Source organism: Aeromonas sp. QDB23, assembly GCF_027707745.1.
GTDB lineage: Bacteria > Pseudomonadota > Gammaproteobacteria > Enterobacterales > Aeromonadaceae > Aeromonas > Aeromonas allosaccharophila.
In genome coordinates, this window is the sequence record NZ_JAPCJA010000035.1 from 1 (window position 1) to 53798 (window position 53798).

Here is a 53798-nt window from a genome sequence, read left to right on the forward strand (position 1 = left end):
GAGAGTATAAGATCACACCCTGTTCGGTCGGTCAAATCCTCGTGCCCTGCTTAAAAAACGTTCGCGATCTTGCCCTGCCTTCGACATGAGTGGTAGAATCATCGGTTTTGATATTCATGAACGGCCAAATCCCCTTTGGCCTTATGGGAGTAAGTGATGAAACACACCGTCGAGGTGATGATCTCCGAGGCTGAAGTAGCCGCCCGGATCGCCAAATTGGGTGAAGAGATCACCGCCCGCTATCAGGGTTCTGACGAAGTCGTGATGATTGCGCTGCTGCGCGGTTCCTGCATCTTCCTGGCCGACCTCTGCCGCCAGTGCCAACTGCCCATCACCCTGGACTTCATGACCGCCTCCAGCTACGGCTCCGGCATGCACAGTACCCGTGACGTCCGCATCCTCAAAGACCTGGACGACGATATCAAGGGCAAGGATGTGGTGATCGTGGAAGACATCATCGACACCGGTTACACCCTCAACAAGGTGCGCGAGATCCTCTCCCTGCGCGAGCCGAAATCCCTGGCCATCTGCACCCTGCTGGACAAACCCTCCCGCCGCGAAGTGCAGGTGCCGGTCGACTGGATTGGCTTCGCCATCCCGGACGAATTCGTGGTCGGCTGTGGCATCGACTACGCCCAGAAGTACCGCAACCTGCCGTTTATCGGCAAAGTGGTACCCCAGGAGTAAGCCAGGTTCAGGAATATCACGGGTGAAGTGGCCTTGCGCCCTTTACTCTGTGCAGGCGGCCTTGGCCGCCTTTTCTGTATCGAGCCGGATTCAACCATCACAGAGGTTGCAATGAACGCACTGGAAATCAGCGGCCTGAAAAAGACCTATCAGGGGGGCGTCGAAGCCCTTAAAGGCATCGATCTGACCGTCAGGCAGGGGGACTTCTTCGCCCTGCTCGGCCCGAACGGCGCGGGCAAATCCACCACCATCGGCGTCATCAGCTCGCTGGTGAACAAGAGCGCCGGCAAGGTGAAGGTATTTGGCTACGACATCGACAGCGATCTGGAACAGGCCAAGGCCCAGCTCGGGCTGGTGCCGCAGGAGTTCAACTTCAGCCAGTTCGAGAAGGTGATCCAGATTGTCACCCATCAGGCCGGTTTCTACGGCGTGCCCAAGGCGGAAGCGAAGATCCGCGCCGAGAAGTACCTGCGCCAGCTCGACCTGTGGGAGAAGCGCGACATGCCTGCCCGCACCCTCTCCGGCGGCATGAAGCGTCGCCTGATGATCGCCCGCGCCCTGATGCACGAGCCCAAACTGCTGATCCTCGATGAACCGACCGCCGGGGTCGATATCGAGATCCGCCGCTCCATGTGGACCTTCCTCAAGGAGCTCAACGAGCAGGGCGTCACCATCATCCTCACCACCCACTATCTGGAAGAGGCGGAGATGCTCTGCCGCAACATCGGCATCATCGACAAGGGTCGCCTGATCGAGAACACCAGTATGAAAAACCTGCTGGGCAAGCTGGGTCGCGAGACCTTCCTGCTCGACCTTGCGCCAGGTTCTGCCGTACCTGATGTGCCAGAGTTCAACGGCCGCATGCCGGATGAGCGCACCCTCGAGGTGGATCTCGACAAGAGCCAGTCACTCAACAGCCTGTTCGAGCAGTTGTCGAACCAGCAGGTGCAGGTCGTGAGCATGCGCAACAAGGCCAACCGGCTGGAAGAGCTGTTCGTCAATCTGGTCGAAGAGGGGAGAAAAGCATGAATCTGGCCACCTATTACATCGCCTTCAAGAGCATTCTGGCCAAGGAAGTGAGCCGCTTTACCCGGATCTGGATCCAGACCCTGGTGCCACCGGCCATCACCATGAGCCTCTACTTCGTCATCTTCGGCAACCTGATCGGTTCGCGCATCGGTGACATGGGCGGCTTCAGTTACATGGAGTTCATCGTGCCCGGCCTCATCATGATGTCGGTGATCACCAACTCCTACTCCAACGTTGCCTCCTCCTTCTTCAGCGCCAAGTTCCAGCGCAATATCGAGGAGATGCTGGTGGCACCGGTACCCAACTACGTCATCATCGCCGGTTATGTGGGCGGTGGCGTGGCACGCGGCCTCTGTGTCGGCCTCATCGTCACCCTGGTGTCGCTGTTCTTCGTACCGCTGCAGATCCACCATCTGTTCAGCGTCTGCTTCACCGTGCTGCTCACCTCGATCCTCTTCTCGCTGGGCGGGCTGATCAATGCGGTGTTTGCCAAGACCTTCGACGACATCAGCATCATCCCCACCTTCGTGCTGACACCGCTCACCTATCTGGGCGGGGTGTTCTACTCCATCAGCCTGCTGCCCCCGTTCTGGCAGGGGGTCTCCCAGGTGAACCCCATCATCTACATGGTGAACGCGTTCCGTTACGGCTTCCTCGGTATCTCCGACGTGCCGCTCGGCACCGCCTACCTCATCATCATCGGCTTTATCGTGGCCCTCTACGGTATCGCTTGGTGGCTCATCTCTCGGGGCACCGGGCTGCGTCACTGACGACATGTAACGGGCACCTCGCGGTGCCCGTTATTTATTCTCATCCCCCTCTCTTCATCACACATCAGATAACCTCCCTGTTATTAAGGCTTTATCCGGCACCTTGTGATCCACCGCAATTTTCGGATTACCCCCAAAGGTATAATTCCCGCGGTTGGAAGAGCCGTGATGGACGGCCTCTTCCTCTCTCTCATTTCCCAGCAGGACAGGATCGCTTATGTCACTGATCACCGAGTTGCCAGCCATTTTCGAGAGTTTTTCAGATGCCCGTCGTCAGGGCTTTCTGGCTGTGATGGCACTCAAGGAGCGACAGATCCCCCTGGTCGGTACCTACTGCACCTTCATGCCGCAGGAGGTGGCGATGGCCGCTGGCGCCGTGGTGGTATCGCTCTGCTCCACCAGCGACGAGACCATCGAGGAGGCCGAGAAAGATCTGCCCCGCAACCTCTGCCCGCTGATCAAAAGCAGCTACGGGTTCGGCAAGACCGACAAGTGCCCCTACTTCTACTTCTCCGATCTGGTGGTGGGTGAGACCACCTGCGACGGCAAGAAGAAGATGTACGAGTACATGGCCGAGTTCAAACCGGTGCACGTGATGCAGTTGCCCAACCGCGCTGATGACGAGGCCTCCCGCACCCTGTGGCGCAGCGAGATCGTCCGCTTCAAGGCGCTGCTGGAGCAGCAGTTCGGCCAGCCCATCAGCGAGCAGGCGCTGCGAGATGCCATCGTGCTGAAAAACCGCGAACGCCGCGCGTTGGCCGACTTCTACCGGCTGGGCCAGCTCAATCCCCCGGCACTGAGCGGCACCGACCTGCTCAAGGTGGTCTATGGCGCCACCTTCCGCTTCGACAAGGAGCAGCTCATCAGCGAGCTGCAGGAGATGACTCGCCGCATCAAGGCCGAGTATGCCGAGGGCAAGCGGCTCGACGCCCGTCCGCGCATTCTCATCACCGGCTGCCCCATCGGCGGTGCGGCCGACAAGGTAGTGCGCCTTATCGAGGAGCACGGCGGCTGGGTGGTGGGATACGAGAACTGCACCGGTGCCAAGGCGACCGAACAGTGCGTCAGCGAACAGGGTGACCCGTTCGATGCGTTGACCGACAAGTATCTGGCCATCGGCTGCTCCTGCATTTCCCCCAACCACCAGCGCATGACGCTGCTGAGCCAGATGGTGGAGGAGTATCAGGCGGACGGGGTGATCGACGTGATCCTGCAGGCTTGCCACACCTACGCGGTGGAGTCGCTGGCCATCAAGCGCCACGTACGAGAACGCCACGGCATCCCCTACATGGCGGTCGAGACCGACTACTCCAGCGCCGACAAGGGACAACTGGCAACCCGGCTGGCCGCCTTTATCGAAATGCTGTAAGGAGGCGCCGTGTCACTCTCCATCGGGATTGACTCGGGCTCCACCGCGACCAAGGGGATCCTGTTCGACAGCCGGGATGGCGGACGCATCGTCCGCCGTTTTCTGGTGCCGACCCCCTTTCGTCCGTTGGCTGCCATCGAGCAAGGCTGGGCCGAACTCTCGGCCGATCTGCCAAAGCGCCCCCATCTGACCCTGACCGGCTATGGCCGGGATCTGGCCTCGTTCGCCGATCGCCGGGTTACCGAGATCTCCTGCCACGGGCTGGGCGCTCGCCTGCTATGCCCATCGGTACACACCGTCATCGACATCGGCGGCCAGGATAGCAAGGTGATCCAGCTCGATGGCGAGGGCAACCTCACCGACTTTCTGATGAACGACAAATGCGCCGCCGGTACCGGCCGCTTTCTCGAGGTGATCACCCGCACCCTGGGGGCGCGAGTCGAGCAGCTCGACGAGCTGCTGGAGGGCGCAGAGCCCCACGACATCAGCAGCATGTGTACCGTGTTTGCCGAGTCGGAGGCGATCAGCCTGCGCTCGGCGGGCATTCCGGCCGAGTCGATCCTCGCGGGCATCGTCCGATCCATGGCCCGGCGCAGTGCCAACTTCATCGGCCGCCTCGGCGCCAGACCGACGGTGCTCTTCACCGGCGGCGTCAGCCACTGCGGCACCTTCCGCCACTATCTGGCAGAAGGGCTGGGCTGCGAGGTCGCCACCCATCCGGATGCCCAGTTTGCCGGTGCGCTGGGGGCCGCCCTGTTCGGTGCCCGCACCAGCACGGGAGGCAAGTCATGAACGAAGAGTTTCTCTATCTGTTCCACTCCACCCTCGGCACGGTCAGGCTGCGCAAGCGGCTGGAGCAGCACGGCCAGTCGTTTCGAGTCTGCGACGTACCACGCCAGCTCAGCGCTGGCTGCGGCCTCGCCATTCGCCTCCACTGCCCGCCTGAGGAATGGCAACAGTGGTGCCAGTGCGGCGAAACCGCCGCCGTCTTTCGCTGCGAAGCGGACGGCGACTATCAGGAGCTGGCCCGCTATCCGGCCGCGTGAGCCTGCTGGGCCCACCCCATTTGACCGCCCGACACCCGATCGTGGCAGCAACCACATTTACCCGGCGCTTTGAATGGCCTGAGCCTCACCGCAGGCGATCCACCGCGCCCGCATTTACAACAAGGAGAAACACAATGCACAACACGCACACTGGCAATACTCACACGGCCAAACGCTGGCTGACCGGCCTGCTGATGTCCGGCTGCCTGCTCGCCTCCCAGGTGGGCGCAGCCCCCTCCGGTAAGGATATGACCATCTGGTTTGATCTCGGCGGCCCGGTCGGCGAATCCTACGTCACCGTGGTGCAGAATGGCGCCAAACAGGCGGCTGAAGATCTGGGGGTGGATCTGCGACTGGTCTACTCCGACTGGCAGCCCCAGAAAATGATCGAGAACTTCAAGCAGGCAGTGGCTGCCAAGCCCACCGGCATCGTGGTGATGGGCCACCCCGGTGACAGCGCCTACCAGCCGCTGATTGCCGACGCCATCACCAAGGGGATCAAGGTGACGTCGGTGGACACCGAGCTTTCCGGCACCATGGCCAATGAATTGAGCAACGGCTTTGGCTACGTGGGCGACAACAACGCCACCCGCGGCATCAATCTGGCCAAAGAGGCCCTGCGCCGCAGCGGCCTGAAGAAGGGTGACCGCGCCATGGTGTGGGGCATCAAGGATATCGCCCAGCGCAGCGACTCTACCCGTGGCCTGATCAAGACCCTGGAAGAGGCGGGCATGAAGGTCGACTTCATCCAGATCTCGCAAGAAGTGGACAAAGACCCGTCCCTGGGTGCCCCGGTCGTCACCTCCTATCTGGCAACCCACCCCGACGTGAACATGGTGCTGGTGGATCACGGAGCCCTGACCGCCCAGATGGGCAACTTCCTGCGTAACGCCGCCGTCAAACCCGGTGAGCTGTTTGTCGCCGGTTTCAGCCTCTCCCCCGCCACCGCAGACGGGATCCAGTCCGGTTATGTGCAACTGGTAGCCGATTGCCAACCCTACCTGATGGGTTACCTCTCGGTGGTCCAGCTGGTGCTGAGCGAGCGTTACGGCTTTGCCGGTCTGGACATCAACACCGGGGCCGGTTTTGTCACCAAAGACAACATCGCGCTCATCGCCCCGCTGGCGGCCAAAGGTTTGCGCTAAATGGCGCCAATGGCCCTCAAGCTGCACGGGCTGAACAAATGGTTCGGCCCGGTGCAAGCCCTGCGGGATATCCATTTCCAGCAGCGGGCGGGTGAAGTGGTGGCCCTGCTTGGCGACAACGGCGCGGGCAAGTCGACCCTGATCCGGGTCATTGCCGGCGCCGAACCGTTCGGCAGCGGCACCCTGACCGTTGCCGGGCAGACGGTGGCAGGCGATCGCTACGATGTGCCCACCGCCCGTCGGCTCGGCATTGAGACCGTCTATCAGAGCGGCGCCCTTGGCGAGCAGCAGAGCGTCTGGCGCAACCTCTTTCTGGGGCGCCATCTGCGCAATCGCTGGGGCTTTATCGACCGGCAAGAAGAGCGATGCCGGGCCGCCGAGCTGCTGCGGGTGCTCCATTTTCGCGGCATCGGTGCCAACGTCGATGCGCCGGTCAGCCTGCTCTCTGGCGGCGAACGACAGGGGCTGGCCATCGGCCGCGCCATGCTGTTTGATGCCCGGCTGGTGATCCTCGATGAGCCGACCACCGCCCTCTCCCTCGGTGAGGTAGAGAAGGTGCTCAGCTTTATCGAGCAGCTACGAGCCCAGGGCCGCGCCTGCCTGCTGATCACCCACAACATGGCCGATGCCTACCGGGTCGCCGACCGCTTCGTGGTAATGGACAGGGGTGCCATCGTCGCCCAGTACCACAAGACCGACATGACCCTCCCGGCCCTGCAACAGGCGCTGCTCGATGCCGTCAGAAGGGGTAGCCAATGAGACACTTCCTGCTCGCCCATCGCGCGCCTTTACTGACCTGGCTGATCCTGCTGCTGCTGTGGGGGCTGTTTGCCAGCATCAGTCCGGTCACCTTTTTCCATGGCCGGATCTACACCTCCCTGCTCTCGACCATTCCGCTGACCATCCTGCTGGCGCTGGGCATGACCCTGTTGATCATCGCCCGCGAGATCGACATGAGCTTTCCGGCGGTCATCGCGCTGGGGGGATTTATCTTCGCCTGGCTGTTCCAGCACACCGGCTCGCCGCTGCTGGCACTGCTGGGGGCGATGGCGGGCGGGCTGCTGTGCGGGCTGCTCAACGCCCTGCTGATCGTGCAGTTCCAGATCCCCTCCATCATCGCCACCATCGGCACCCAGTTCTTTATCGGCGGCCTCACCACTGTGCTGGCCGACGGGCTGGCCCTCAGCCTGCCCGAGATCCGCGACACCCTGCTCCATACCCTGCTGACTGGCAGAGTGTGGGAGTGGCTGCCCGCCCAGGCCCTCTGGAGCCTGCTGGCAGCGCTGCTGCTCTGGCTGCTGCTGGCTCATCACGAGCTGGGTGACAATATCAACTTCATCGGAGACAACCCGGAGGCTGCACGCCTGATGGGGGTGCCGGTCAACCGGATGCGGCTCGGCCTCTTCATGCTGATGGGGCTGCTCGCCGCGCTGGTCGGGGTGCTGATCAGCGTCGAAATGAGCAGCTGGTGGCCCAATCAGGGGCAGGGTTACATGCTGCTGGTGTTTGCCTCTGTGTTCATTGGCGGCACCTCGGTACTGGGGGGCAGAGGCACTCTGCTGGGCAGCCTGTTTGGCGCCTGCATCATCGGCATGCTGGAGGCGGGCATCATCAGCGCCGGTCTCGACGGCTTCTGGACCCGACTGGTCTACGGGGTGATGATCCTCGCCGCCCTGATGATCCACGGCAGCATGCTGCAACTTCAACAGGGACGCTGGCGTTCCCGTTTTTTAAAATAAGGTTCTGACATGAGCAAAATCACCATCATTGGCGCAGGCAGCGTCATGTTTACCCGCCAGATCGTCTCGGCCCTGCTCTCCTACCCCGCCATGGCGGGCACCGAGCTGGTGTTGATGGATCTCAATCCCGAGGTGCTGGCCCAGAGCCACCGTCTCATCACCATGATGGTGGCGCAATCCGGCCTGCCGATGCAGGTGAGCCAGACCACCAGCCAGCGCGATGCGATTCGCCATGCGGACTTCGTCATCAGCGCCATTCAGGTGGGCGGCCTCGCCCCCTGGAAGCTGGACATGGCGATCCCGGCCAAATACGGGGTGATCCAGGAAGTGGGCGACACCATGGGACCGGGCGGCATCTTCCGCGCCCTGCGCCACATTCCGCCCATGCTGGCGATCCTGCGGGATATGGAGGAGCTCTGCCCGAACGCCCTCTTCATCAACTACGCCAACCCGCTGGCCCCCCTCACCTGGGCAGCCAAGGAGGCAAGCGGCATCCAGTCCATCGGCCTCTGCTATGGAGTGCGCTACACCGTCGCCCAACTGGCCGGTTATCTGGGGGTCGGCCCCTGGGTAGATCACCCCTCCACCCCGGAACGCTGGCAGCGCCTGATGTATCACGATGTGCCCGCCGAGGTGGAGTACGAGTTCGCCGGGATCAACCACATGACCTGGATCACCCGCTTTGCCATCCATGGCGAAGATATGCAGCCGAAGATCCGGGCGCTGGTGAATGATCCGAAAACCCGCGAGGCGGACGGCGTGCGCTGCGAAGTGCTGAAGTTCTTTGGCCTCTGGTGTACCGAGAACCACTGGCACTGCAGCGATTACCTGCCCTATTTCCGCAAGAACGAGGCGATGATCAACCACTTCCTGCCCCAACGCTGGAATCTGTTGGCCCTGGAAGAGCAGGTCCACGCTGCCGGCAAGGCGGAGATCGCCGCCCAGCTGGCGGGGGAAAAACCCTTCGTCATCGCCCCCAACATGCTCAACGGGCCCAAGCTGATCCACGCCATGGTGAGCGGCGAGCGCACCCGCATCAACGGTAATCTGGCCAACTGCCAGCCCGAGGGACTGCTGGTGGAGAACCTGCCCGCCGACTGCGTGGTAGAGGTGCCGATCTGGGTCGATGAGAAGGGGCTGCAACCGCAGGCGATGGGGCGGCTGCCGACCCAGTGCGCCAGCCTGTGCAAGAGCAACACTGCGGTGCAGGAGCTGATTGTGCAGGCGGCCCTGACCGGCGATCTCGATGCCGCCCGCTACGCGCTGGCCCTCGATCCGGTCACCGCCACCGTCTGTACCCTGGAGCAAATCCAGCAGATGTTCGACGAGATGTACGCTGCCCAACGTCAGTGGCTACCCCAGTTCGCCTGATTGCAATAAGGGTCGGGACTGCGGCGTTCATACCCAGTACCGACCCTTTCCCCGCAAAATCGAGATTTATCTTGTTCGGTTCGGGGTTAGCCATTGCGGCTCAATCGGGAACTGTTAGAATTCATCCCTCTCTATAAAGAGGTAGAACATGCCTGCGTTGCTGCGCATGCTGGCCAATCTGGCGCTGGGGGGATTTTTCGTCGCCTCGGCCGGGTTCAAGCTGGTATCCCCCGCCCTGTTTGTCGAACAGATCGCGGCCTTCGGGCTGATCTGGCCGTCACTGATCCCGCCGGTGGCCTGGGGGTTGATAGCCCTTGAACTCTGCGCCGGGCTCGCGGTCATCGCCAACCGGCGCTGGGGATTGTGGCTGGTGATCGGGCTGCTCGCCCTGTTTATTCCGGTGTTGGGCTATGGCGTTGCCATCGGGCTCGACATCTCTTGCGGCTGTCTTGGCAGGGCTGATCTCAGCTCGCTGCCAGAAGCCATTGTGCGGGATCTGCTGCTACTGACGCTTGCGGGCGCCCTGCTGCGAACTTCCCGCCCCGTTTTTCCCGTTCCTAAGGAGTAGTGACATGATGACATTGCGATCCCGCACCCTGCTGGCCTCGCTGATCGCCGCCAGTTTTGCCCTCGGTGGCTGTGGCGACAACCAGTTCGAGCAAGAGGTGAAGCTGGAGCAGTCGGCGGTACAACTGGCGCAAGAGACACAGCAAGGGGGCTATCAGCTGCTGACCGTGGCCGAGCTGAAAACCCGGATGGACAAGGGCGAGGAGCTGGTGATCATCGACACCATGCCCTATGAGGACTCCTACAAGAAAGAGCACATCCCGGGCGCCAAGAACTTTGTCTTCGTGAAGGAGGCCAAGGCCGGTGACAACTGGAGCGAGATCGTCGAGGGGAGCGGCACGGCGGAGCAGTTCCAGGCGCTGCTGGGTGAAGACAAGTCCCGCCCAGTGGTGATCTACTGCGGCTTCGTCAAGTGCGGTCGCAGCCACAACGCCGCCGCCTGGGCGGTGACTCAGGGCTATCAGCAGGTCTATCGGGTGCCGGGCGGCATCTTCGCCTGGAAAGGCGCCGGTTACCCCGTCTCTGCCAAGTAATCCCTGCTCACAAGGCAACACAGCCAATATGAAAGAAGCCCGCAACTGCGGGCTTCTTTCATATTGGGTCACGCTCGGGGTTAGCTGGCGGCCTGTGGCTGCACCATCTCCACGTTGGCCAGCTGCTGTTTGCCCAGCAAGCGCTTGGTGATCATCGCCGCCATGATGGAGCCGTTGACGTTGAGGGCGGTACGGCCCATATCCACCAGTGGCTCAATGGCGATCATCACCCCCACCAGCGCGATGGGGAAGTTGAGGGTGGAGAGCACGATCAGCGCGGCGAAAGTGCCACCGCCGCCCACCCCGGCAACCCCGATGGAGCCGAGCGCAATGACCGGCAGCAGGGTCAGCAGGAACAGGGGATCGAAGGGGTTGATGCCGAGCATGGGGGCGATCATCGCCACCATCATGGCCGGATAGATACCGGCGCAGCCATTTTGACCCAGATTGGCACCGAACGACGCGGCAAAGTTGGCGATGCTGGCGGGCACCCCAAGGCGCTGCTGGGTCTCGATGCTAAGCGGAATGGAAGCTGCGCTGCTGCGGGAGATAAAGGCGAAGGTGAGCACGCCCCACACTTCCCGCAAATAGTGCAGCGGGTTCTGGCCGAGCAGCAGCAGGATCACCATGTGTACCGCAAACATCGCCAGAATGGCGACATAGCAGACCAGAATAAAGCCGAGCAGATTGAGGATCTCGCTCAGCGGATAGTGCGCCACCACCCGGGCGATCAGCGCCATCACGCCATAGGGGGTAAGTGCAATCACCACCCGTACCATCTTCATCACCCACAGCTGCAGGGTATCGATGGCGACGGCGGCGCGAGCCCCCGCATCCGGGTGCTCCGCCTTCAGCTGCAGCAGGGCAACCCCGGCCAGCACGGTGAAGATCACCACCCCGATCACCGAGAGGCCGCGACTACCTGCCATGTCGGCGGCAAAGTTGGTGGGCACCAGCGAGAGCAGCAGGGCGGGCAGGGTCTGGGCACTGTCGATGGTACTCATGCTCTGTTGCAGGGCGGCGCTGTCGCTACCGTGGCTCAGCAGCCCCTCGGCAGTGAGACCGCTCAGATGGGTGATGGTCATCCCCACCACACCGGCAATCATCACCAGGGTCAGCATGGAGCCGATCAGCACGGCGCTGATCTTGCCGAGGGACTGGGCCTGCTCCAGCTTGTTGATGGCGGAGAGGATGGAGGTGAACACCAGTGGCATCATCACCACCTTGAGCAGGCTGACATAGCCGCCGCCAACGATATTGACCCACTCCAGGGTCTGCTGGACACCGGCATCATCGGCGCCCCAGCCCAGTTGCAGACCGAGACCAAACAGCCCCCCCAGCAGCAGACCGGCGAGCACCTTGCGCGACAACGGCACCGTGGCGGGCAGCCGGGTCAGGGCAAAACAGAGCAGACAGAAGAGCAACGAAGCAAACAAGGTAAACATAAATAAACACCTGTAGCGGCCATCAGGGCCGATTGTGGAGAGAGAAAACAACGGGTGCGAGCAGAGTCGCGAGGGAAAACGCCAAATGGCAGGCGTGAAAAAACAGCGGACGCCTGAGGGGGCGTCCGCTGGCAATCGGGGGAATTACTTCTTTACGGGGGCGTCGTACTGTTCGGGTTCGTCGCTATAGACGCAGACATTCCACTTGGCGGCCAAACCATCATCGGCCAGGCAGTAACGCTCGAAGAACGCGGAGATCTCGGCGCGCTGGCAGTGAGCTTCAAAGGCTGCCATATCTTGCCAAATCTCGTTGAACACGATGGGGAAGCTCTCCCCCTCGGCAAACGGACTCGGAATGTGGCGGGTAACCAGATATTGCAGGCAACCATCCTCACGCAGGGTATTGGGCTCGAGCGCCTGCAGCACCTGAAACAGGGCTTGCTCCTGACCGGGTTTCGGCAGGAATTGGGCAATGCAGTAAACCTTCTTGGACATGGGGTCCTCCTGGTTGTGGCGGGCTCAGGCTTGCTGCAGCGTGACCACTTGGTTGTCGATAAGGCGGGCCTTGCCAAGATAAGCGGCCATCAGGATCACCAGCTGCGCGCTCTCGTCAGTGGCGGATTCGAGGGTGGCGGCATCGACGATGTCGATAGCATCGGTACGGAAACCGGCATTGTCGAGACGCTGACTGGCCTGCGCCACCAAGGAGGGCAGGTGGTGGTCACCCGCTTCGATCTGCTCGGCGATCCAGTTCATGGTGCGCGCCAGCTCGGGGGCGATGGCCCGCTCGGCGGCAGTCAGGTAGCCGTTGCGCGAGGAGAGCGCCAGCCCGTCCTCGGCCCGCACAGTCGGCACACCGACGATTTCGATGGGCATCGCCATATCGGCCACCATCTTGCGAATAAGCGCCAGCTGCTGGTAATCCTTCTGGCCAAAGCAGGCCACATCCGGCTGCACCAGATTGAACAGCTTGGTAACGACGGTGCTGACCCCACGGAAGTGACCGGGGCGTAGCGCCCCTTCCAGCAGGCCGGAGAGGCCCGGCACTTCGACGAACGTCTGGCTCGCCAGCCCCTGCGGATACATGATCTCCGGGGTCGGGGTGAATACCATGTCGACGCCGGCGACTTCCAGCGCAGCGCAATCCTGCTCCAGAGTACGCGGGTAGTTGGCGAGATCCTCGGCCTTGTCGAACTGCATCGGGTTGACGAAGATGCTGACCACCACCTTCTCGGCGTGGCTGTGCGCCTCTTTCACCAGCGTCAGGTGGCCCTGATGCAGGTTGCCCATGGTGGGCACGAATGCGATGGCTCGCCCTTCACGGCGCCATTGGCTGATCTGCTCACGCAGAACGACGGGATTATTTACGACCAACATCAGCAGTTCACCTTCCGATAAATCAAAAAGAGAGACGGGTTGCATCCACCGCTAGCGCTCGGGCGGGATGGGGCACGAGCATGGCTATCAGCAGTTCACCTTTAGATGAATCAATAAGATACGGATTAGCTATAGGGATTAACTCTACGAGGCTGACAAGCAGAGACGGGGGCCGCAGCCCCCATCGTGCAACCGCCAGGATCAGTTGAAGCAGTGCTCCGGGCCGGGGAAGCTCCCCTCGCTCACCTGCTGGACATAGAGGCGGATGGCGGCACGCACATCGCCGGTCTCGGCCAGGAAATTCTTGGTGAACTTGGGCACATAGCCGGAGGTGACGCCAAAGGCATCGTGCATCACCAGGATCTGGCCATCGGTCGCGGGACCGGCTCCGATACCGATCACCGGGATGCGCAGCGCCTTGGTGATGCGCTCGGCCAGCGCAGTGGGCACACACTCGAGCACCAGCAGCTGGATACCGGCCGCTTGCAGTTCGAGGGCCTGACGGTAGATCTCTTGCGCCTGAAACTCGTCGCGCCCCTGCACCTTGAAGCCACCAAAGACATGGACGGATTGCGGGGTGAGGCCGAGGTGACCACACACTGGCACCCCGTTGCGGGTGAGGTGGCGGATGGAGTCGCACAGCCAGTCACCCCCTTCCATCTTCACCATGCGGGCACCGGCCGCCATCAGGCGGGCCGCATTCTGGTAAGTCTGCTCCGGCGTGGCGTAGCTCATGAACGGCATGTCGGCGACCACCAGTGCCTTGCTGGCACCGCGCGCCACACAGCGGGTGTGATAGACCATCTCATCCATGTTGACCGCCAGGGTATCCTGACCCCCTTGCAGCACCATGCCCAGCGAATCGCCGATGAGCAGCACGTGGGCCCCCTCGTCGTCGAACAGCTTGGCAAAGGTGGCATCATAGGCGGTGATGGCGGTGAACTTTTGACCGTCCTGCTTCATCTTCAGCAGGCTGGCGGTGGTGATCTTGCTCATAGAGGCTCCTGTAGATCTGCACGCGGGGCAATGATGGCCAAATCATTGTGCGGGCAGCGGGCAACCAGTCGGGCGAGCGGGGTGCCGCAGGGCAGCACCAGAGCAGGCGCAATTTCGGCAAGGGGCAGCAGCACGAACTCCCGCTCCTTCATGCCGTAGTGGGGTACGATCAGGCGCTCATGGTTGATCACCTGATCCCCATAAAGCAGCAGATCGAGATCCAGGGTTCTCGGCCCCCACCGCTCATCTTTGCGCACACGTCCCTGTTCCAGCTCGATTTTTTGTAATTGTTCCAGCAGCGCAAGGGGCGCCAGCCGGGTGTTGAGCCGGGCCACGGCATTGACGTAGTCCGGTTGGTCAGCAGGCCCCATGGGGCGGCTGCTGTAAAACGACGAGGCCTCCACCAGCACAGATTCCGGCAACCGGCCTAAAGCGGCGACGGCGCGACGAGCCTGACCCAGCGGGTCAGACAGGTTGGAACCTATGGCGATGAAGACCTCGGTCATCACGTCTGTTGTCACTCGGCCACTTTCGGTTTGCGGCGACGGGGGCGACGACGGTTGCGGCTGTTGCTGCTGCGCTTCTCGCCATCGTTGCTGCGGGCCTCACCGGCCGGGGCACGCTCACCGCTCGCCGGGCGACGGGTCGCTTCACGCTGCAGTTGCGGGCGCACATCCGGATTGGAGGCGACATAGCGCTCCCACCAGCTGGCCAGCTCGCCGAGACCACGCTCGACCCGGTTGCGCAGCAACAGGAAGTCGTACGCCGCGCGGAACTTGGGATGCTCCATGGCGCGCTCGGGGTGTTTGCCCTGACGACGGGTCAGACGCTGTTGCAGTGCCCAGATGTCGCGGACATCGGTGGTGAAACGGCGGGGAACGGCGATGATCCGCACCTGATTGTCCAGCACCTCGTTGATCGCCAGCATGAAGGCGTCATACCAGGGCAAGCCGCTCTCGTTCTCCAGCACCCGACCACGGGCCTCGACAGCGCCCCACAGCAGGGTGGCGTAGAGGAAGGCGGGAGTGACGCGCTTGTCTTCACGGACACGGGTGTCGGTATCGATCAGCGCCAGCTCAATCAGCTGCTCACAGGGCGAGTTGCCGTGCGGGGTAAACAGCGCCGCCACTTGCGGGAACAACTGCTGGAACAGGCCATACTCGCGCAGCAGCTTGTAGGTCGCCAGACCGTCGCCAGCCAGGAACAGCTTGAGGGTCTCCTCAAACAAGCGAGCAGCAGGGATGTCTTGCAGCAGCGGCGCCAGCTCCTTGATGGGGGCGGCGGTACGCGGGCTGATGGTCATGTCCAGCTTGGCGGCAAAGCGCACGGCGCGCAGCATCCGCACCGGATCCTCACGATAACGGGTCTCGGGATCACCGATCAGCTCAAGCTTGCGCTCGGCCAGATCTTCCAGACCCCCTTCGAAATCGTGCAGGGTGAAATCTTTGGCACTGTAGTAGAGGGCGTTGACGGTAAAGTCACGGCGCTCGGCATCCTCTTCGATGGTGCCGTAGACGTTGTCACGCAGCAGCATGCCTTCATCAGACTGGGCCGACACATGTTTGCTGGTATTGACCTGATGGTGGTGACCCCGGAAGGTGGCCACTTCGATCACGTCACGACCAAAGACAATGTGGGCAAGGCGGAAACGACGGCCAATCAGGCGGCAGTTGCTGAACAGCGCCTTGATCTGCTCCGGCGTCGCATCGGTTGCGATGTCGAAATCCTTGGGCGTCTTCCCGAGCAGAATATCCCGGACTCCGCCGCCGACCAGGTAGGCCTCATAGCCCCCTTTGTTCAGGCGATAGAGCACCTTGAGGGCATTCTCGCTGATCTCTTTGCGCGAAACAGGGTGCTGATCACGGCTTAAGGTACGACGTTGACCGGCGACACGGGCTGGAATGGGGGATTCCACCGGCTGCTCGCCATCTTCCTTGCCGAGCACCTTGCGGCAAAAGTTTGCGATCTGGGAAAAAATGGTACACCTCTTCATGACTTCTAAATTGACGGGAGGCCAAAAAATAGCGGCCTATCATAGCTCACGCCTAACCAAATGAAAAACCGTGCTGACAATTGATCCCGAATGAAACAGGGTGCCAGCAAAAATAGCGGTCAATCTGCACATAGCTCAGGCCTGCACAAATGAAAAACCATGTGGCTACTTCAGCTCATTTGAATCAAACCGGGCCAAAAAATAGCGGTCTACCTGTGCATAGCTCACGCCTAACCAAATGAAAAACCGTGCTGACAATTGATCCCGAATGAAACAGGTCGCCAGCAAAAATAGCGGTCTACCTGTGCATAGCTCACACCTGACCAAATGAAAAACCGTGCTGGCAATTGATCCCGAATGAAACAGGTCGCCAGCAAAAATAGCGGTCTATCTGCGCCCTGCTCACGTCCTATTACACGAAAACCGGCTCTCTTTACTCAACGTCCAGCGGGATCTTCTGGCTGGCGGGCACCCGGTCGAGCCGCCAGTTGGCGATGCCCCACCCGATGATCTCGTCGAGCCGGCTCGCCATCAGCTCGGGGGGCGGACACTGGCCGAGGAAGTGCAGCGCCTGCCACAGGGCCGGGCGCACCTCATCGAGCGCCAGCGCCGGCGCATGGTTCTGCTTGGAAAGCTTGTTGCCATCGGCCAGTACCGCCAGCGGCAGATGCACCCAGTCGGGCACCGGTGCCACCAGGGTCTGGTAGAGGGCAATCTGGCGCACCGTGGGCTCCAGTAGATCGGCGCCGCGCACTATCTCGGTGATGCCGCTGTCCATATCATCCACCACCACCGCCAGGTTGTAGGCGTAGAGCCCGTCGCGGCGACGGATAATGAAATCCTCCTCGGCGAGCGCCGCTGGCACCGCAATATGGCCCTGCAAGCGATCATCGAAGTGGTAGACCGGATGGTGCTGGCGCAGCCGGGCGGCACATCCCTCTGCCGTCAGCCCGAGGGTGCGGCAGTGGCCGTTGTAAAATCCACCGCTCGCCATGATTTCGCGCCGGGTACAGCGACACCAGTAGAGATCGCCAACCCGATAGAGCTGGTCGATGATCTCGTCATAACGGCCGTGGCGCGCACTCTGGAACATCACCTCCCCATCCCACTCGAGGCCATATGCCTCAAGGGTCTTGAGGATCAGGGCCGCCGCGCCTGCCATCTCCCGCGGCGGATCGATATCTTCGATGCGCACCAACCAGCGCCCCTGCCGGGATCGGGCCTGCAAAAAGCTGCCGAGGGCGGCGATCAGCGAACCGAAGTGAAGCGGACCGGAAGGTGAGGGAGCAAAGCGGCCGACATAGGGGCGCATAAGGAGTGAGGACGGGGTATTCACGGGCATGACTGTTCGGGTAAGCGATTCATTGAGGCAGCATTCTGGGGCGCTACCGCCAAAAGCTCAATAAAAAAGGGAGCCCGCGAGCTCCCTTTTTCATATACCAGAGGGTCGGGATCAACCGGCCATCTGTTTTTCCTTGATCTCGGCCAGCGTCTTGCAATCGACACAGAGGTCGGCAGTCGGACGGGCTTCCAGACGACGGATACCGATCTCGATACCGCAGTGTTCGCAGTAACCGAAATCATCGTCTTCAAGCAGCTGCAAGGTCTTCTCGATCTTCTTGATCAGCTTGCGTTCACGGTCGCGGGTACGCAGTTCAAGAGCGAACTCTTCTTCTTGCGCGGCACGATCCACGGGATCCGGGAAGTTGGCAGCCTCGTCTTTCATATGGTCGACGGTACGATCAACTTCCTGCATCAGTTGGTTGCGCCAGGCACCCAGGATCTTGCGAAAATGCGCCTTTTGTTGGTCATTCATGTACTCCTCACCCGGCTTTTCCTGGTAAGGCGCGACACCCGCAATGGCCAGGGGGCCCAGAGATTTCCTGTTTTCGCCTGTTGGCATGCCCTGTCTCCTAATTCAGCACGCTACCCGTGCCATCCATAAATTGAGGGCGACATCTATAGCAGAAGGGTAACGGGTAAGCAAACGAGCCGTACCAATAATGTTACCCACTCCAATATTTATGCACTCCCCTCGGGTAACAGGTGACCAGATTCAAATGGGATGAAACCTTGGGCCACCATGCCATGCACCCCAACATGGGGCCGATAGCATAAAATTTCAACCCCCGCCGCAATTGACTGCTCAATTAGCAGACTATAGTGCGGATCTATATGGGTTGCAGGGCGCATCCGGCTTATTCCGGAGTGCAACACCATAAAGAGCAGCACGGCTCTGTGGCCCGCCGCTTTCATCGCCATCAGCTCGCGCAAGTGCTTGGCGCCACGGGCGGTGACCGCATCGGGGAAGTAACCCATGCCCGGTTGATAACGTTCGTCGAGCAGGGTCACCGATTTTACCTCGACGTAACAATTGCCCTTCTCGTCATCTTCCAGCAGCAGATCGATGCGACTGTTCTCTTCGCCATACTTCACCTCGGTGCGCAACCGGCTGTAGCCCGCCAGCGGGGCGATGGCCTCCTGCTCGATAAGCTCCCGGGCGATCTGGTTAGCGCGCGCCGTGTTGACGCAGATAAAGTGGCCCGCCGAGCTCTCGGCGATCTCCCAGCTGTTTGGCAGTTTGCGCTTGGGGTTGTCGGAGGTGGAGTACCAGACTCGGGTGCCCGGCTCGGCACAGCCGGTCATGGCACCGGTATTGGCACAGTGGATGGTGATGACCTCGCCGTTATCGAGTTGCACATCGGTCAAAAAGCGCTTGTAGCGGGCCACCAGCTGGCCCGATTGCAGGGGGGGATCAAAGATCACGGATTTGCCCTCCGTTGCTCTTCATTATCCAATCCCTCTTTGCGTCTTGCCCGCAGCGGCCAGCAGGCGAGCGGCTCGTAGCGTACCCCGTCCGGGGTCGAGATGGATTGATAGAGGCAGAACTCGTCAGCCTGCAGCAGAAAATTTGGGGCAGGCTGGATGGCCGGTGCCTCACCCGCCTTGCGCGACAGGGTGACGTGGGGGCGATAACCCTGCTCGCCATTGCCAAGACGCAGCTTCTCGCCGTGGCGGCGCAGCGCCCGGGCCAGCACATTCAGCTCGTTTGGCCACTCCTTCGGGCCAATCCAGGCGGCCTTGGCCCGGCTGAACCAGCCGGTCTCATCCAGCCTGATGGCAAGCGGCGGACAGTGCTGACGCTCTACGGCGGCGATCAGGCGGCGGGTGGTCACCTCGTCCGCTTCACCGAGGAAGGCGAGGGTCAGGTGAAGGTTGGCTTGCGGCACCAGCTGACCGGGCCAGGGCTGCTGATCGCGCCAGGCGATGAGCTCGGGGGCGAGCTCCTTGACGGGCAGGGCAAAGAAGAGTTTGGCCATGTGGTGATAATGCCTTTTTCACGCTCATTGGATGGGCCCATTCTATGGCAGCCATCCGGCCATGTCTCGCCAGCCTCCCGCCCGAGTGGCCATCTCCGCACATCCACTCACGGTGGCGCGGGTGGCTGTGGCAGAATAGGCGCCGTTTTACCGGTTGCTACAGAAGGTGCTCATCGCTTTGTCCCAGCTCCCCATCGTTTCGGTATTGCCCGAACTCTTTGCCGCCCTCGACCGCCACCCCAGCGTGATCCTGCAGGCGCCCCCCGGCGCGGGCAAATCGACCCTGCTGCCGCTGGAGCTGGTGCGCCAGAACAGGCTGCCCGGCCGCATCATCATGCTGGAGCCAAGGCGGCTCGCGGCGCGCAACATCGCCAGCTTTCTGGCGCGCCAGCTGGGGGAAAAGGTGGGTGAGCGCATTGGCCTGCGGGTACGCGGCGAGAGCCGCACCAGCGCAGGAACCCGGCTCGAGATCGTCACCGAGGGGGTGCTGACCCGGATGTTGCAGCAAGACCCCGAGCTGACCGGCGTCTCGCTGGTCATCTTCGATGAGTTCCATGAACGCAGTCTGCACGCCGATACCGCGCTGGCCTTCGCCATCGAGAGCCAGCAAGGGCTGCGCGATGACCTCAAACTCCTGGTGATGTCTGCCACCCTGGATGGCATGGCGCTCGAGCGCCTGCTGCCGGATTCCCCTGTAGTTCGCTCCGAAGGGCGCGGCTTTCCCATCGACTACCACTACCGCCCCGCCAATCGCCAGCAGTGGCTGGAGCCGCAGGTCGGTGCCGTGGTGCTGGAGGCGCTAGCCGCACACCGCGGTAGCCTGCTGGTCTTTCTGCCGGGACAGGGAGAGATCGAGCGACTGGCGCAGTGGTTGGCAGACAAACTGCCGGACGACGTGCTCCTCGCCCCCCTCTACGGGCGCCTCGATATGGCGGCCCAGCAGGCAGCCATCGAACCGGCGCCTGCCGGCCGCCGTAAGCTGGTGCTCACCACCAATGTGGCGGAGACCTCCCTCACCATCGAGGGGATTTCGGTGGTGATCGACAGCGGACTGGAGCGGCGCGCCTCGTTCGATCTGAAAAGCGGCGTCACCCGACTGGAGACCCGCCAGATAGCCAAATCCTCCACCACCCAGCGGGCAGGTCGCGCCGGTCGTCTCGGCCCCGGTGTCTGCTACCGGCTCTGGAGCAGCGAGGTGCAGGAGCGGCTCGCCGAGCAGAGCCCGCCAGACATTCTCACTCAGGAGCTGACCGGCCTGCTGCTGGACGCCGCCCAGTGGGGCGCCAGGGTGGAAGATCTGCCGCTGCTTGACATGCCTCCCGCCGCCGCGGTGGCCAGCGCCCAGCGGCTGCTGGTGGCCCTTGGCGCCATGAAGCCGGAGGGTGAGCAACAACTCACTCCCGCTGGCCGCGCCATGGCCGCCTTCGGCACCCACCCTCGCCTCGCCCGCATGTTGCTGCGCGCCCGCGAGCTGGAGTCCGAGGGTCTGACAGGGATTGTCGCCGATGCCGCATATCTGGTGGCGTTGCAGGAAGAAGATCTGCGAGGATCGGAGCGCCTCTCGGTGCTGTTCCACCGCCGTCAAAGCGCCCTGCGCCAGAGCGCGGCCCGCAGGTTTGAACGGCTTGGCGCCCGCCCTGCCACTGCGCAGGGCCAGTGGCTCGGGCTGCTTTGCGCCCTCGCCTGGCCGGATCGCATCGGGAAGCTGCGCAGCGGCAGTCGCTATCAACTCAGTGGTGGGGTGAGCTGCGATCTGGTAGAAGGTCATCCCTGTCAGGGACAAGCGGCCCTCATCGCCATCGAGATGGGGCAGAACGATCGCGGTAGCCGCATCTTTATCGCCGAACCGGTCGATCTGGACGAGCTGGTGCGCCTGCTGCCGGAGCTGGTGAGCGAGCGGCAATGGTTCGACTGGGATGAACGGGAAGAGCGGGTACGGGCCGAACGCCAGCAGGTGATCGGTGAGTTGGTGCTGAGCCAGCGCCCGCTGACCGAACTCTCTGACGAGCAGAAAGGACGCTGCCTGCTGCAAGGCATTCGCCGCAAGGGGCTGCATGTGCTGCCGTGGGACGAGAGCAGCGAAGGGCTGCTGGCCCGTCTGCGCTGCGCCCGCGACTGGCTGCCCGATGAGGGGTGGCCCGCCATGGATGAGGAAAACCTGCTGGCCACGCTGGAACAGTGGCTGCTGCCGGCGGTGAGCGGCATGACCCGGCTGGAGCAACTGAAGAAGCTGAACCTCGGCGATATCCTGCGTCAATCCCTGCCCTGGCCGCTGCCCAAGCGGCTGGACGAGGCGCTGCCGAGCCACTTTGCGGCGCCCACCGGCAGCCGGGTGCGGATCCGCTATCAGCCGGGGCAGGCGCCGGTGATCCCGGTGCGTATTCAGGAGATGTTCGGACAAGGTTCGACCCCCTGCGTGGCCGATGGCCGGGTGCCGCTGGTGGTGGAGCTGCTCTCCCCCGCCCAGCGGCCGCTGCAGATCACCGCCGATCTGGCTGCCTTCTGGGCTGGCTCTTACGAGCAGGTGAAAAAAGAGATGAAGGGGCGCTATCCCCGCCACTACTGGCCGGATAATCCGCTGGAGGCGATGCCGACCAGGGTCACCAAGAAGAAGATGGGGATGTAGGTTCGATGAACGAAATCTCACCGACCATTTGATGGATAATCGGCCGCGATCGTTCGATTACGCCGCGATGGCAACACACCGAATAATGATGAACAGGTAAAGAGGAACCATGGCAACCCAACGACGCAAAAGCCCTCCCAAGAAGGCCGCTCCCAAACGCACCATCTGGCGCAAGCTGTTCTGGCTTGGCTTCAAGCTCTCCCTGGTGGTGGCGGCCTTTATGGTGGTGTTCGGCATCTATCTGGATACCAAGGTGCGCGAGCGCTTCGATGGCGAGAAGTGGCAGTTGCCGGTGATGGTCTACAGCCGCCCGCTGGAGCTCTACCCCAGCCAGCGCCTGTCGCGAGACCAGATGCTGCGCGAGCTCAACATGCTGAGCTACAAGCAGGTGCGCCAGCCTCACACGCCGGGTGAATACACCATCAACGGCAACCGCATCGAGCTTATTCGCCGTCCGTTCGAGTTCTATGACGGCGCCGACGGAGCCCGTGGCCTGCGCCTCACCTTCAACGGCCCGCGTCTTGAGGGGATCCAGTCGCTGGAGAACCAGCGCCAGCTCGGTTACGCCCAGATGGACCCGGTGCTGCTCGATCGCCTCAATACCGAAGATCGGGAAGATCGCCTGCTGGTGCGCATCGCCGAGGTGCCCGACAGCCTGCTGGTGACCCTGCTCACCACCGAAGATCGCGACTTCTACCAGCATGGCGGCGTCTCGCCGGTGGCCATCATGCGCGCCATGTTCGCCAACCTGATCGCGGGTCGCACCGTGCAGGGGGGTAGTACCCTCACCCAGCAGCTGGCCAAGAACTTCTTCCTGACCCGTGAACGCAGCCTGTGGCGAAAACTGCAGGAAGCCTATATGGCGGTGCTGATCGACTATCGCTACAGCAAGGACGAGATCCTCGAGTCCTACCTCAACGAGGTCTATCTGGGGCAGAACTTCTCGCAGGGGGTCTATGGATTCGGGCTTGCCTCCTACTTCTACTTCGGCATTCCGGTCAACGAGCTGGATATCGATCAGGTCGCCCTGCTGGTCGGTCTGGTTAAAGGCCCCTCCTATTACGATCCCTGGCGCTTCCCGGAGCGGGCCAAGACCCGCCGCGATCTGGTGCTGAAACTGCTGATGGATCACGGCAGCCTGACCCAGGCCGAATATGAGCTGGCCAGCCGCCAACCCCTTGGCATCATCGCCCGCGGCCAGATGAGCTATGGCCGCACCCCGGCCTTTATGGGGCTGCTCAAGCGCGAGATCCAGAGCCGCTTCGGCGCCGATCTGCTCAAGCAATCTGGCCTGAAGATCTTCACCAGTCTCGACCCCATCGCCCAGCATGCGGCCGAGCGTGCGGTCGAATCGGGCCTCGCAGATATCGAAAAGCTGCGCGGCAAGAAGAAGCTGGAGGCGGCCATGGTGGTCTCCGACTGGCACAAGGGCGAAGTAGTGGCGCTGGTGGGTGGCCGCGATCCCCGCTACGCCGGGTTCAACCGGGCGCTGGATGCCCGCCGCCAGATCGGCTCTCTGGTGAAACCGGCGGTCTACCTCACCGGCCTCTCCAACGGCCTGACCCTGGCAACCCCGCTGAAAGATCAGCCGATCCGCATTCGCGGTCAGGATGGTCAGGTCTGGACACCGCAAAACTACGATCGCAAGTTCCGCCAGAGCGTGCCGCTGATGGATGCGCTGGCCAGCTCCCTCAACGTGCCGACCGTCAATCTGGGTCTGCAGGTCGGGCTGGAGAAAGTGGTCGATACCCTGCACAAGCTGGGGGTGCAGCAGGAGATCCAGCCCTATCCGTCGCTGGTGCTGGGGGCGGTAGCGCTCTCCCCGATGGAGGTGAACCAGATGTATCTGCCCATCGCCAATCAGGGGCTGACCCAGCCGCTGTCGGCGATCCGCGCCGTGGTCAAGGGGGATGGCAGCCTGCTCTATCAGCATGATCAGACCGCCAAGCGGGTCACCGACCAGCAGGCGAGCTGGCTGACCCTGTTCGCCATGACCAAGACGGTGAGTCAGGGCACGGCCCGCGCGCTCAGTGCCAAGTTCCCCGGCGCCACCATGGCGGCCAAGACCGGCACCACCAACGAGTTGCGCGACTCCTGGTTTGCCGGGATGGACAACAACGAGCTGGTCAGTATCTGGGTCGGGCGGGACGACAACACCCCGGCGGGCTTGACCGGCGCCAGCGGCGCGCTGCAACTCTTTAGCGGCTACATGAGCCAACGCGGCGTCAACAGTCTGGGATTGAAGATGCCGGAAGGGGTCACTTGGGCCAACTTCTCCCGCGCCAGCGGCACCCGCGTCACCAGCGACTGCCCGGGCAGCCTGCAGGTGCCGGCCAAGGCCTCCACCATGGGCTCCCCGGCCGGTTGCGCCAGCAGCGCGACGCCACGCAGTGCGCTGGATGACTGGTTCGGCGGTTTCTTCAACTAGATCAACGACACGGGCAGCGCGGGCTGCCCGTTCACTATGCTGCTGACAAGGAAACACCATGACCTTTCCGCTGTTTGACGCCATCCACCATGTGGCCATCATCGCCAGCGATTACCCACGCTCGCGCCACTTCTACCACGAGGTGCTGGGGCTGCCCATCATCGCCGAAACCCTGCGCGAAGCGCGCCAGTCGTGGAAACTGGATCTGGCCTTGCCAGATGGCAGCCAGCTGGAGCTGTTCAGCTTCCCTATCACCCCCAGCCGCCCCTCGACGCCCGAGGCGTGCGGTCTGCGCCATCTCGCCTTTCGGGTCAGCGACCTTGACCGGGTCATCGCCCACCTGCTGGCCCATCAGATCGCGGTAGAGCCGGTGCGGGTGGACGAGCTGACCGGCAAGCGCTTCACCTTCTTCGCCGACCCCGACGGTCTGCCGCTGGAGCTCTACGAAGCGCCGCACTGAGCCTAAGTCAGCCAAACAGTCGGCCAAACAAAAAGCCGCCCGGCGAAACCGTGCGGCTTTGTCATCTATGAAGCGCTATCAGGCGGTGGTAAGCATGGCGACGGCCAGCGCCATCACCACCATCCCGGCCCAGCCAATGGGCTTGAGTCGCTCACGGAAGATGAGCAGACCGCCGAGTGCGGTACCCAGAATACCGATGGCGCCCCAGGTGGCGTAGGCCACGGCAAGGTCAATCTTGCCACTGCTCACCGCTTCGGAGAGCAGGGTAAAGGCACCCAGCACCAGCATAATTCCCAGCACGCCCCACCCTTTGTAGCGAAAACCCCGCGAGCGGTTGATCGCCATATTGGCACCGATATCCAGCAAGGCCGCGCCAAGTACGATAATTAACGGGTGCATACCGCCTCCTTGCTGTTACGGGTAACTCTCCTGCGCACCGGTTCATCCCCGGTTTCCCCCATGGTCACCATAACAATACCCACTATTGCCAGCGCCAGACCGCTCAGCTCCTGAGCGTTCAGATCGTAATCGAGGAACAGCACGGAGACGATGGTGATCAGTGCAATCCCCAGCCCCTCCCACAACGCAAAGGCAATACCAATGGAGATTGTTTTGGCGGCTTGAGCCAGTAGCAGATAGGAGAGGGTGATCAGGGCCCACATCGGCAGATAGTTCAGCCATCCCGCGGCATCCTCGGGGATCATCGCCATACTGGATGTCCCCGCCACTTCGGTGAGGATGGCCCCTGTCAAGAATATGCGTGCTAAAAGCATGCGACTGATTAACATAGAATTTTCCTTCTGTTGCTGCGACGGGAGAGATGATAGCCGCAGTCGCGGCTCGGTCAGGAATCGCTGAGCGTCGAATTATCAGACGCTGACGGTTTGCCTTGTTATCCGCGGGCGGGCTAAGGTAATACCAGAACACTCCGTCATGACCCATCTTCATGAAGCTCTATCAGATAGAACTCTTTGTAGAATCAGCAAACAGTGGTTCCCTCGCCAATACCGCCAGACGACTTGGCAAAAGCCGCAGCGCAGTCAGTACCGCCATCGCCTCCCTTGAAGTGGAGCTAGGCGTCGAACTTTTTGAACGCGGCGCCAATCAGAGTCGCCTGACCGAGATCGGCGAGCTGGTGCTGGATGACTGCAAACGGCTGCTGCAGGCGGCCAACAGCCTCAAGCTCAAGTGTGAACACTACGCCTCCGGCGCCGAGGTGGCGCTGCGGGTTGCACGCGATGACGCCATCCCCGAACCGGTGTGGCGCGAGATGCTGGCCGCCTTGCGCAGCCAGTTCCCTGGCACCAGTATCTCGCTGGTGCTCGCCTCCCCACCCGAACTGCCTGCGCTGGTGGAAGAGGGGTTCGTCGATGCCGCCTTTGGCCTTATCACCGAGGATCAGGAGCGCAGCGGCCTCAATATCGACCTGCTCAACCCGATCCGCACTCTGATGGTGGTGGCCCCCAGCCATCCGCTGGCCAGCCTGAAGCGGGTGATGCAGCAGGATCTGACCGACCACACCCAGGTCACCCTCTCCTATGTGGATGAATTTTCGGTCAAAAGTCTGCTGCCCATCGGCGGTCAGCACATCGGCCTCTCCAGTTTCGAGCTGATGCGCGATGCGGTACTCGACGGGCTGGGTTGGGCGGTGCTCCCCTCGCCGCTGATCCAGAGCCAGCTGCGGCAGGGCTCCCTGCTGACCCTGAAACACAAGTTCAGCCTGCAGTGGCGGGACTACGGCGTCTATCTGGCGGAAAATGCCTACCACGGCAAGGTGCTGGCCTGGTTGAAAAAGTCGATCCAGGCGTATCTGGAGCCTTTTGAATAGAGTAAAAAGAGACAGAGCCCGCTCACGTTCTACAATTATCCGGGTGATCCGACCGGATGTGATCGTGCATACTGTTCACATACTCATTGAGCGCCGGAGGCGTAACCGATATGAGCAGTGCCCAAGACAAGGGCGATATCTGGCTGGACGACGACATCATCGAACTCGATGATGAAGAGGTCGTGGTCCCCAAGGCACTCAACCCATGGCAGGTGCTGATCGTCGATGACGAGCCGGACATTCATCACGCCACCCGCCTGGCCCTCTCCAATATTCACTACAAGTCGCGCCCGCTTGAACTGCTCAATGCCTACAGCGGCGCCGAAGCGGGTCGCATGCTGGAAGCCAATCCCAGAATTGCCCTGATCCTGCTCGATGTGGTGATGGAGACCGAAGATGCCGGTCTGCGACTGGTACACCGGATCCGCAACGAGATGCGCAACTCGCTGGTGCGGATCGTGCTGCGTACCGGCCAGCCCGGTCAGGCCCCCGAACAGCGGGTGATCCTCGATTACGACATCAACGACTACAAGACCAAGACCGAGCTGACGGTGCAAAAGCTCTATACCACCGTCATCGCCTCCCTGCGCTCTTACGAAACCCTCAGCGCCATCGACAAGAGCCGCCAGGGGCTCGGCAAAATTCTGGAAGGGGCAGGCGATCTCTATCATCTTCACTCCCTCAAGGAGTTCGCCTCCGGTGTGCTGAAACAGATCAGCGCCATTCTCGATGTGGGTACCTAAGGGGCCATCTGCGCCGAGCGGCGTCCCGATCAACATGGCCTGGAGATCCTGGCCGCGACCGGTGACTACGAAGGGCTGCTGGAAGAGCAGGTCCTTGAGGACTTTCCGGCACTGCACGAGTCGGTGATGAAGGCGTTGAATGAACGCTGCAACCGCTTCGAGCATCCGCAGGACTCCCTCTATATCGCCGCCCAGAATGGGCGCGAGTTCGTGCTGAGCTTCACCCCGACCCAGCCTCTCGACCCGCTCGAATGCGATCTGCTGGATGTCTTCTGCCAGCGCATCTCGGCGGCCTACGACAACCTCTACCTCTATAACCAGCTGCTGCGCGCCCAGGAGGCCACCGTAGTGGCGCTGGCGGCGCTGGCAGAGTTCCGCGACTCCGATACCGGCGAGCATGTGCTGCGGGTGCAAAAACTCTCCGATGCGCTGGTGGAAGAGCTGCAACAGATGGCTGTATATCCCGAGCAGCTGACCCCGGAGTTTGTCGAGATGATCGGCATGGCCTCCATCCTGCACGACGTGGGCAAGGTCGGCACCCCCGATCATATCCTGCACAAGCCGGGGCGGTTCGATCCCGACGAGCGGGCCATCATGGAGCAACATGCCGATATCGGCGCCAATATCCTGTACAAGGCGGGCGAGATGGTGGAGGGAACCAGCTACCTCTCGCTGGGCGCCGAAATCGCCCGGGGCCACCACGAGCACTTCGATGGCAAGGGCTATCCGGAACAGCTGGCTGGTCAGCAGATCCCGCTGTCGGCGCGGATCGTGGCGGTTGTCGATGTGTTCGACGCCCTGCTCAGCAAGCGCCCCTACAAGGAGCCCTGGACGCTGGCGCAGACCATGGAGTATATCCAGTCCCGCTCCGGCACCCAGTTTGACCCTCAGGTGGTGGCGGCCCTGTCGCGGCTGGTCAATGAATCGAGGCTCCCCTACTCGCTCTGATCCACCTGTTTCACTCGCCACTCAACATGCCCTGCCGGTGGCCAAGGTCACCGGCAGGGCATCAAAACTGCCGCTTTGTTGCATCCATAACACATCAAAGCACCGCAAACCGGAAACATCCCTCTTCTTTGGCCGCGATATCCGCTGAAATATGGTCATTTAACATCACATCGCTATAATATCGGCCTGCAAACCTGATACTAACAACGAAGGAAATATCATGAGCCTGAACCTGGTACCGGCCGGCAAGAGCCTGCCCGACGATATCTATGTCATCATCGAAATCCCGCAGAATGCCGACCCGATCAAATACGAAGTCGACAAGGACAGCGGCGCAATTTTCGTCGATCGCTTCATGTCTACCCCGATGTTCTATCCGTGCAACTACGGCTACGTGAACGCGACCCTCTCTCTGGATGGTGACCCCGTCGACGTACTGGTTCCGACCCCCTACCCGCTGCTGGCCGGCTCCGTCATTCGCTGCCGCCCGGTTGGCGTGCTGAAGATGACCGACGAGTCTGGCGAAGATGCCAAGATCGTGGCCGTACCGCACTCCAAGCTGACCAAGCAGTACGATCACATCCAGGATGTGAACGATCTGCCGGAACTGCTGCGCGCCCAGATCCAGCACTTCTTCGAGCGCTACAAAGAGCTGGAAGCGGGCAAATGGGTCAAGGTGGAAGGTTGGGGCGACAAGGCCGCTGCCGAAGCCGAGATCAAAACCTCTGCCGAGCGTTACGCTGCCAAGTAAGCGTTATCCGGTATGTAAAAAGGCGCCTTATGGCGCCTTTTTTGTCGGTATTTGCGGCAGCTGACTGGCTGCATCTCCGGCAGGATTGCCCTGAATGTATATTTCACGGCCATCTTTCTGGTAGGGACGATAGTAATCACCGCCACAGCGATAGCCGCCGCCCGGCTGGCTCATCAGCTCGCAGTTGACCGGCAATACCTCCAGCCACTTGATGGCCTGCTGGAAGCGCAGCCACTCCTGCCATTCGTGTTCACGCGCCAGCTGATCGCGCAGGGCAAAGGTATCCGCAACGGACATCCCCTTGTTGACGATCACCTGACCCGCCATGGCTGGCAGGCTGAGCAGCCCAAACAGCACTATGATCCAAGGCTTCATAACCCCTCCAGAGTGACTTAATTTCACAATTAAATTAAAAGTCACATCAATCTGTTATCCAGATCACAAAACGAAACATCACCAAAGTGGTGCCGGCTCACCTAGTTGTTAATTATCGTCCACGGCAGGAAGCACCACCATGAAGCCGATCCCCGCGCTGTTGCTGAGCCTCACTCTCTGCACCACCCTTGGCGCCACTGGCAACGCCAGCGAAATCAACATGAGCTGGCAGTGGCAATCCACCGATGGCCAGCGCAAGCACTTCCAGCTGACCACCGACGATCAGGTGATGGCCGCCAGTCGCCACGAGATGAGCCTACTGGAGGCCTCCCTCACCAATCCGCTGGAGACGCTCTACGCCTACATCAGCCCGCGCCTCTACAACAGCATCAACCTGATCAACCAGAGCAGCCCCGAGACCGCCACCAAGTTTCGCAATCTGGAGCAGGCCTTCACCCTGCGGGACAACAGCATGGAGTCGCTGCTGTTCTGGCAAGCCTACCAGCAGTATCAGGAGGATGCCTTCTATCAGATGAGGGTGGTACCCTGCGTCCATCCGGCCAATCGCAAGCTGCCTTGCGTGCGACCCGATTACTCCCAGCTCTTCTATCACTTCAAGGGGCATCTCAAGCCGCTGGCGCAGCAGTTTGCCGCCAAGGATCTCGCTACCAGTGTCAGCCTGCTGCAGGAGTGGCTGAATGCCATCCCGACCCAGCCGGAGCAGCTGGATCACTTCGCGCCGCCGCTGCAGGCACTGCAGGATAACAAGACCGACAGCGACGAGAAGGCGCTGTTGATGGCCAGCCTGCTGGCGGAGTTGGCCCCGCAATATGTGCTCAGCATCATCTATCCGGATATCAGCATCGGCAGCGTCTCCCCTGCCTGGCTGGCCATTACGGCAGACAGTGGCGTACCCGGTGATGTGGTGGTGATCAACAACCAGCGCCATGTGCTGCTGACCGGCTCGTCCCTGCTGGCCCAGCAGATGACCATGGCCAAGATCCCCCTCATCAGCGAGTCGCTCTACTGACGCAGACAGCTCAGACCAGCAGCCAATGCATTGATTTTTATCGATGTCATGCCATCCTAGCCGCCCTTGCCAGCCAACCTCCTGACTGGCAGGGCGCCAACGCTTCTGAATTGCGATCTTATTTAACACTTTTTAAACAGATCCGATCGGTTTAGGATGAAGCTCGCCCATTCCCTCAATCCGAAACTCGTTATAACATAACAAATGGAGTGTCATCAGGATGAAACATCTGGTACTTACTTTGGCGCTGCTGCCATCTCTGGTCTTTGCTCACAACGTCAAGGATGGCAACCCGGTGCCGCTGGTCAATGTCAGTGACAAGGGTGAGCTGGTACTGAACGGCAAGGATATCGGCTACCAACCGTGGCAGAGCACCTCGCTCACCGGCAAGGTATTCCTGATCCAGCATATTGCCGGTCGCTCCAGTGCCAAGGAGCTGAACGCTCCGATGATCGAGGCGATCAAAGCGGCCAAGCTGCCCCATGACAAGTACCAGACCGTCACCGTCATCAACAGCAATGACGCCATCTGGGGCACCTCCGGCTTCGTGAAGAGCAGCGCCGAGGACAGCAAGAAAGAGTTCCCCTGGTCCGCCATGGTGCTGGATGCCAAGGGCATGGCGCGCAACGCCTGGGATCTGACGCCGGAAAGCTCGGCGATCATCCTGCTGGATAAAGAGGGCAAGGTGCTGTTTGCCAAAGATGGCCAGCTCGATGCCAACAACATCGCTACCGTGATGGGGCTCATCAAGTCCCATCTCTAAGTCAGAGAGAAAGGGCGCTGATGGCGCCCTTTCCATAAGGGTCTATGGGTCGTATCAAGCTGAAAATCTGGATCTTGCTGCTGGGCTGGTTATGGCTGCAGCCTGCCCTTGCCCGGCATCAGCTTGAATCCGCCCTGCCCGGCCACGACGACCATCACTGCCTGGTTTGCGCCCTCCATCTGGATGGCAAGCAAGTCATCACCACCACCCCCTATTGTTTCCCCAGTTCAACTGCGGCTCTGCCCGCTGTTGCAACCATGCAACGCTCGGCGGATACCGCCACGCTGCACAGCTATGCCATCCGTGCGCCGCCAGCCTCTGCTTTTCTCTATCCCTTTGTTTAATTTCGCTATTTGTTTTGAAAAAGGATTAAAGATGAAAGCAGTTACTCTGTTGCTGGCCGCAGCGGCCTTTGGCGCACACGCAAATCACGACGAACACGAGAGCCACAGCCACGGCGCCCACGAGCATGGCCACGGCCACCTTAATCTGGTGGTCGATGGCGATCAGCTGATGATCGAGCTGCAGGCACCTGCAGCCGATCTGGTGGGCTTCGAGCACGCCGCCAAGAGCGATGAAGAGAAGGCGCAGTTTGCCAAGGCGGTCGCCCGCCTCCAGCAGCCTGATGCCCTGTTCCGCTTCGACCCGGCCGCTGGCTGCAAACTGACCCGGCAGGAGCTGCAAGCCGCCAAAGAAGAGCATGATCACGACCATGAGCATGACCATGACCATGACCATGACAAGGCTGACAGCGACGAACATGAACACCAGCATGATCATGACGAAGCGGGTCACGCCGATATGGGCGCCATGTACACCTACACCTGCGCTACCCCGGCCAAACTGACCGGCCTTGAGGCGACCCTGTTCAGCGTCTATCCGAGCCTTGAGAAGCTGAGCGTGCAGGGGATCCTGCCCACCGGCCAGACCGCAGGCGAGCTGACCCCGTCCGCCAACAAGCTGAGCTGGTAACGCCATGAAAAAAGCCGTGGTTGAGATCCGCGATCTGGCCTTTGCCTGGCCTGGTGGCGACGCTGTACTCGATCTGCCCGCCCTCACCATCCGCGAGGGTGAGCGGGTCTTTATCAAGGGTCCGTCGGGCTCCGGCAAATCGACCCTGCTCGGGTTGCTGGCCGGGATCCAGACCGCCAACCACGGCACCCTGGAGGTGCTGGGCCAACCATTGGCCCGGCTCTCTGGCCGTGCCCGTGACCACTTCCGGGCGGCCAATCTGGGTTATATCTTCCAGCAGTTCAATCTGCTGCCCTTTCTCTCGGTGCAGGACAACGTGACCGCTGCCCTCACCTTTTCGCCCGCCAAACGGGCTCGCCTGCAAGGGAGTCCGGAGCAGGAGGCGCGCCGTCTGCTGGCAGAGCTGCAACTGCCGGATGACGCGCTGCACCGCCCCGTCCATGCCCTCAGCATCGGCCAGCAGCAGCGGGTTGCCGCCGCACGGGCGCTGATCGGCTCGCCACCGCTGGTGATCGCCGATGAACCCACCTCGGCCCTCGACACCGACAACCGGGCGGCCTTTATCAAGCTGTTGTTCGAGGAGTGCGACAAGCAGGGCTCGACCCTGATCTTCGTCAGCCATGACCCTTACCTCGAACCCCTGTTCCCGCGGGTCGAAAACCTGCAACAGCTCAACCGGAGGGCATCATGCTGAGCACCGTTCAACACTGCATCTCCCTGATGAATGCCATGCGTACCCACGCGGTACGACAACAAAACCGGAGGGTCACGTGCTAAAGCTCGCCCTGCAAAGTCTTTGGGCCCGCCGCCTCACCGCCGGGCTCACCCTGCTGGCCGTCGCCATCAGCGTCACCCTGCTGCTCGGGGTGGAGCGGGTGCGCACCCAGGCCCGCGAAAGCTTCTCCAACACCGTCTCGGGCACCGATCTCATCGTCGGTGCCCGCTCCGGTCAGGTGAACCTGCTGCTCTACTCGGTGTTTCGCATCGGTAACCCCACCAACAACGTGGGGTGGGACTCCTATCAGGCCATCAAGCAGAAACCGGGCGTCGCCTGGACCATCCCGCTTTCGCTTGGCGACTCCCACAAGGGATTTCGGGTGCTCGGCACCAATGGCGACTACTTCACCCACCTGAAGTACGGTCAGCAGCAGTCGCTGCAACTGCGCGAGGGGAGGCCGTTCGAGACGCCCTTTGAAGCGGTACTTGGCGCTCAGGTGGCCGAGAAGCTGGGCTATCGGCTCGATCAAGCCATCGTCATCGCCCACGGCGCTGGCAACACCTCGTTCAGCCAGCACGACAACCTGCCGTTCAAGGTGGTGGGTATTCTGGCACCGACCGGTACGCCGATCGATCGCACCATCCATGTGCCGCTGGCGGGGATAGAGGCGATCCATCTGGGCTGGGATACCGGCCGTCACAGCAAGAACGTGACACCGGAGCAGGCGCTGGCGCAGGATCTCACCCCGAAAACCATCACCGCCTTTATGGTGGGGCTGAGCAACCGGATTCTGGCGTTCCAGCTGCAACGCAGCGTCAACACCTATCCCAAAGAGCCGCTGATGGCGATCCTGCCCGGCGCCGCACTGCAGGAGCTCTGGAGCCTGATGAGCGTGGCGGAAACCGCGCTGTCGGTGATCGCCGGTTTTGTGGTGGTGGCGGGCCTTATCGGCATGCTGACCACCCTGCTGGCGGGGCTTAACGAACGGCGCCGCGAGCTCGCCATATTGCGCTCCCTCGGTGCCGGCCCCGCCCACCTGTTCCTGCTGCTGGCGCTGGAGGCGATGGCGCTGACCACGGTCGGCATCGCGTTCGGGGTAGCGGTGCTCTATCTGGGACAGGGGCTTGCCTCACCCTGGCTGCTCAGCCACTATGGCCTGCAATTAAGCTTGGGGCTGCCGAGCGCCTACGAGTGGCAGCTGCTGGGGGTGGTGTGGCTGGCGGGCATGGTGATCGGCCTGCTCCCTGCCGCCCGCGCTTACCGCTACAGCCTCAGCGATGGCATGAGCATTCGCGTCTAGCGAGACGCCCTAAATAGAAACAGAAGGACAGATGATGAAGTGGAAAATAGTGGCGCTGCTCGCCAGCCTGCTGGTGCTGCCCGCCCTGGCCGCCGATTACAAGACCATCGACTGGGATGTGCTGATCCCGGAAGGGGAAAAACTGCTGCCACCCCCGCAGGTGAGCCACGATGGGGATCTCGCCTCCGTGCCGCAGCCGGTGGGCGGGGTGAACAAGAAGCTGGGCAACCAGGATGTGCGCATTCCGGGCTTCGTGGTGCCGCTGGAAGGGGATGCCAAGAAGATCACCGCCTTCCTGCTGGTGCCCTACTTCGGCGCCTGCATCCATGTGCCGCCGCCCCCCACCAATCAGGTGATCTATGTGAGCTACCCCAAGGGTGCGCCGGTGGATGATCTGTGGGATGCCATCTGGGTGAAGGGCAAGATGCGCACGGTCAGCTCCAGCCACGAGATGGCGACCGCCTCCTACTCGATGGAAGCGGTCGAGGTGAGCGTCTACGAGGAGTAATCCTCCCGTTGCAAAAAAAGCGGCCTCCACGGAGGCCGCTTTGTTATCTTGGCATCCCGGTTGGAGTAACATTCAGCCCAGAACCTGTGCGAATGGAGCCAGCATGGCCGATCTGCCCCCCCCCAAGAAAGAGAGTTCGATCCTGAGCAGCCAGGAGCAGACCCTGCGTCTGGCCCGCAGTCGCGGCATCGACGGCATGCTCACCCGCAACAGCGACAGCACCTTCGAACAGCGCGCCACCTTTCGCCATCTGGCGGATCAGGCCGCCCGCCAGCGCAATCTGGAAGCCATCATGGTGATGGCCTCCCGCCACTGCGAAGAGACGGCGGCTGGCGGGGAGATGGACAGCGACTGGCTGACCCGCTTCCTGCAACTGGCGGAAGATATCAGCATGGTGCCGATGCAGCAGCTGTGGGGCCGCATCTTCGCCATCGAGGTCGCCACGCCGGGCCGCTTCTCCATCCGGGCGCTCTCCACCCTCAAGGAGATGACCCAGCGCGAAGCCATGCTGTTCCAGCGAGTCTGCGCCCTCACCTGCCACTATGCGGGCAGCGATGAGCAGCGGCTGCTGCTGGGGCTGCACAAGGGGGCCAGCTTGCTGAGCCGCGCCAAGGCCACGCGCCTCGGCCTTGGCAAATACCGGCTGCCCTACAACGCCCTGCTGCAACTGTTCGAGCTGGGGCTGCTGCACCGCGCGGAGCTGGAATCCGGCCCGCTGCCCGCCGACGGGGTCGAGCTGGAGTTCGGCAACCAGCGCTGGCGGCTGCAGTGCAAGCAGCACAATATCACCCTGCTCTACTACCGGCTCACCCCGGTGGGCAACGAGCTCGCCCAGCTGCTGCAAGAGTCGCCGCTGGAGGAGTACCTGCAGGATCTGAAAACCGTGCTGGTGCAGGGGATCCAGATCGAGGTCCAGCATCAGGTCAACGAGACCACACCGCCTACCCCTGACGCCGCTCCCTGATAGGCGATGGGGGAACACGCCCACCGACGCGCCACAGATCCCGATCACTGCACCTCACTCAGCAAAGTGAGGTGCAAAATGCAGATCCCCTCGCCTCTTGCCGCTCGTTTTTTGCACATTGCAACGACAGCAGCGCCACATTCAGTGGCTGCGCCCCTTTATTGACACAAGAATCACTTAACGTGATTGATGGCCCGCCCTTTGCTTTGAACTTGATGCAGCTCAATTTTCAACCACCACAGCTCGGAAGCATGGCCATGAGAATCAATCAACCGGTTACCCAAAGAGAACGCCTCTATTCAGACCACCAGAGCCTGATCTCAACCACGGATCTGGAGAGCCGCATCACCTACGCCAACGATGAGTTCTGCGAGATAGCAGGCTTCCAGCTCGACGAGCTGATGGGGGAACACCACAATCTGGTGCGCCATCCTGACATGCCGAAACAGGCCTTTGCCGATCTGTGGAACCATATCCGCGAAGGCAAGAGCTGGATGGGGCCGGTGAAAAATCGCTGCAAGAGTGGCGATCACTACTGGGTCAGCGCCTTTGTCACCCCTATCAAGGATGCCAGCGGCCGGGTGGTGGAGTATCAGTCGGTGCGCACCGCCCCGAGCGAGGAGATCAAACAGCGGGCCGAGAAGGTCTATGCCGACCTTCGCAACGACAAGCTGCCGCGGGCGCTCAAGCTGCCCACCTTCTCCCATGCCCTGACCATCAACCTCTGCCTGCTGCTGAGCCTGATCGCCATGTTGGCGCTGGGTTACAACCACGATATGAACTGGCAACTGGCGCTGGCCGCCCTGCCGCTGGCGATAGCGGCCATCACCCTGAATGCCCTCTCCCGCCGCCTCGGCAAGCTCAACAAGATGGCCCGCAGCCGCTTTGACAACCCGCTGATGCAGCTGCTCTACACCAACAAGGTGGACAACATCGCCGCCATCGAACTCTCGATGATGATGAATCAGGCCGAGTTCAACGCCGTGCTGGCCCGCACCCAGCAGACTTGCAGCAAGATCCTGCAGGCCGCCGAGGGGGATCTGCGCAACGCCGAATCCATCACCGACAACCTGCAACAGCAGCAGGCCGAAACCAATCAGGTGGCGACCGCCGTGACCGAAATGTCGGAGTCCATTCGCGAGGTGTCGCAGAGCTCCAGCGAATCCTCCAGCCTGCTGGACGAGACCGCCGACCTGTTCAAGAGCGGCAACCATAGCGTGGCCGAAACCGTGGCTGCCGTGGCGGGCATGAACAGCGAGCTGACCACCTCCAAGGTCGTCATCAGCGCGCTGGTCGGCCACTGCCGCGATATCGACGGCATTCTCGATGTGATCAACAACATCGCCAACCAGACCAACCTGCTGGCCCTCAACGCCGCCATCGAAGCGGCGCGGGCTGGCGAAGCAGGTCGCGGTTTCTCGGTAGTGGCCGACGAGATCCGCTCGCTCGCCATCAAGACCCAATCCTCGACCAGCGAAATCCAGAAGATGATCACCGAGCTGCAAACCAGCGCCGGGGATGCAGAGCAGGCGATGGAGAAGGGCTGCCAACTCTCCGAGAGCTGCCAGCAAAAAGCCTCGGCGACCGGCACCATTCTCCAGCAGATCAACAATATGTTGCAGCAGGTCGCCTCCGGCAGCGGCCAGATTGCCCAGGCGGTGCAGGAGCAGTTCCACGTCACCGCCGAGATCAATCGCAACGTGCTCAGCATCAAGACCCTGGCCGATGACTCCAGCGTCGGCAGCCAGCACGCCGTGCACGGCATCACCCAGCTGGTAAATCAGTTAAGCGATCTCGACCGGCTGGTACGTCAGTTCCAGAAAACCGCCCCGGCGAGCCAAAGCCGCTACGAAGTGGCCACCACCCGCGCCGTGCCGGTTCGCCAAGCGAGATAACCACTACACAAACCATCACCGCAGAAAAACCCTATGGGCCCGCAGGCCCATAGGTTTTTTAGTGTCCGCCAACCAGAGGGCGACACTCCCGCTTTCACCGTCCGATTTTCCCCAGCTCTGATGGCCGCCACTGTTGAGCGGCCATCTCACCGCCCGTTACTGATTAATTTGTTGATCTTGCTCAGAAAACGGCCTGCTTCCACTTTCCACCCCAGCCCCGTTCGGTAACATAGCCGCTTGGCGGCCTCTCGCAAGAGTCAGCCATGAGCCAAGCCAGTGCCAAATCTCAGGTAAAGCAGCAAGCTGGAGGCTGAAATTCAGGGGCGGTAGCGTGGTTTTTGCAGGTTGGCGCAGCGTTGCCAAGCCCAACATACGTGATATTGCACTTCCAGCACCTTAATGTGGTGTTATATACCACTGGTAATTAGAGGTTATATTGAGTCGTTTAAATAAAATTGAGGTAGCAAAACTACCATGTGCTATAGAGCAAACCATAGATATATTGGCGCAATTAGTTGGTTTGGCAATTGTTTATTGGTTGTTTACAGCAATTGGTGAGTTTCTGATAGGTGAGGGTTTCAGCACTGATGTATTGCTGAGTATGGTTGTATTACCGGCCATTTTAGTACTCAAACAGTCTAGTGAAATCCTACAGCCATACTTTGTAAAAGTATCTATTAAAGATGACAAATTATCTGTTACTCAGGGCATTTTAACTGTTTTTGAAGATAGCCTTATATTAGATAATGTTGAAAACGTTGAAACAATAACAACTTTACTAGGTAGGGTATTAGATTATTCAACAATTAGAATTTATGCTTTTGGTTCATGGGTCGTTGTTCCAAACGTCAAGAATTCACAAGAAATTAAAAAGCAGCTAGAGAAAATAATCGAATCGAAGAAAACTGAAAGATGCATGCAAAAAATCATTTAAGAGTGATTATAAATGCTAGGTGTTATGCTTATCATCGACTTGATTTTTTAAATGTGATTAGTGCATCTATACATGCATCGCATGTACCTTAACATTACTTAATATAATCAGGAGGATTAATGCTGTATAAATTAGAACAAGAAAATGACGAAGTATTAGGCCTTGAGCCTGTTGAATTTAAAGATTTATCTTCCTTTGGTAAGTATGAGAAAGATCTTGAGAATTTAATAGCAAACAACATTCTAGATCTACTTTTTGAAGATTCAAAGTTAATGCCTGTCTTTCAAGAAAGGTTATATCAAGCTGAGGCTGATATTTATGCTTTAAATGAATATGGTGAGTTAGTGATCTTTGAGTTAAAAAGAAGTTCAGCTGATGCCAGTGCTGTGCAACAAGCGCTAAGATATGCAGAAGATGCTGGACAATGGTCGTATAAAAAACTGGAAAATAAGTACTGGCAATATGTGGAAAGTGAGGGTAAATCACTCGTTGACGCTCATCGGGATGCATTTGGACTAGAACACAAGTTAGACCCTAAAGACATCAATAAAAAACAACACCTTATTGTAATAGGTAGTGCAGCAGATGAATCTTTGATATCCTCGGTTGATTATTGGAAGAAGAATGGACTGTCAATTGAGTTTTTGCCTTACCGACTTTATGAAATAGGTGGTAAGAAATACTTCGAGCTTTTTGCACCTCCTTATGACAAGCACAAGAATCCGAAAGATGTCAAAGGTGTTCTATTTGATACAAATAGAACTTACGACGAGAACGGGATATGGCACATGCTTGAGAACAAAAGATTAGAAGCTTATGGTGATGCTAAGCGTTTTGTGAGCCATGTAAATGAGGGGGACATTGTATTTTTCTCCCATAAATGGTGTGGCGTGGTCGCCGCTGGTAAAGTGAAGAGCAAGGTGTTCAAACCTAATAGCGACACTTGGTATCGTGAGGTTGAACTCTTAACTCCTGCACCGTCTCGTGAAGAAAATCTTTTATATATGCCATTTTCAAAAGTTAGTGATTTTTTAGGTAAAAGTTTCTTTTGGGCTCGCACAATAAAAGTTCCATATTTAACTAAAACAGAATCAATGCTATTAGTTAACGAATTAAAAAAGTATCTGGAATAGAAAAATGGTTACAACACATTTAATATTTCGCTCCCAATGCTTGGCACTTTCAGTCCGTAGGTTCGAATAGCGCTGCGTATTCGGACAATCGCGAATAACCCCGCCTCGATATAAGCAAGGATCGGAAGCTCCTCTCGCGGGGTTGCTATCGACCACCTTGGGGTGGGTCAAGACTTGCCGGTGCCACTATAAGCTGAATTTATGGTTTTTCCGATAATGACCCAGCTTTTGCTTATAGTGGCTGCCGCCAGCCCAGCAGCGCCTGTGGTGGTCAACTTAACGACCGCCGGGCGCTTGTTATAGGTTCTTCCGATCCAATTACAGATAGTTCCCCTGCCTCAGGGCAGTCAGCAGCTCATCCACCAGCGCCTCCACCGATTTACCGGCGTTAAGCAGATGGATCTCCGGCTGCTCCGGCGCCTCGTAGGCGGAGTCGATACCGGTAAAGTTGCGAATTTCCCCTGCCCGCGCCTTTTTATAGAGCCCCTTGGGGTCACGCTCTTCACAGACAGCAAGCGGCGCATCGACAAAGACTTCGACAAACTCCCCTTCACCCAAGAGATTGCGCACCACCTCCCGTTCGGCACGAAACGGCGAGATAAAGGCAGTGAGCACGATCAGGCCCGCATCCACCATCAGCTTTGCCACCTCGCCGACCCGGCGGATATTCTCCTGCCGCGCAGCATCATCAAAACCGAGATCGCCGCACAGGCCGTGGCGCACATTGTCCCCATCCAGCAGATAGGTGTGCTTGCCTTGTGCCGCCAGCGCCTGCTCCAGCGCCCCCGCCAGGGTTGATTTGCCCGCCCCCGATAGCCCGGTAAACCAGATCACCAGCGGCTTTTGCCCTTTAAGCTCGGCCCGGCTCTGTTTGTCGACGGCATGTTTGTGCCACACGATATTGCTCATCCAACGCTCCTTGATTGGCGCTCACGCCTCAAAACTTAACTTGCCCGGAACCAGGGGGAGCCACCTCGGGCTATCAGCCGAGAACTTGCTGATGCCATGGTATTGCTCATCCAACACTCCTTGATTGGCGCTCACGCCTCAAAACTTAAACTGTCCGGAACCACGAGGAGCCGCCTCGGACTATCAGCCGACAGCTTGCTGATGCCATGGCATTGCTCACCCAACACGCCTTGATTGGCGCTCACGCCTTAAAACGGAAACAGCAGGGGCACCATCACAATCACCCCGAGGCTATAGGCCAGCGAGACCGGCAGGGCCAGCTTGAGGTAGTCCGGCATCTTGTAGTTGCCCGCGGCATAGACCATCAGGTTGGTCTGGTAGCCGTAGGGCAGGATAAAGCTGGAGCTCGCCCCGAACAGCACCGCCAGAATAAACGGCATGGTCGAGACATCCATGCTGAGCGCCAGCTGGTAACCCATGGGGAAAGCCAGTGCGGCGGCGGCGTTGTTGCTCATCAGCTCGGTCAGCACCAGCGTAAACAGATAGATACCGATAAAGGCGATGATGGGGCTGGCACCGTTGAACTCCCCCATCAGCCAGTCGGCGATAAGCCGCGCCAGCCCGCTCTTTTCCAGCTGATCGGCGATGGCGAGCGCCCCGCCCACCACCAGCCAGATATCCAGCGGAAAGCGGCGGCGGATCTCGTCCAGGGTCAGAATGCGGGTAAGCAGCAGCGCCACCAGCATCAGCAGCAAGCCCTTGAACAGCGGCACCAGCTCGAACACCGAGAGCGCCAACACCCCGAGAAACCCCAGCACCACGGCGGCGCTGCGCTTGCCATCGAGGCGGGTGGAGGCTTCCAGCCCGCTCACCACCACAAACTCCCGCCCCAGCGACTTGTTGCGGGCAAACTGGGGGCCGGGAGCCAGCAGCAGGGTATCACCGGCGTGCAGTTCAATCTGGCCGAGGCCGCCGGTTAGCTGGGTTTCGCCGCGGCGCACCGCCAGTACCACCGCATCGAAGTGGGTACGAAATTCGGCATCCTTGATGGTCTGACCCACCAGCCGCGAGCTGTGGCTGACGATCACCTCCACCAGATGCTGGCCGTTGAGGCGGTGCTGACCGTAGAGATCCAGCCCCTTCATCTCCTGCAACACGCCGACACTCTCCACATCGCCGCAAAACAGCAGCACGTCCCCTTCGTGCAGCTCGTGTTCCGGCTGCACCGGGCAGATCACCTGCTCGCCGCGAATGATTTCCGCCAGATAGAGGCTTTTCAGGCTGCGCAGGCCGTTCTCCTTGACGCTACGCCCCGCCAGCGGTGAACCGGCGCCCACCTTGGCTTCGAGAAAGTAGCCGGATTCGCGGCTCATCTCGGTATCCTGCTCCGGCAGGTGACGGGCAAACAGCAGCACAGCCACCAGACCGGTCAGCAAGGTGCCCGCCCCCACCATAAAGAAGTCGAACATGCCGAGCGGCGGCGCCCCCATCTTGATCAGGAAGCTGTTGACGATCAGGTTGGTGGAGGTGCCGATCAGGGTCAGCACCCCGCCAAAGGTGGCCGCGAAGCACATGGGCAGCAGCAGCCGCGACGGGGAGTAGTTGGGATTGCGTTTGACCGCCCCCAGCATGGAGGCCACCACGGCGGTGTTGTTGACGAAGGCCGAGAGGAAGGCGGTGGAGAACCACACCTTCACCAGCACCTTGTTGAATGAACCCGTGCCCACCAGATTGGCGAACCAGCTCATGATGCGGGTCTTCTCCACCGCCAGCGACACCAGCAGCAACAGTACCAGGGTCAGCAGGGCACTGTTGGTGTAGCCTGCCACCACGGCGTTGATGTCCGCCAGCCCGCTCAGGTAGGTGATGAGCACGGCGCCCGAGAAGAGCAGCGCCGGGCGGAGTTTGCCCTGGATCAGCAGGGCCACGAGAGCAGCCAGCAGACCCAGCACCAGGGATTGTTGCCAGGTCATGGGCTTACTCCTTGCTTGTGTCGTTACCGATGGCAAGGGCTTGCCAGTGCGGGAAGTGCTTGCGCACCAGCGCGTTGAGCTCGATTTCGAACTCGCTGTAGTGCCCTTTTACCGCTTTCGCGGCCAAGCCTTCCACTATCATGCCGGCGCCGACAGTGACGTTGCTCAGCCGGTCGATCAGGATAAAGCTGCCGGTATCGCGGATCTCCTGATACGGGTCGAACGCCACCGGGTCAGTGAGGCTCAGCTCGCACAGGCCGATCTCGTTGAGCTTGAGCTCGCTGGCGGGCAGCTCGTCCAGCTTGTTGATCTCGATGCGGTGGCGGATGGCCTCCACCTGGCCGCGACTCTTCTTGGTGGCCAGCTTGACGTCGTAGACCCGGCCCGGTTGCAGGGACTCCTCCCCCATCCAGACGATATGGGCCAGCACGTTCTGGGTCACTTGCGGGCGGTTGGCGGCATCCACCAGCAGATCGCCGCGGCTGATGTCGATTTCATCGGCGAAGGTGACCGTGATGGCCTGACCCGGCAGCGCGTACTCCAGATCCCCGTCGAAGGTGACGATGCGGGTCACTGTGCTCTCTTTGCCAGACGGCAGCACCGCCAGCTTGTCGCCCACCCGCAGGATGCCGGAGGCCAACGTCCCCGCGAAGCCGCGAAAATCGAGGTTGGGGCGGTTCACATACTGCACCGGCAGGCGCACCGGATGACGCTCCAGCTCGCGCTCCACCTCGGCGGTTTCAAGCAAGGAGAGCAGGGTTTCGCCCTGATACCAGGCCAGCTTGTCGCTCTGGTTGACCACGTTGTCGCCGTCCAGCGCCGAGACCGGCACGATATGGATGGTGTCGACGCTGAGCTTTTTGGCAAATTCGCGGTATTCGGCACTGATGCGCTCGAACACCTCCTGACTGAACTCCACCAGATCCATCTTGTTGACTGCCACCACGAACTGCTTGATGCCGAGCAGGCTCGCGATAAAGCTGTGGCGGCGGGTCTGATCCAGCACGCCTTTGCGAGCGTCGATCAGGATGATGGCCAGATCGCAAGTGGAGGCGCCGGTGGCCATGTTGCGGGTGTACTGCTCGTGGCCCGGGGTATCCGAGATGATAAATTTGCGCTTGGCGGTGGAGAAGTAGCGGTAGGCCACGTCTATGGTGATGCCCTGCTCGCGCTCGGCTTGCAGGCCGTCTACCAGCAGCGCCAAGTCCAGCTTATCGCCGGTGGTGCCAAGCTTCTGGCTGTCGGACTCCAGCGCTTTGAGCTGATCTTCATAAATCTGCTGGGAGTCGTGCAACAACCGGCCGATAAGGGTGCTCTTGCCGTCATCCACGCTGCCGCAGGTGAGAAAACGCAGCAGACTCTTGTGCTGCTGGGCGTGCAGATAGGCTTCGATGCCCTGTTCGGTGATGGCGGTCTGAATATGGCTGTTCATGCTGACGACTCCTTAGAAATATCCCTGACGCTTCTTCTGCTCCATGGAGCCGGCCTGATCGTGGTCAATCAGCCGCCCTTGCCGCTCGCTCGAGGTGGTGAGCAGCATCTCTTCAATAATTTCCGGCAAGGTGGTGGCATCGGATTCGATGGCCCCGGTCAACGGGTAGCAGCCGAGGGTACGGAAACGCACCAGCTCCTGCTTCACCTCATCCTCGGCGGTCAGCGGCATGCGCTCGTCATCCACCATGATCTTGATGCCGTTGCGCTCCACCACCGGACGCATGGCCGCGAAGTAGAGCGGCACTATGTCGATGTTCTCGAGATAGATGTATTGCCAGATATCCAGCTCGGTCCAGTTGGAGAGCGGGAACACCCGGATGCTCTCCCCCTTGTTGACCTGGCTGTTGTAGACCCGCCACAGCTCGGGGCGCTGGTTTTTCGGATCCCAGCGGTGGGACTTGTCACGGAAGGAGTAGACCCGCTCCTTGGCGCGGGACTTCTCCTCGTCGCGGCGGGCCCCCCCGAAGGCGGCGTCGAAGCCATATTTGTTGAGCGCCTGCTTGAGCCCCTCGGTCTTCATGATGTCGGTGTGCTTGCCGCTGCCGTGCACGAAGGGGTTGATGCCCATGGCGAGGCCGTCCGGGTTCTTGTGGACGATCAGATCCAGCCCGTACTTTTTGGCGGTCTCGTCGCGGAATTTGATCATCTCCTTGAACTTCCAGTCGGTATCGACGTGGAGCAAGGGGAACGGGATCTTGCCCGGATAGAAGGCCTTGCGGGCCAGGTGCAGCATGACGGAGGAGTCCTTGCCGATGGAGTACATCATCACCGGGTTTTCAAATTCGGCAGCCACCTCGCGGATGATATGGATGCTCTCGGCTTCCAGCTGCTGTAGGTGTGTCAATCTTTCACGGTCCATGTTGGTCCTCTGGTCATTACTAACGCGCATGGTCAGGGCGCGGGGTGGTTCAGTGCGCGGCCGCGCTGGCAGCCGCATCAAATATCTCTTTCTGGCTCAGGCCAGCTGTACCAGCTTGAGGTCGCAGCCATCGAGATCTGGGTTAGCACGCTGCTGCTCGCCGCTCTGTTCTCCGCTCTTTTCCCCAAACCAGGCGAGCCGCTCGCGCAGGGCGACCACTTCGCCGATGACGATAAGCGACGGGCTCACCGCCTGTTTGGCCAGCTCGGCCAAGTCGGCCAGCGTGCCGGTCAGCACCCGCTGGCGGGCGGTGGTGCCGCGCTCGATGATGGCGATGGGGGTAGCTTGGCTTCGGCCGTGATCCACCAACTGCTGCTGGATATGCTCGGAGCGCATCAGCCCCATGTAGATGACCAGGGTCTGACTGGTGGCGGCGAGCTGCTGCCAGTCGGGCTCCTTGCCCTCCTGCTGGCAGTGCCCGGTAATAAAGACGGCGCTCTGGGCGTGATCGCGGTGAGTGAGCGGGATACCGGCATAGGCGGTGGCACCGGCGGCGGCCGTGATGCCGGGCACCACCGAGAAGGGGATGCCTTCATCGGCCAGCACTTCCAGCTCCTCGCCACCTCGGCCAAACATAAAGGGATCGCCCCCTTTCAGCCGCACTACCCGATTGCCCGCCTTGGCGTATTCCACCAGCAGGCGATTGGTCTCCTCCTGCGGCACGCTGTGGGCGCCCGCCTTCTTGCCAACCGATACCAGAGTGGCATCGCGGCGCACCAGATCGAGGATCTCAGGCGAGACCAGCTGGTCGTAGAGCACCACTTCAGCCTGTTGAATCTGTTGCAGCGCCTTGAGGGTCAAGAGGCCCGGATCACCGGGGCCCGCGCCGACCAAGACCACCTCGCCCACCTCGCTTTTCGCCTGGTCGAGGCCATCGCTCAGCCACTGCTCGGCACCTTGCCAATCCTCTTTCTCAATCAGGCTGGCGAGGGTGTTGGAGGCAAAGGCGCGCTCCCAGAAGCGGCGACGATCGGAAATCGAGGAGAGCACCCGCTTAGCTTTGTCACGAACCCGGCCGGAGAGCTCGGTCAGCCCGCCAAGATGACGGGGCAGCAGGCTCTCCAGCCGCTCGCGCAGCAGACGCACCAGCACCGGCGCCTTGCCGCCGCTGGAGACCGCCACCATCAGCGGCGAGCGATCGATGATCGAGGGGAAGATAAAGCTGGAGCGCTTGGGGTCATCCACCACATTGACGAACAGACCCAGCTGGTTGGCACTCTGATAAACGAGGGCGTTGACTTCGAGGTTGTCTGTCGCTGCCACAACCAAAATCTGACCTGCCAGATGGGCCGGGGTGAAGCGCTCGGCAAGATGGGTAAAACGACCGGCAAATTCCACAAATTCCGGTTCAAGCTCCGGGGAGACGATGGTCAGTCGGGCACCGGCCGCCAGTAGCAGGCGCGCCTTGCGCAGGGCAACTTCGCCCCCGCCCACCAGCAGTACCGGGCGGCCTTCCAACTTGGCAAACATAGGTAAATAATCCATTTCGGCCCATCCCTCGGAACACGACTAATATGGGGCGACTATAGGCAGGGCAGCTTATCCCTCAAAATAATAAAAAATGCTTTTTAATGCGTTTTGGTAATTAGCAAAGCCAATTCATGACAAAGGCGTACGAAGTCACTTGTGGTACCTGACGCCAGACCATAGGCTAGGGACTGTGTTTCATAAGGAGCTAAATGATGAATGAATCATTGATTGTGCTAGGGATTTTCGTGTTCCTGGTGCTTGCCACCCTGAGCGCGGGCATCAAGATCGTGCCACAGGGCTACAACTGGACGGTGGAGCGCTTCGGCCGCTACACCCGCACCCTGACCCCAGGCCTCAACCTGCTGATCCCCTACGTGGATCGGGTCGGCCACAAGATCATCATGATGGAGCAGGTGCTGGATATCCCGGCACAAGAGGTGATCTCCCGCGATAACGCCAACGTCACCATCGACGCCATCAGCTTTGTGCAGGTGGTGGATGCCCGCAAAGCGGGTTACGAGGTCAACGATCTCACCAGCGCCATCCGCAATCTCACCATGACCAATATGCGGACCGTGCTCGGCGCCATGGAGCTGGACGAGATGCTCTCCCAGCGCGACACCATCAACGAGAAGCTGCTGCGCACCATGGATGCCGCCACCGCTCCCTGGGGCATCAAGGTGACCCGTATCGAGATTAAAGATGTGCGCCCGCCGCTGGCGCTGGTCGAAGCGATGAACGCCCAGATGAAGGCCGAGCGCCAGAAACGGGCCGAAGTACTGGAAGCCGAAGGGGTGCGCCAGTCCAAGATCCTCAAAGCCGAGGGGGAGAAGCAGTCCCAGATCCTCAAGGCAGAAGGTGAGCGTCAGGCCGCCTTCCTCGCCGCCGAAGCGCGGGAGCGGGCGGCCGAGGCGGAAGCCAAGGCCACCCATATGGTCTCCCAGGCCATCGCTGAGGGTGATATGCAGGCCATCAACTACTTTGTGGCCCAGAAATACACCGAGGCGCTGGCTCGTATCGGTGAGGGCCCCAACAGCAAGATCATCATGATGCCGCTGGAAGCGGGCAGCCTGATTGGCTCGGTGGCTGGCATGGCCGAGCTGTTCAACAAAGATGGCAAGGGCAGCAAGTCATGACAGCCCTGTTCGAGGGGCTGACCCACTGGCACTGGCTGGGGCTCGGCTTCATTCTGCTGGCCATCGAGGTGCTCGGCTCGGTGGGCTTCCTGCTCTGGACCGGCATCGCCGCGCTGGAAGTGGGCCTGCTGCTGCTGGTCTGGCCCTTTGGCTGGCAGGCGCAGTTGCTGCTGTTTGCGGTGCAATCCCTGCTCACCACCTGGGCCTGGTGGCGCTGGCAGCACCAGCGTGACAACTCGGGTCAGGATGCCGCCAGCACCATCAACGAGCGGATGCAGAGCTATATGGGCCGCGAGCTGACCCTTCTGGATGATGTCGTGCAAGGCACCAGCCGGGTGTATCTGGACGACACCGTCTGGACGGTGCGCTGCGATGAGTCGCTGTCGGCGGGTAGCAAGGTCAGGGTAGTGGGGGCCGACTCCCACATCCTGCTGGTTGAACCCCACCACTGACGCCGCTCTGCCATCGAGCCATAAAAAAGCCCGCGATCGCTCGCGGGCTTTTGTCTCTCTGGCGACCACTCAGGTACGCAGCCGATCGAGCTGACTGGCCAGCGCCGTGGCAGCTTGCTCCAGCGCCTCGCTCAGCTGATGGCTGGAGCTGGCCTCCTGCCCGATCACGTTGGCGGTATCGCCGATCCGCATCAGGTTCTGGTTGATGGTGTCGCTCACCGCACTCTGCTGCTCGGCGGCGATGGCCACCTGACTGATGTGGTCGTGGATCTGCTGGATCTGGGCCACCACCCGATTGAGCGCCTCGAACGCCTGCTCGGTGCCCTGCACCGTGGTGGTGGAGCGCTCGATACCGGTATTCATCAGACGCTGACTGCTGCTCACTTCGGTCTGCAGGCTACCGATCAGCTGACCAATCTCGTCGGTCGACTCCCGGGTCTTGGTCGCCAGCGCCCGCACCTCGTCCGCCACCACCGCAAAGCCGCGTCCCATGTCACCCGCCCGTGCCGCCTCGATGGCGGCGTTGAGGGCCAGCAGATTGGTCTGCTCGGCAATGGCGCGGATAACATCAAGGATCCGGCTGATATTGGTGCTGCGCTGGGCCACCAGCGCCACCGCTTTATCCGCCTCATGCATATCGCCAACCAGGGTATGGATCTCGTTGCGGGCATTGCTCAGGGTCTGCTGGGCGTTATTGATGTGGTGGGTCGCCGCTTCCGACTCCTGCGCCGCCTGCTCGGCATAACCCGCCACGCTGACTGCCGTGGTGCTCATCTGATGCATGGCGCTCACCACGCTCTCCAGCTCCAGATTCTGCTCGTCCAGACTGCTACGCATAGTGTCGGCGGTATGTTTCATCTCCCGCGCCTGCTGGTAGACCTGCTGGCCAATCCCCTTGCTCATTTGCACCATGCCCCGCAGCTTGCCGAGGAAGGCATTGAGCTGGGAACCCAGATCGATCAGCTCCTGATGGGTGTCGATCTCCATCTGCTGGGTCAAGTCCCCCTCATTGCTGGAGAGGTGGCCCACATGGCGGCTGATGAGAGAAAGCGGCGCTGTGATGGTCTGGATAAACCAGACCAGCAGTCCCAGCACCAGCAGGGTGATCCCGCCCATGGCGACGATCTGCTGCTGCTGGGCATCCACCAGCAGGGCGCCGAGCTCTCTGCTGATGGTGCGCGCCTTGCCGAGCGCCAACGCTTTGGGCACCTTGATCATCAACCACCACTGGGTATTGGCCGCCTCGATACGGATTGGTTGTTGCAAAATAAAATCGCTGTCGCCACTCACGGCCTGACCGGTGGGCAGGGTCAGGCCCGCCTCCTTGAGCGGACGCCCCAGCTTGTCGGCATAGCGGTTGCTGCCCACAATCAGCCCCATCTTGCTGACGATGGTCACGTCGGCCTTGTTGTCATAGAGGCTCTTGCCCAGCGTTTCGGCAAGCTGCTGGAAAATGGGCAGGTTCATATCCACCCCGGCCAGCCCGACAAACTTGCCATCATGCAGCACGGGCACCGTCAGGCTGGTCATCAGCATCTTGTTACCCGGGCTGATTTCGTAGAGGTAGGGCTCCATCAGGCAGGGTTGGCGAGTATCGCGACCACAGAGATACCACTCGCTGTTGCGAATGCCGAACTCGTTGAGAGAGGTGTCAAACTTGGCCTCGCTGGCGGCGGCATCCACCGGCTGCTGGGCCACGGCGCCCCCCTGATCCTTGGTGAAGTAGATCTCCATGCTCCCCTTGCCCGCCACCGAGTGGCTGGCTCCGCCCAGCCAGTTGCCATCCTCGCCGTCATAACCATCCGGTTCAAACTGGGCGTAGATGGAGCTGATCCCGCTCGCCTGCTGCAAGCTGCTGCCGAGCAGAGACTCGACTTGGGGCCGCGACAACCGTAGCTCCGGCTTGCCCATCCCGGCTTCAATCTGGGCGGTCACGGTCAGGGGGATCTGATAGGAGTTCTGCATCAGCGAGGCAATCTGGATGGCATACCGCTCCGCCTGATACTGCAGGCTGTGGGAGACCTCTTGCTCCAGCGCATCGCTGGTCTGGGTCATCACCATGCCACGGAGGGTACTGAAAGAGGCTGACTGCAACAGGGTCATGGCCAGCCCGGTCAGCAGAAACAGTCCCATGGTCAGGCACAACAATTTGAACTTGAGGGAACGTTGCTTCATGGGGCAACTCCTTATGGCAGCGTGACAACGAATTAATTGAGTATATTCGTCCACTTGCAGCTCACCGGATTTGTGATGGGTTTGTCGTCGGCTTCTGGTTATAATTTTGGCCTTCCCGAGCGTTGATGGAACAGTCGCAATGAGCAATGCACTGAGCAGTGTCCCGCCGGTAGTCGCGATGGACTACCCCTTTCCGGCCAAACCTCTTCCCCTGAGTGCCGAGCAGAGAACGACCTTGACCACAGAAATCAAGGCGCTGCTCAAGGAGCGCAAGGCGGTACTGGTTGCCCACTACTACACGGATCCCGAGATCCAGGCGCTGGCCGAAGCCACCGGTGGTTTCGTTGGTGACTCGCTGGAGATGGCCCGCTTTGGCCGCGATCACGAGGCGCAGACCCTGATCGTCGCCGGGGTGCGCTTCATGGGTGAAACCTCCAAGATCCTGAGCCCCCACAAGCGGGTGCTGATGCCGACTTTGGAGGCCGAATGTTCCCTCGATCTGGGCTGCCCCATCGAGCAGTTCTCCGCCTTCTGCGATGCCAACCCGGATCATACCGTGGTGGTCTATGCCAATACCTCGGCAGCGGTCAAGGCGCGGGCTGACTGGGTGGTGACCTCCAGCATCGCGCTGGAGATCGTCGAGCACCTCGACAGCCTGGGTCACAAGATCATCTGGGGCCCGGATCGCCATCTCGGTGCCTATATCGAGAAGAAGACCGGCGCCCAGATGCTGCGCTGGCAGGGCCACTGCATCGTCCACGACGAGTTCAAGGCCCGCGCCCTGCGCGAGCTGAAAGAGCAGAATCCGGACGCTGCCGTGCTGGTTCACCCGGAATCCCCCGCCTCGGTGATCGAGCTGGCCGATGCGGTGGGCTCCACCAGCCAGCTGATCAAGGCCGCCAAAGAGCTGCCCCAGCAGAAGCTGATCGTGGCGACCGACCGAGGCATCTTCTACAAGATGCAGCAAGCCTGTCCGGATAAAGAGATGGTGGAAGCACCGACCGGTGGCGATGGCGCTACCTGTCGCAGCTGCGCCCACTGCCCCTGGATGGCGATGAACGGTCTGGTAGCGATCAAGGAGGCCCTCACCGACGGTGCCGAGCGCCACGAGATCCAAGTAGACGAGGAACTGCGGGTCAAAGCGCTGATCCCTCTAGATCGGATGCTCAACTTCGCCGCCGAACTCAAATTGAAAACCCAGGGCAACGCCTGATTGCCGGGGTAATGAGATGCAAAGAGGGCTCCCGCGGGAGCCCTCTTTATTTATCTGAACGCTATGCTGCTCAGATGATCACGGTGGAGAGACAATGCTCTTCATCCGGCGCAACGGTCACGCCCGCCTCGCCGGCAATAGCGGCCTCGACGCAGAGCATGGTGCGATATCCATCGTCGCTCATGTCGGCCATGGCGGTGGCCCCTTCCAACCAGGGAGTCCAGACCACCACGCTGTCGTGGTTGCCACTCACTACCCGCGTCTCACGCTCACCATCCTGCACGCTCACCAGCGCCTCTGGCTGCCAGTAGACCCGATCCAGCGGCCCGTTCAGGGTCAATGCACCCTGCTGTTTGGCATCCTGTCCGGTCAGCTTGTCGGCATAGGGCTCACCCAGACCGGTCACGCTCACCGCTTCCGGCGCACTGATGGTCAGATAGGTATGCAGCGCACTGCTATAAGTCAGCGGCAGGGCGCCGGTGTTGCGAGTGGTCAGCACCAGCGAGAGCTCTTTGCCAACCAGCACGTCCAGCTCCAGCTCGAAGGCGTGATCCCACAGAGCGCGGGTCGCATCGCTGTCGCGCAGAGAGAGGTGCACCAGGGTGCCATCGGCGTGATCGGAGACCCCGTCCAGCATCCAGAGGGTGGTGCGGGCAAAGCCGTGGGAGGGCTTGCCGCTGCCGACACGGGCTGGCGCCGGGCCAAACCAGGGCCAGCAGATCGGGATACCGCCACGAACAGGCTTGCTGCCATCCAGCACCGCCTTGTCACTCAGCCAGATGGAGGCTGGCTCGCCATGGCGCTGATAGCTCAGCACATGGGCGCCAAACAGGCTGATCTCGGCCTTGGCATAGTCGTTGTTGATGGTGAGAACCGGCAGACCGGCCGCATTGTTGGCAAGCTTGCAATTGGCTGTCAGGGGACGAATGGATTGCATGTGGACTCCTGTCATCAGGGGAAACCGAAAAACAAAAAGGCGGCCAATGGCCGCCTTTTTCAAGCTACGCGATTGCGCATCCCAAATTACTTGGAGATGTGAGCGATCAGGTCCAGAACTTTGCTGGAGTAGCCCATTTCGTTGTCGTACCAGGATACAACTTTAACGAATTTGTCGTTCAGCTGGATACCAGCCTTGGCGTCGAATACGGAGGTCTGACGCTCACCCAGGAAGTCGGTAGATACAACTTCGTCTTCGGTGTAGCCCAGAACGCCTTTCATAGCGCCTTCGGAAGCAGCTTTCATCGCTTCGCAGATTTCTGCGTAGGTGGCAGCTTTCTTCAGGTTAACGGTCAGGTCAACAACAGACACGTCCGGAGTCGGAACACGGAAAGCCATACCGGTCAGCAGGCCTTTCAGTTCCGGGATAACTACGCCAACAGCTTTGGCTGCACCGGTAGAGGACGGGATGATGTTCTGAGCCGCACCGCGGCCACCGCGCCAGTCTTTGGCAGACGGACCATCAACGGTCTTCTGGGTAGCAGTGGTAGCGTGAACGGTGGTCATCAGGCCAGACTCGATACCGAAGGTATCGTTCAGAACCTTGGCGATCGGTGCCAGGCAGTTGGTGGTGCAGGAAGCGTTGGAAACGATGTCCTGGCCAGCATAGGTAGAGTCGTTAACACCCATTACGAACATCGGGGTAGCGTCTTTGGACGGGCCAGTCAGAACAACTTTCTTGGCACCAGCAGCGATGTGCTTACGAGCAGTCTCGTCGGTCAGGAACAGACCGGTAGCTTCAGCAACAACGTCAACACCGATTTCGCCCCACTTCAGGTTGGCCGGGTCACGCTCAGCGGTAACACGTACGGTTTTGCCGTTTACAACCAGGTTGCCGTCTTTAACTTCAACGGTACCGTTGAAACGACCGTGAGTTGAATCGTACTTCAGCATGTAAGCCATGTAGTCAACATCGATCAGGTCGTTGATACCAACAACTTCGATGTCAGCACGCTCAGCGGCCAGACGGAATACGAAACGACCGATACGGCCAAAACCGTTAATACCTACTTTGATAGTCATATTTAGTTACCTAACTGTTCAGTAGTCAAAGAAAATTCCGCTTGTAAATTTACTAGAACTCTCCGGTGAGTCAACCAACATTCTGTCTGAAATTGCGCTATATCATGAAAAACTGTGAAATTAATTTTCTGTTTATGTAACTGATTACCACATTTTGACGAAAAAAGTGCCAGAACGTGGCATCGCGCAGAGGTAATCCCCCCGAAAAACTGAGGTGCTCATAAGTAGAATTTTCTCGTATCTTGAACGCAGGAGGTTCTACATGAAAACATCAC

Annotated in this window: 52 protein-coding genes and 1 pseudogene; 32 read left to right on the forward strand and 21 right to left on the reverse strand. The window is 60.5% G+C overall.

All coding sequences use genetic code 11. The features are described from left to right. Positions 1–156: 156 nt before the first annotated feature. The 12 genes from hpt (at position 157) to PG888_RS14810 (ending at position 10256) form a co-directional block, all read left to right on the forward strand. On the forward strand, positions 157–687 hold the full coding sequence (gene hpt, locus PG888_RS14755) for a hypoxanthine phosphoribosyltransferase (RefSeq protein WP_005335618.1): 531 nt from the start codon (positions 157–159) through the stop codon (positions 685–687). 111 nt (positions 688–798) lie between these two features. Continuing rightward, positions 799–1716, forward strand: a complete 918-nt coding sequence (locus PG888_RS14760; protein WP_270693711.1) for an ABC transporter ATP-binding protein — start codon at positions 799–801, stop codon at positions 1714–1716. Beyond that, positions 1713–2486, forward strand: a complete 774-nt coding sequence (locus PG888_RS14765; RefSeq protein WP_042656642.1) for an ABC transporter permease — start codon at positions 1713–1715, stop codon at positions 2484–2486. Before PG888_RS14760 ends, PG888_RS14765 begins: the two co-directional genes overlap by 4 nt. Positions 2487–2703: 217 nt before the next feature. Beyond that, positions 2704–3855 carry a double-cubane-cluster-containing anaerobic reductase gene (locus PG888_RS14770; RefSeq protein ID WP_111807123.1) on the forward strand — a complete coding sequence of 384 codons (1152 nt, stop codon included), beginning with the start codon at positions 2704–2706 and terminating at the stop codon, positions 3853–3855. A 9-nt stretch (positions 3856–3864) separates the two neighbouring features. Continuing rightward, positions 3865–4647, forward strand: a complete 783-nt coding sequence (locus PG888_RS14775; protein ID WP_270693709.1) for an acyl-CoA dehydratase activase — start codon at positions 3865–3867, stop codon at positions 4645–4647. After that, a complete protein-coding gene (locus PG888_RS14780; RefSeq protein ID WP_270693708.1) occupies positions 4644–4901 on the forward strand; it encodes a DUF3343 domain-containing protein in 258 nt (85 codons plus the stop codon). Before PG888_RS14775 ends, PG888_RS14780 begins: the two co-directional genes overlap by 4 nt. A 134-nt stretch (positions 4902–5035) precedes the next feature. Beyond that, positions 5036–6046, forward strand: a complete 1011-nt coding sequence (locus tag PG888_RS14785; RefSeq protein ID WP_270693707.1) for a sugar ABC transporter substrate-binding protein — start codon at positions 5036–5038, stop codon at positions 6044–6046. Continuing rightward, positions 6047–6805, forward strand: a complete 759-nt coding sequence (locus PG888_RS14790) for an ATP-binding cassette domain-containing protein (RefSeq protein WP_270693706.1) — start codon at positions 6047–6049, stop codon at positions 6803–6805. Beyond that, positions 6802–7785, forward strand: a complete 984-nt coding sequence (locus tag PG888_RS14795; RefSeq protein WP_270693705.1) for an ABC transporter permease — start codon at positions 6802–6804, stop codon at positions 7783–7785. Before PG888_RS14790 ends, PG888_RS14795 begins: the two co-directional genes overlap by 4 nt. A 9-nt stretch (positions 7786–7794) precedes the next feature. Further along, on the forward strand, positions 7795–9156 hold the full coding sequence (gene melA, locus PG888_RS14800; RefSeq protein ID WP_182938209.1) for an alpha-galactosidase: 1362 nt from the start codon (positions 7795–7797) through the stop codon (positions 9154–9156). 148 nt (positions 9157–9304) lie between these two features. Next, positions 9305–9724, forward strand: coding sequence for a MauE/DoxX family redox-associated membrane protein (locus PG888_RS14805; RefSeq protein WP_182938210.1), 420 nt, complete (start codon positions 9305–9307; stop codon positions 9722–9724). Positions 9725–9728: 4 nt separating this feature from the next. Beyond that, positions 9729–10256 carry a rhodanese-like domain-containing protein gene (locus tag PG888_RS14810; protein WP_182938211.1) on the forward strand — a complete coding sequence of 176 codons (528 nt, stop codon included), beginning with the start codon at positions 9729–9731 and terminating at the stop codon, positions 10254–10256. Positions 10257–10336: 80 nt separating this feature from the next. Here PG888_RS14810 and PG888_RS14815 read toward each other — a convergent pair whose 3' ends face one another. The 10 genes from PG888_RS14815 to thpR all read right to left on the reverse strand — a co-directional run bounded on the left by PG888_RS14815 (position 10337) and on the right by thpR (position 19387). Next, entirely contained in the window at positions 10337–11701 is a 1365-nt protein-coding gene (locus PG888_RS14815; RefSeq protein WP_182938212.1) for a cation:dicarboxylate symporter family transporter, read from the reverse strand. 144 nt (positions 11702–11845) lie between these two features. Then, positions 11846–12196 (reverse strand): putative quinol monooxygenase, encoded by a 351-nt coding sequence (locus tag PG888_RS14820; protein WP_139406465.1) that lies wholly within the window; start codon positions 12194–12196, stop codon positions 11846–11848. Between the two features lie 24 nt (positions 12197–12220). Beyond that, positions 12221–13078, reverse strand: coding sequence for a pantoate--beta-alanine ligase (gene panC / locus PG888_RS14825; protein ID WP_042656634.1), 858 nt, complete (start codon positions 13076–13078; stop codon positions 12221–12223). A gap of 201 nt (positions 13079–13279) precedes the next feature. Further along, positions 13280–14074: a 3-methyl-2-oxobutanoate hydroxymethyltransferase gene (gene panB, locus PG888_RS14830; RefSeq protein ID WP_042063124.1), complete on the reverse strand. Its 795-nt coding sequence runs from the start codon at positions 14072–14074 to the stop codon at positions 13280–13282. Next, positions 14071–14580: a 2-amino-4-hydroxy-6-hydroxymethyldihydropteridine diphosphokinase gene (gene folK / locus PG888_RS14835; RefSeq protein ID WP_270693714.1), complete on the reverse strand. Its 510-nt coding sequence runs from the start codon at positions 14578–14580 to the stop codon at positions 14071–14073. The genes panB and folK overlap by 4 nt, the downstream gene beginning before the upstream one ends. An 11-nt stretch (positions 14581–14591) precedes the next feature. Then, positions 14592–16067, reverse strand: coding sequence for a polynucleotide adenylyltransferase PcnB (gene pcnB, locus PG888_RS14840; protein WP_058052520.1), 1476 nt, complete (start codon positions 16065–16067; stop codon positions 14592–14594). Positions 16068–16500: 433 nt separating this feature from the next. Continuing rightward, a complete protein-coding gene (gene gluQRS, locus PG888_RS14845; RefSeq protein WP_182938214.1) occupies positions 16501–17409 on the reverse strand; it encodes a tRNA glutamyl-Q(34) synthetase GluQRS in 909 nt (302 codons plus the stop codon). 111 nt (positions 17410–17520) lie between these two features. Then, on the reverse strand, positions 17521–17970 hold the full coding sequence (gene dksA, locus PG888_RS14850) for an RNA polymerase-binding protein DksA (protein WP_005335644.1): 450 nt from the start codon (positions 17968–17970) through the stop codon (positions 17521–17523). A 119-nt stretch (positions 17971–18089) separates the two neighbouring features. Further along, positions 18090–18833, reverse strand: a complete 744-nt coding sequence (gene sfsA / locus PG888_RS14855; protein WP_111807100.1) for a DNA/RNA nuclease SfsA — start codon at positions 18831–18833, stop codon at positions 18090–18092. Further along, the gene (gene thpR, locus PG888_RS14860; RefSeq protein ID WP_182938215.1) at positions 18830–19387 is read right to left on the reverse strand and encodes an RNA 2',3'-cyclic phosphodiesterase; all 558 of its coding nucleotides are present in this window, start codon (positions 19385–19387) and stop codon (positions 18830–18832) included. Before thpR ends, sfsA begins: the two co-directional genes overlap by 4 nt. 178 nt (positions 19388–19565) lie before the next feature. Here thpR and hrpB point away from each other — a divergent pair, with 178 nt between their 5' ends. From hrpB to gloA2, 3 genes are all read left to right on the forward strand, one after another. Further along, positions 19566–22013, forward strand: coding sequence for an ATP-dependent helicase HrpB (gene hrpB / locus PG888_RS14865; RefSeq protein WP_270693701.1), 2448 nt, complete (start codon positions 19566–19568; stop codon positions 22011–22013). 109 nt (positions 22014–22122) lie between these two features. After that, positions 22123–24441, forward strand: coding sequence for a penicillin-binding protein 1B (gene mrcB / locus PG888_RS14870; RefSeq protein ID WP_213392599.1), 2319 nt, complete (start codon positions 22123–22125; stop codon positions 24439–24441). A gap of 58 nt (positions 24442–24499) precedes the next feature. After that, positions 24500–24901: an SMU1112c/YaeR family gloxylase I-like metalloprotein gene (gloA2, locus tag PG888_RS14875; protein WP_270693700.1), complete on the forward strand. Its 402-nt coding sequence runs from the start codon at positions 24500–24502 to the stop codon at positions 24899–24901. A 78-nt stretch (positions 24902–24979) separates the two neighbouring features. On the opposite strand, the gene PG888_RS14880 is transcribed toward gloA2, so the two are convergent. Next, positions 24980–25300 (reverse strand): SMR family transporter, encoded by a 321-nt coding sequence (locus PG888_RS14880; RefSeq protein ID WP_058052527.1) that lies wholly within the window; start codon positions 25298–25300, stop codon positions 24980–24982. Further along, positions 25288–25689 (reverse strand): SMR family transporter, encoded by a 402-nt coding sequence (locus PG888_RS14885; RefSeq protein ID WP_042063140.1) that lies wholly within the window; start codon positions 25687–25689, stop codon positions 25288–25290. Before PG888_RS14885 ends, PG888_RS14880 begins: the two co-directional genes overlap by 13 nt. A 158-nt stretch (positions 25690–25847) precedes the next feature. Between PG888_RS14885 and PG888_RS14890 the strand changes: the two genes are divergently transcribed. From PG888_RS14890 to ppa, 3 genes and pseudogenes are all read left to right on the forward strand, one after another. Then, positions 25848–26729 (forward strand): LysR family transcriptional regulator, encoded by an 882-nt coding sequence (locus PG888_RS14890; protein WP_042079961.1) that lies wholly within the window; start codon positions 25848–25850, stop codon positions 26727–26729. A gap of 110 nt (positions 26730–26839) precedes the next feature. Next, positions 26840–28420 (forward strand): annotated as a pseudogene (locus PG888_RS14895) (DUF3369 domain-containing protein). Positions 28421–28640: 220 nt separating this feature from the next. Next, positions 28641–29171 (forward strand): inorganic diphosphatase, encoded by a 531-nt coding sequence (gene ppa / locus PG888_RS14900; protein ID WP_033137821.1) that lies wholly within the window; start codon positions 28641–28643, stop codon positions 29169–29171. Between the two features lie 27 nt (positions 29172–29198). On the opposite strand, the gene PG888_RS14905 is transcribed toward ppa, so the two are convergent. Beyond that, complete coding sequence (locus PG888_RS14905; RefSeq protein ID WP_270693699.1) at positions 29199–29546, reverse strand: hypothetical protein; 348 nt, start codon at positions 29544–29546, stop codon at positions 29199–29201. Between the two features lie 139 nt (positions 29547–29685). Between PG888_RS14905 and PG888_RS14910 the strand changes: the two genes are divergently transcribed. From PG888_RS14910 to PG888_RS14960, 11 genes are all read left to right on the forward strand, one after another. Then, the gene (locus PG888_RS14910; RefSeq protein ID WP_270693698.1) at positions 29686–30576 is read left to right on the forward strand and encodes a hypothetical protein; all 891 of its coding nucleotides are present in this window, start codon (positions 29686–29688) and stop codon (positions 30574–30576) included. A gap of 220 nt (positions 30577–30796) precedes the next feature. Continuing rightward, a complete protein-coding gene (locus tag PG888_RS14915; protein WP_111807084.1) occupies positions 30797–31339 on the forward strand; it encodes a YtfJ family protein in 543 nt (180 codons plus the stop codon). Positions 31340–31383: 44 nt separating this feature from the next. Then, positions 31384–31683, forward strand: a complete 300-nt coding sequence (locus tag PG888_RS14920) for a hypothetical protein (protein ID WP_270693696.1) — start codon at positions 31384–31386, stop codon at positions 31681–31683. A 31-nt stretch (positions 31684–31714) separates the two neighbouring features. Further along, complete coding sequence (locus PG888_RS14925) at positions 31715–32311, forward strand: DUF2796 domain-containing protein (protein ID WP_270693695.1); 597 nt, start codon at positions 31715–31717, stop codon at positions 32309–32311. 4 nt (positions 32312–32315) lie between these two features. After that, a complete protein-coding gene (locus tag PG888_RS14930) occupies positions 32316–33005 on the forward strand; it encodes an ABC transporter ATP-binding protein (protein WP_005335686.1) in 690 nt (229 codons plus the stop codon). 76 nt (positions 33006–33081) lie between these two features. Beyond that, positions 33082–34329, forward strand: a complete 1248-nt coding sequence (locus PG888_RS14935) for an ABC transporter permease (RefSeq protein WP_270693694.1) — start codon at positions 33082–33084, stop codon at positions 34327–34329. Between the two features lie 31 nt (positions 34330–34360). Beyond that, positions 34361–34837, forward strand: coding sequence for a DUF3299 domain-containing protein (locus PG888_RS14940; protein ID WP_270693693.1), 477 nt, complete (start codon positions 34361–34363; stop codon positions 34835–34837). 103 nt (positions 34838–34940) lie between these two features. After that, positions 34941–35801, forward strand: a complete 861-nt coding sequence (locus tag PG888_RS14945) for a TIGR03899 family protein (protein ID WP_042656617.1) — start codon at positions 34941–34943, stop codon at positions 35799–35801. A gap of 257 nt (positions 35802–36058) precedes the next feature. Then, entirely contained in the window at positions 36059–37696 is a 1638-nt protein-coding gene (locus PG888_RS14950) for a methyl-accepting chemotaxis protein (RefSeq protein ID WP_270693691.1), read from the forward strand. A 436-nt stretch (positions 37697–38132) separates the two neighbouring features. After that, positions 38133–38630, forward strand: coding sequence for a PH domain-containing protein (locus PG888_RS14955; protein ID WP_152564641.1), 498 nt, complete (start codon positions 38133–38135; stop codon positions 38628–38630). A 119-nt stretch (positions 38631–38749) separates the two neighbouring features. Next, complete coding sequence (locus PG888_RS14960; protein WP_043821725.1) at positions 38750–39763, forward strand: endonuclease NucS domain-containing protein; 1014 nt, start codon at positions 38750–38752, stop codon at positions 39761–39763. Between the two features lie 318 nt (positions 39764–40081). Here the strand turns inward: PG888_RS14960 and cysC are convergent, their stop codons facing one another. The 5 genes from cysC to cysG form a co-directional block, all read right to left on the reverse strand. Beyond that, positions 40082–40672 (reverse strand): adenylyl-sulfate kinase, encoded by a 591-nt coding sequence (gene cysC, locus PG888_RS14965; protein ID WP_270693690.1) that lies wholly within the window; start codon positions 40670–40672, stop codon positions 40082–40084. A 248-nt stretch (positions 40673–40920) separates the two neighbouring features. After that, positions 40921–42645, reverse strand: coding sequence for an SLC13 family permease (locus tag PG888_RS14970; RefSeq protein WP_270693689.1), 1725 nt, complete (start codon positions 42643–42645; stop codon positions 40921–40923). A gap of 4 nt (positions 42646–42649) precedes the next feature. Beyond that, positions 42650–44077: a sulfate adenylyltransferase subunit CysN gene (gene cysN / locus PG888_RS14975; protein ID WP_270693688.1), complete on the reverse strand. Its 1428-nt coding sequence runs from the start codon at positions 44075–44077 to the stop codon at positions 42650–42652. 12 nt (positions 44078–44089) lie between these two features. After that, positions 44090–45028 (reverse strand): sulfate adenylyltransferase subunit CysD, encoded by a 939-nt coding sequence (gene cysD, locus PG888_RS14980; protein WP_270693713.1) that lies wholly within the window; start codon positions 45026–45028, stop codon positions 44090–44092. A 66-nt stretch (positions 45029–45094) separates the two neighbouring features. Continuing rightward, entirely contained in the window at positions 45095–46543 is a 1449-nt protein-coding gene (cysG, locus tag PG888_RS14985; RefSeq protein ID WP_270693687.1) for a siroheme synthase CysG, read from the reverse strand. A 197-nt stretch (positions 46544–46740) separates the two neighbouring features. Between cysG and PG888_RS14990 the strand changes: the two genes are divergently transcribed. Beyond that, positions 46741–47664, forward strand: a complete 924-nt coding sequence (locus PG888_RS14990) for an SPFH domain-containing protein (RefSeq protein WP_058052545.1) — start codon at positions 46741–46743, stop codon at positions 47662–47664. Continuing rightward, the gene (locus tag PG888_RS14995) at positions 47661–48116 is read left to right on the forward strand and encodes an NfeD family protein (RefSeq protein WP_270693686.1); all 456 of its coding nucleotides are present in this window, start codon (positions 47661–47663) and stop codon (positions 48114–48116) included. The genes PG888_RS14990 and PG888_RS14995 overlap by 4 nt, the downstream gene beginning before the upstream one ends. A 69-nt stretch (positions 48117–48185) precedes the next feature. Here PG888_RS14995 and PG888_RS15000 read toward each other — a convergent pair whose 3' ends face one another. Further along, positions 48186–50291 carry a methyl-accepting chemotaxis protein gene (locus PG888_RS15000; RefSeq protein WP_270693684.1) on the reverse strand — a complete coding sequence of 702 codons (2106 nt, stop codon included), beginning with the start codon at positions 50289–50291 and terminating at the stop codon, positions 48186–48188. Between the two features lie 139 nt (positions 50292–50430). Here PG888_RS15000 and nadA point away from each other — a divergent pair, with 139 nt between their 5' ends. Beyond that, positions 50431–51504 carry a quinolinate synthase NadA gene (gene nadA / locus PG888_RS15005; protein ID WP_234602151.1) on the forward strand — a complete coding sequence of 358 codons (1074 nt, stop codon included), beginning with the start codon at positions 50431–50433 and terminating at the stop codon, positions 51502–51504. Between the two features lie 70 nt (positions 51505–51574). On the opposite strand, the gene PG888_RS15010 is transcribed toward nadA, so the two are convergent. Together PG888_RS15010 and gap are read right to left on the reverse strand one after the other, a co-directional pair. Further along, positions 51575–52441, reverse strand: coding sequence for a D-hexose-6-phosphate mutarotase (locus tag PG888_RS15010; RefSeq protein WP_270693681.1), 867 nt, complete (start codon positions 52439–52441; stop codon positions 51575–51577). A gap of 86 nt (positions 52442–52527) precedes the next feature. Further along, positions 52528–53523: a type I glyceraldehyde-3-phosphate dehydrogenase gene (gene gap / locus PG888_RS15015; protein ID WP_040099300.1), complete on the reverse strand. Its 996-nt coding sequence runs from the start codon at positions 53521–53523 to the stop codon at positions 52528–52530. Positions 53524–53798: the final 275 nt, after the last annotated feature.

Excerpts from the sequence above, each read along its gene's own strand:
- PG888_RS14820 (WP_139406465.1), bottom strand. The coding sequence starts at position 12,196 with ATGTCCAAGAAGGTTTACTGCATTGCCCAATTCCTGCCGAAACCCGGT.
- gluQRS (WP_182938214.1), bottom strand. The coding sequence starts at position 17,409 with ATGCCCGTGAATACCCCGTCCTCACTCCTTATGCGCCCCTATGTCGGC.
- cysC (WP_270693690.1), bottom strand. The coding sequence starts at position 40,672 with ATGAGCAATATCGTGTGGCACAAACATGCCGTCGACAAACAGAGCCGG.
- PG888_RS14910 (WP_270693698.1), top strand. The coding sequence starts at position 29,686 with ATGAAGCCGATCCCCGCGCTGTTGCTGAGCCTCACTCTCTGCACCACC.
- PG888_RS14915 (WP_111807084.1), top strand. The coding sequence starts at position 30,797 with ATGAAACATCTGGTACTTACTTTGGCGCTGCTGCCATCTCTGGTCTTT.
- hpt (WP_005335618.1), top strand. The coding sequence starts at position 157 with ATGAAACACACCGTCGAGGTGATGATCTCCGAGGCTGAAGTAGCCGCC.
- PG888_RS14970 (WP_270693689.1), bottom strand. The coding sequence starts at position 42,645 with ATGACCTGGCAACAATCCCTGGTGCTGGGTCTGCTGGCTGCTCTCGTG.
- folK (WP_270693714.1), bottom strand. The coding sequence starts at position 14,580 with ATGACCGAGGTCTTCATCGCCATAGGTTCCAACCTGTCTGACCCGCTG.
- PG888_RS14925 (WP_270693695.1), top strand. The coding sequence starts at position 31,715 with ATGAAAGCAGTTACTCTGTTGCTGGCCGCAGCGGCCTTTGGCGCACAC.
- PG888_RS14770 (WP_111807123.1), top strand. The coding sequence starts at position 2,704 with ATGTCACTGATCACCGAGTTGCCAGCCATTTTCGAGAGTTTTTCAGAT.
- gap (WP_040099300.1), bottom strand. The coding sequence starts at position 53,523 with ATGACTATCAAAGTAGGTATTAACGGTTTTGGCCGTATCGGTCGTTTC.
- PG888_RS14960 (WP_043821725.1), top strand. The coding sequence starts at position 38,750 with ATGCTGTATAAATTAGAACAAGAAAATGACGAAGTATTAGGCCTTGAG.
- PG888_RS14995 (WP_270693686.1), top strand. The coding sequence starts at position 47,661 with ATGACAGCCCTGTTCGAGGGGCTGACCCACTGGCACTGGCTGGGGCTC.
- ppa (WP_033137821.1), top strand. The coding sequence starts at position 28,641 with ATGAGCCTGAACCTGGTACCGGCCGGCAAGAGCCTGCCCGACGATATC.
- PG888_RS14890 (WP_042079961.1), top strand. The coding sequence starts at position 25,848 with ATGAAGCTCTATCAGATAGAACTCTTTGTAGAATCAGCAAACAGTGGT.
- gloA2 (WP_270693700.1), top strand. The coding sequence starts at position 24,500 with ATGACCTTTCCGCTGTTTGACGCCATCCACCATGTGGCCATCATCGCC.
- PG888_RS14760 (WP_270693711.1), top strand. The coding sequence starts at position 799 with ATGAACGCACTGGAAATCAGCGGCCTGAAAAAGACCTATCAGGGGGGC.
- dksA (WP_005335644.1), bottom strand. The coding sequence starts at position 17,970 with ATGCCAACAGGCGAAAACAGGAAATCTCTGGGCCCCCTGGCCATTGCG.
- panB (WP_042063124.1), bottom strand. The coding sequence starts at position 14,074 with ATGAGCAAGATCACCACCGCCAGCCTGCTGAAGATGAAGCAGGACGGT.
- PG888_RS14990 (WP_058052545.1), top strand. The coding sequence starts at position 46,741 with ATGAATGAATCATTGATTGTGCTAGGGATTTTCGTGTTCCTGGTGCTT.
- PG888_RS14945 (WP_042656617.1), top strand. The coding sequence starts at position 34,941 with ATGGCCGATCTGCCCCCCCCCAAGAAAGAGAGTTCGATCCTGAGCAGC.
- PG888_RS14905 (WP_270693699.1), bottom strand. The coding sequence starts at position 29,546 with ATGAAGCCTTGGATCATAGTGCTGTTTGGGCTGCTCAGCCTGCCAGCC.
- PG888_RS14810 (WP_182938211.1), top strand. The coding sequence starts at position 9,729 with ATGATGACATTGCGATCCCGCACCCTGCTGGCCTCGCTGATCGCCGCC.
- PG888_RS14930 (WP_005335686.1), top strand. The coding sequence starts at position 32,316 with ATGAAAAAAGCCGTGGTTGAGATCCGCGATCTGGCCTTTGCCTGGCCT.
- melA (WP_182938209.1), top strand. The coding sequence starts at position 7,795 with ATGAGCAAAATCACCATCATTGGCGCAGGCAGCGTCATGTTTACCCGC.
- mrcB (WP_213392599.1), top strand. The coding sequence starts at position 22,123 with ATGGCAACCCAACGACGCAAAAGCCCTCCCAAGAAGGCCGCTCCCAAA.
- PG888_RS14780 (WP_270693708.1), top strand. The coding sequence starts at position 4,644 with ATGAACGAAGAGTTTCTCTATCTGTTCCACTCCACCCTCGGCACGGTC.
- PG888_RS14765 (WP_042656642.1), top strand. The coding sequence starts at position 1,713 with ATGAATCTGGCCACCTATTACATCGCCTTCAAGAGCATTCTGGCCAAG.
- cysN (WP_270693688.1), bottom strand. The coding sequence starts at position 44,077 with ATGAACAGCCATATTCAGACCGCCATCACCGAACAGGGCATCGAAGCC.
- PG888_RS14790 (WP_270693706.1), top strand. The coding sequence starts at position 6,047 with ATGGCGCCAATGGCCCTCAAGCTGCACGGGCTGAACAAATGGTTCGGC.
- PG888_RS14795 (WP_270693705.1), top strand. The coding sequence starts at position 6,802 with ATGAGACACTTCCTGCTCGCCCATCGCGCGCCTTTACTGACCTGGCTG.
- PG888_RS14885 (WP_042063140.1), bottom strand. The coding sequence starts at position 25,689 with ATGTTAATCAGTCGCATGCTTTTAGCACGCATATTCTTGACAGGGGCC.
- cysD (WP_270693713.1), bottom strand. The coding sequence starts at position 45,028 with ATGCGCGTTAGTAATGACCAGAGGACCAACATGGACCGTGAAAGATTG.
- PG888_RS15000 (WP_270693684.1), bottom strand. The coding sequence starts at position 50,291 with ATGAAGCAACGTTCCCTCAAGTTCAAATTGTTGTGCCTGACCATGGGA.
- PG888_RS14815 (WP_182938212.1), bottom strand. The coding sequence starts at position 11,701 with ATGTTTACCTTGTTTGCTTCGTTGCTCTTCTGTCTGCTCTGTTTTGCC.
- cysG (WP_270693687.1), bottom strand. The coding sequence starts at position 46,543 with ATGGATTATTTACCTATGTTTGCCAAGTTGGAAGGCCGCCCGGTACTG.
- PG888_RS14805 (WP_182938210.1), top strand. The coding sequence starts at position 9,305 with ATGCCTGCGTTGCTGCGCATGCTGGCCAATCTGGCGCTGGGGGGATTT.
- nadA (WP_234602151.1), top strand. The coding sequence starts at position 50,431 with ATGAGCAATGCACTGAGCAGTGTCCCGCCGGTAGTCGCGATGGACTAC.
- pcnB (WP_058052520.1), bottom strand. The coding sequence starts at position 16,067 with ATGAAGAGGTGTACCATTTTTTCCCAGATCGCAAACTTTTGCCGCAAG.
- PG888_RS14880 (WP_058052527.1), bottom strand. The coding sequence starts at position 25,300 with ATGCACCCGTTAATTATCGTACTTGGCGCGGCCTTGCTGGATATCGGT.
- PG888_RS14940 (WP_270693693.1), top strand. The coding sequence starts at position 34,361 with ATGATGAAGTGGAAAATAGTGGCGCTGCTCGCCAGCCTGCTGGTGCTG.
- PG888_RS14785 (WP_270693707.1), top strand. The coding sequence starts at position 5,036 with ATGCACAACACGCACACTGGCAATACTCACACGGCCAAACGCTGGCTG.
- PG888_RS14920 (WP_270693696.1), top strand. The coding sequence starts at position 31,384 with ATGGGTCGTATCAAGCTGAAAATCTGGATCTTGCTGCTGGGCTGGTTA.
- panC (WP_042656634.1), bottom strand. The coding sequence starts at position 13,078 with ATGTTGGTCGTAAATAATCCCGTCGTTCTGCGTGAGCAGATCAGCCAA.
- thpR (WP_182938215.1), bottom strand. The coding sequence starts at position 19,387 with ATGGCCAAACTCTTCTTTGCCCTGCCCGTCAAGGAGCTCGCCCCCGAG.
- PG888_RS14950 (WP_270693691.1), top strand. The coding sequence starts at position 36,059 with ATGAGAATCAATCAACCGGTTACCCAAAGAGAACGCCTCTATTCAGAC.
- PG888_RS15010 (WP_270693681.1), bottom strand. The coding sequence starts at position 52,441 with ATGCAATCCATTCGTCCCCTGACAGCCAATTGCAAGCTTGCCAACAAT.